This window comes from Kluyvera sichuanensis (assembly GCF_014218705.1).
In the GTDB taxonomy this organism is placed as follows: domain Bacteria; phylum Pseudomonadota; class Gammaproteobacteria; order Enterobacterales; family Enterobacteriaceae; genus Kluyvera; species Kluyvera sichuanensis.
In genome coordinates, this window is the sequence record NZ_JABBJF010000002.1 from 228,086 (window position 1) to 285,756 (window position 57,671).

43 protein-coding genes (2 of these 43 running past the window's edge) are annotated in these 57,671 nt (G+C 55.1%); 12 read left to right on the top strand and 31 right to left on the bottom strand.

The features are described 5' to 3' along the window. The 4 genes in view from mukB to cmoM are tightly spaced (each overlapping or abutting the next) and all read right to left on the bottom strand, a layout consistent with a single transcriptional unit that may run on beyond the window. Positions 1-3,342, bottom strand: the 5' portion of a protein-coding gene (gene mukB / locus HII27_RS03430; RefSeq protein WP_185666555.1) for a chromosome partition protein MukB. Its footprint begins 1,107 nt before the window's first position; 3,342 of the gene's 4,449 nt are visible here — the first part of the coding sequence; it begins with the start codon at positions 3,340-3,342; its stop codon lies off the left edge, out of view. Beyond that, a complete protein-coding gene (gene mukE, locus HII27_RS03435) occupies positions 3,342-4,046 on the bottom strand; it encodes a chromosome partition protein MukE (protein WP_185666556.1) in 705 nt (234 codons plus the stop codon). The genes mukB and mukE overlap by 1 nt, the downstream gene beginning before the upstream one ends. After that, positions 4,027-5,349, bottom strand: a complete 1,323-nt coding sequence (gene mukF / locus HII27_RS03440; protein WP_035892424.1) for a chromosome partition protein MukF — start codon at positions 5,347-5,349, stop codon at positions 4,027-4,029. The genes mukE and mukF overlap by 20 nt, the downstream gene beginning before the upstream one ends. Further along, positions 5,342-6,136 (bottom strand): tRNA uridine 5-oxyacetic acid(34) methyltransferase CmoM, encoded by a 795-nt coding sequence (cmoM, locus tag HII27_RS03445; protein ID WP_185666557.1) that lies wholly within the window; start codon positions 6,134-6,136, stop codon positions 5,342-5,344. The genes mukF and cmoM overlap by 8 nt, the downstream gene beginning before the upstream one ends. 124 nt (positions 6,137-6,260) lie before the next feature. On the opposite strand from cmoM, the gene elyC reads away from it, so the two are divergent. Continuing rightward, entirely contained in the window at positions 6,261-7,040 is a 780-nt protein-coding gene (gene elyC / locus HII27_RS03450) for an envelope biogenesis factor ElyC (RefSeq protein ID WP_185666558.1), read from the top strand. Here the strand turns inward: elyC and HII27_RS03455 are convergent. From HII27_RS03455 to serC, 12 genes are all read right to left on the bottom strand, one after another. After that, entirely contained in the window at positions 7,017-7,910 is an 894-nt protein-coding gene (locus HII27_RS03455; RefSeq protein ID WP_185666559.1) for a YcbJ family phosphotransferase, read from the bottom strand. The genes elyC and HII27_RS03455 overlap by 24 nt on opposite strands. Positions 7,911-8,049: 139 nt before the next feature. Further along, a complete protein-coding gene (gene kdsB, locus HII27_RS03460) occupies positions 8,050-8,796 on the bottom strand; it encodes a 3-deoxy-manno-octulosonate cytidylyltransferase (protein ID WP_185666560.1) in 747 nt (248 codons plus the stop codon). Further along, a complete protein-coding gene (gene ycaR, locus HII27_RS03465) occupies positions 8,793-8,975 on the bottom strand; it encodes a protein YcaR (RefSeq protein ID WP_185666561.1) in 183 nt (60 codons plus the stop codon). The genes kdsB and ycaR overlap by 4 nt, the downstream gene beginning before the upstream one ends. 51 nt (positions 8,976-9,026) lie before the next feature. Next, positions 9,027-10,259: a winged helix-turn-helix domain-containing protein gene (locus HII27_RS03470; protein WP_185666562.1), complete on the bottom strand. Its 1,233-nt coding sequence runs from the start codon at positions 10,257-10,259 to the stop codon at positions 9,027-9,029. A gap of 30 nt (positions 10,260-10,289) precedes the next feature. Further along, on the bottom strand, positions 10,290-11,270 hold the full coding sequence (lpxK, locus tag HII27_RS03475; RefSeq protein ID WP_185666563.1) for a tetraacyldisaccharide 4'-kinase: 981 nt from the start codon (positions 11,268-11,270) through the stop codon (positions 10,290-10,292). After that, the gene (gene msbA, locus HII27_RS03480; RefSeq protein ID WP_185666564.1) at positions 11,267-13,015 is read right to left on the bottom strand and encodes a lipid A ABC transporter ATP-binding protein/permease MsbA; all 1,749 of its coding nucleotides are present in this window, start codon (positions 13,013-13,015) and stop codon (positions 11,267-11,269) included. Before msbA ends, lpxK begins: the two co-directional genes overlap by 4 nt. A gap of 36 nt (positions 13,016-13,051) precedes the next feature. Next, entirely contained in the window at positions 13,052-15,313 is a 2,262-nt protein-coding gene (locus HII27_RS03485; RefSeq protein WP_185666565.1) for a ComEC family protein, read from the bottom strand. Between the two features lie 227 nt (positions 15,314-15,540). Beyond that, complete coding sequence (ihfB, locus tag HII27_RS03490) at positions 15,541-15,825, bottom strand: integration host factor subunit beta (protein ID WP_015965094.1); 285 nt, start codon at positions 15,823-15,825, stop codon at positions 15,541-15,543. 152 nt (positions 15,826-15,977) lie between these two features. Beyond that, complete coding sequence (rpsA, locus tag HII27_RS03495; RefSeq protein WP_185666566.1) at positions 15,978-17,651, bottom strand: 30S ribosomal protein S1; 1,674 nt, start codon at positions 17,649-17,651, stop codon at positions 15,978-15,980. A gap of 112 nt (positions 17,652-17,763) precedes the next feature. Then, entirely contained in the window at positions 17,764-18,447 is a 684-nt protein-coding gene (gene cmk, locus HII27_RS03500; RefSeq protein ID WP_185666567.1) for a (d)CMP kinase, read from the bottom strand. 241 nt (positions 18,448-18,688) lie between these two features. Beyond that, positions 18,689-19,972 carry a 3-phosphoshikimate 1-carboxyvinyltransferase gene (gene aroA / locus HII27_RS03505; protein WP_185666568.1) on the bottom strand — a complete coding sequence of 428 codons (1,284 nt, stop codon included), beginning with the start codon at positions 19,970-19,972 and terminating at the stop codon, positions 18,689-18,691. A gap of 71 nt (positions 19,973-20,043) precedes the next feature. After that, positions 20,044-21,132, bottom strand: coding sequence for a 3-phosphoserine/phosphohydroxythreonine transaminase (serC, locus tag HII27_RS03510; protein ID WP_185666569.1), 1,089 nt, complete (start codon positions 21,130-21,132; stop codon positions 20,044-20,046). Positions 21,133-21,608: 476 nt separating this feature from the next. Between serC and ycaO the strand changes: the two genes are divergently transcribed. From ycaO to pflA, 4 genes are all read left to right on the top strand, one after another. Continuing rightward, complete coding sequence (ycaO, locus tag HII27_RS03515) at positions 21,609-23,369, top strand: 30S ribosomal protein S12 methylthiotransferase accessory factor YcaO (RefSeq protein ID WP_185666570.1); 1,761 nt, start codon at positions 21,609-21,611, stop codon at positions 23,367-23,369. A 405-nt stretch (positions 23,370-23,774) separates the two neighbouring features. Beyond that, positions 23,775-24,632 (top strand): formate transporter FocA, encoded by an 858-nt coding sequence (gene focA / locus HII27_RS03520; RefSeq protein ID WP_035892441.1) that lies wholly within the window; start codon positions 23,775-23,777, stop codon positions 24,630-24,632. 55 nt (positions 24,633-24,687) lie between these two features. Then, positions 24,688-26,970, top strand: coding sequence for a formate C-acetyltransferase (pflB, locus tag HII27_RS03525; protein ID WP_185666571.1), 2,283 nt, complete (start codon positions 24,688-24,690; stop codon positions 26,968-26,970). Positions 26,971-27,175: 205 nt separating this feature from the next. Next, the gene (gene pflA / locus HII27_RS03530; protein WP_035892443.1) at positions 27,176-27,916 is read left to right on the top strand and encodes a pyruvate formate lyase 1-activating protein; all 741 of its coding nucleotides are present in this window, start codon (positions 27,176-27,178) and stop codon (positions 27,914-27,916) included. Positions 27,917-27,994: 78 nt separating this feature from the next. Here pflA and HII27_RS03535 read toward each other — a convergent pair whose 3' ends face one another. From HII27_RS03535 to lrp, 10 genes are all read right to left on the bottom strand, one after another. Then, entirely contained in the window at positions 27,995-29,416 is a 1,422-nt protein-coding gene (locus tag HII27_RS03535; protein ID WP_185666572.1) for an APC family permease, read from the bottom strand. A gap of 248 nt (positions 29,417-29,664) precedes the next feature. Beyond that, complete coding sequence (locus HII27_RS03540) at positions 29,665-30,816, bottom strand: MFS transporter (protein ID WP_185666573.1); 1,152 nt, start codon at positions 30,814-30,816, stop codon at positions 29,665-29,667. Positions 30,817-31,078: 262 nt separating this feature from the next. After that, positions 31,079-31,942 carry a dimethyl sulfoxide reductase anchor subunit family protein gene (locus HII27_RS03545; RefSeq protein WP_185666574.1) on the bottom strand — a complete coding sequence of 288 codons (864 nt, stop codon included), beginning with the start codon at positions 31,940-31,942 and terminating at the stop codon, positions 31,079-31,081. A 1-nt stretch (position 31,943) separates the two neighbouring features. Next, positions 31,944-32,561, bottom strand: coding sequence for a DMSO/selenate family reductase complex B subunit (locus HII27_RS03550; RefSeq protein WP_035892446.1), 618 nt, complete (start codon positions 32,559-32,561; stop codon positions 31,944-31,946). 10 nt (positions 32,562-32,571) lie between these two features. Next, positions 32,572-35,016 carry a dimethylsulfoxide reductase subunit A gene (gene dmsA / locus HII27_RS03555; protein WP_185666575.1) on the bottom strand — a complete coding sequence of 815 codons (2,445 nt, stop codon included), beginning with the start codon at positions 35,014-35,016 and terminating at the stop codon, positions 32,572-32,574. Positions 35,017-35,215: 199 nt separating this feature from the next. Further along, the gene (gene serS / locus HII27_RS03560; protein ID WP_185666576.1) at positions 35,216-36,508 is read right to left on the bottom strand and encodes a serine--tRNA ligase; all 1,293 of its coding nucleotides are present in this window, start codon (positions 36,506-36,508) and stop codon (positions 35,216-35,218) included. A 92-nt stretch (positions 36,509-36,600) separates the two neighbouring features. Then, positions 36,601-37,944: a replication-associated recombination protein RarA gene (gene rarA / locus HII27_RS03565; RefSeq protein ID WP_185666577.1), complete on the bottom strand. Its 1,344-nt coding sequence runs from the start codon at positions 37,942-37,944 to the stop codon at positions 36,601-36,603. Positions 37,945-37,953: 9 nt separating this feature from the next. Beyond that, positions 37,954-38,565 (bottom strand): outer membrane lipoprotein chaperone LolA, encoded by a 612-nt coding sequence (gene lolA, locus HII27_RS03570; RefSeq protein WP_185666578.1) that lies wholly within the window; start codon positions 38,563-38,565, stop codon positions 37,954-37,956. 122 nt (positions 38,566-38,687) lie between these two features. Then, on the bottom strand, positions 38,688-42,719 hold the full coding sequence (locus HII27_RS03575) for a DNA translocase FtsK 4TM domain-containing protein (protein ID WP_185666579.1): 4,032 nt from the start codon (positions 42,717-42,719) through the stop codon (positions 38,688-38,690). Positions 42,720-42,839: 120 nt separating this feature from the next. Beyond that, positions 42,840-43,334, bottom strand: a complete 495-nt coding sequence (gene lrp / locus HII27_RS03580) for a leucine-responsive transcriptional regulator Lrp (protein WP_000228469.1) — start codon at positions 43,332-43,334, stop codon at positions 42,840-42,842. Between the two features lie 550 nt (positions 43,335-43,884). Between lrp and trxB the strand changes: the two genes are divergently transcribed. The 5 genes from trxB to infA all read left to right on the top strand — a co-directional run bounded on the left by trxB (position 43,885) and on the right by infA (position 49,708). Further along, positions 43,885-44,850: a thioredoxin-disulfide reductase gene (gene trxB, locus HII27_RS03585; RefSeq protein ID WP_185666580.1), complete on the top strand. Its 966-nt coding sequence runs from the start codon at positions 43,885-43,887 to the stop codon at positions 44,848-44,850. A gap of 122 nt (positions 44,851-44,972) precedes the next feature. After that, positions 44,973-46,739, top strand: coding sequence for a heme ABC transporter permease/ATP-binding protein CydD (cydD, locus tag HII27_RS03590; RefSeq protein WP_185666581.1), 1,767 nt, complete (start codon positions 44,973-44,975; stop codon positions 46,737-46,739). Next, positions 46,740-48,461 carry a heme ABC transporter ATP-binding protein/permease CydC gene (cydC, locus tag HII27_RS03595; protein WP_185666583.1) on the top strand — a complete coding sequence of 574 codons (1,722 nt, stop codon included), beginning with the start codon at positions 46,740-46,742 and terminating at the stop codon, positions 48,459-48,461. Between the two features lie 40 nt (positions 48,462-48,501). Further along, positions 48,502-49,206 (top strand): leucyl/phenylalanyl-tRNA--protein transferase, encoded by a 705-nt coding sequence (gene aat / locus HII27_RS03600; RefSeq protein ID WP_185666584.1) that lies wholly within the window; start codon positions 48,502-48,504, stop codon positions 49,204-49,206. Positions 49,207-49,489: 283 nt separating this feature from the next. Next, a complete protein-coding gene (infA, locus tag HII27_RS03605) occupies positions 49,490-49,708 on the top strand; it encodes a translation initiation factor IF-1 (protein ID WP_002211347.1) in 219 nt (72 codons plus the stop codon). A gap of 105 nt (positions 49,709-49,813) precedes the next feature. Here infA and HII27_RS03610 read toward each other — a convergent pair whose 3' ends face one another. The 3 genes from HII27_RS03610 to clpS form a co-directional block, all read right to left on the bottom strand. Further along, entirely contained in the window at positions 49,814-50,044 is a 231-nt protein-coding gene (locus HII27_RS03610; RefSeq protein WP_185666586.1) for a DUF2554 family protein, read from the bottom strand. Between the two features lie 173 nt (positions 50,045-50,217). Continuing rightward, positions 50,218-52,494 carry an ATP-dependent Clp protease ATP-binding subunit ClpA gene (gene clpA / locus HII27_RS03615; RefSeq protein WP_035896357.1) on the bottom strand — a complete coding sequence of 759 codons (2,277 nt, stop codon included), beginning with the start codon at positions 52,492-52,494 and terminating at the stop codon, positions 50,218-50,220. Positions 52,495-52,523: 29 nt separating this feature from the next. Further along, positions 52,524-52,844: an ATP-dependent Clp protease adapter ClpS gene (clpS, locus tag HII27_RS03620; RefSeq protein WP_035896358.1), complete on the bottom strand. Its 321-nt coding sequence runs from the start codon at positions 52,842-52,844 to the stop codon at positions 52,524-52,526. A 395-nt stretch (positions 52,845-53,239) separates the two neighbouring features. Between clpS and cspD the strand changes: the two genes are divergently transcribed. After that, entirely contained in the window at positions 53,240-53,461 is a 222-nt protein-coding gene (gene cspD, locus HII27_RS03625) for a cold shock-like protein CspD (RefSeq protein WP_035896359.1), read from the top strand. A gap of 75 nt (positions 53,462-53,536) precedes the next feature. On the opposite strand, the gene macB is transcribed toward cspD, so the two are convergent. Then, the gene (macB, locus tag HII27_RS03630) at positions 53,537-55,477 is read right to left on the bottom strand and encodes a macrolide ABC transporter ATP-binding protein/permease MacB (RefSeq protein ID WP_185666587.1); all 1,941 of its coding nucleotides are present in this window, start codon (positions 55,475-55,477) and stop codon (positions 53,537-53,539) included. Beyond that, positions 55,474-56,589, bottom strand: coding sequence for a macrolide transporter subunit MacA (gene macA, locus HII27_RS03635; protein WP_185666588.1), 1,116 nt, complete (start codon positions 56,587-56,589; stop codon positions 55,474-55,476). Before macA ends, macB begins: the two co-directional genes overlap by 4 nt. 162 nt (positions 56,590-56,751) lie before the next feature. On the opposite strand from macA, the gene HII27_RS03640 reads away from it, so the two are divergent. After that, a protein-coding gene (locus HII27_RS03640) for a VirK/YbjX family protein (RefSeq protein WP_185666590.1) crosses the window boundary here: on the top strand, positions 56,752-57,671 show its 5' portion. The gene runs 34 nt beyond the window's last position; only the first 920 of its 954 coding nucleotides appear in the window; it begins with the start codon at positions 56,752-56,754; its stop codon lies beyond the right edge, outside the window.

Sequence of the window (57,671 nt, forward strand, 5' to 3'; positions counted from 1 at the left end):
TTTCGCACTCACCACCTGTTCGCGCATTTCGAGGTAATCACGTTCCAGCTTGCGCAGCTTACGGGTCAGGTTATCCATCTCTGCTTCGCAGAAGGTCAACGCTTTTTCCAGCTGATTGCGGCGCGCACGGTTGTTGCTCAACTGCGCGTGCAGTTCGTCGCGACGAATACGCGCGCGCTCTTCGGCACCCGCATCGGCGCGCACACCAATATCTTTCAGCTCTTTATACAGATCGTTGAGCAGCTCTTTTTTGGTGTCATAGGAGCTTTTCAGCGACGCCAGCACCTGGCTGTACTGACTGACCTGTGCGGCGTGAGTACGCAGCGCTTCACGGGCGCGGCTACGCTCGCTTTCCGCCTGCGCCAGACGTTCGCGCAGTTTTTCGTTCAGATCGCTGTTGCCGGAGAGCATCTCCGCCGAGTCAGAGTAGCCGAAGTGCGCACGACGCTGCACCACTTCCGTCAGGGCAAACGCCTGCTGACGCGCTTCGCGCTGCACCTGCTGTGACCAGGCATAATCTTCTTTCAGCTGTTCAAACTGCTCCGGGTCGTTCTGCAGAACAGCAACGATCGGCTCCAGTTTGGCCAGCTGGTTGCCGTGCTGCTGAATGAAGCGCGCGGCTTCCTGAGCTTCGTCCAGACGCTCCTGGATTTCCTCCACGCGGTCGACCAGCGTCTCGTCAGCCAACAGGCTCAGACGTGGCAGCAGGCGGTTAAGCTGGGCAACGCCCTCTTTCGCCTGTTCATACTGCGCCTGCTGCTGTTGGTTGTCGCTTTCGTGGCTGCTGAGCGCACGTTCCAGTTCATTGCGACGGGTGTTCAGTTTGCGGATTTCCGCTTCCGGATCGTCCTCAAACGCGACCGACAGGTGGCTGCCGATAAAGCGACTGAACGCCTGATGCAAACGCTGGGTTTTCTGTACGTCGAACGACAGGGTCGCAAAACGTTCGGACAGCCCTTCACGCTCGGCGTGCAGGCTCTCAATGCGGCTTTCTCGTGCAGCACGGCCAAACAGCGGTAGCGATGGGAAGCGGGAGTAACGCCACTGGCGGTCGGAGGTTTTTACCACCACCGCTTTTTCCAGCTCATCGACGTTGAACACGCTGTCATCGAAGGACTGCGGATCCCCTTCAATCAGATAGAGATCTTCCGGGCAATCATCCAACCCTTCCAGATACTCGGCGATCTGCGACAGATCCGGCACCACAATGGCGTGGCGAGACGGCCCGTACAGCGCGGAGAAGTACGGCGCATCATCAAGGCTGACATCATCATAGATTTCGGACAGCAGCACGCCGCCAAAACGTTCCGCCAGCGCATTCAGGCGCGGGTCTTCGGAACCGCCCGGCTGGCTAAGACGTTCAATTTCGTCATCCACCGCACGTTTACGCGCGCCAACTTCGTCACGTTCCACGATGGCTTCGCGTTCGCGTTCCAGCAGTTGTTGCAGGTATTCGGTCACATCCTGGCTGGACTCAAACTGCTCGCCGCTCTGTTCACACAGCTGGTTTAAGCTGTTTTGCGCTGCCAGCCAAACCGGCGCACGGTGCATCAGCGCGGAGATGCGTGATTGCAGCTGTTCTTGCTCCTGGCGCAGCGCCATGCGCTGTTCGCGCGCATCGGTTACGCAGTCGCTCAGCGCGGCAATACGCGCTTCCAGCTCGTGATGCAGCTTTTCGAGTTCGTCAATGCCGTACTGTTTGCCCTGGCGCTTACAGAAGTCAGCCAGCAGACGTTCAGCTTCCTGCTGCTCGCGCAGACGCTGTTCCAGTTCGTTCAGACGGCTGCGCAGCGGTTGCGCCTGCTCCGCCAGGTGGCGCTGGTTAACGCCGTCGCGCAGCAGTTCACGCGCCACTTCCCAGGCTTCATTACGTGCCAGCGGCCCGTTAATAGCTTCAACAATCTGGAATGCCTGTTCAAACTGGCTGTGCGCGGTCTGTGAAACGCTCATTTTCTGTTCGAGCGTCAGCAGTTTTTCCGTCGCTTCCTGCTCTTTGGCCTGGAAGGTTTCCAGCCACTCATCTGCACTGTCCGGCGTTAAGTCCGGCAGATGACACAGGGCTTTTGCACGCTCCAGCGCTTGCAGCGCCTGAGTGTACTGAATAGCGCGTGTCTGCTGAACGTCCAGCGCCTGCTGGTAGTCAGCGAGCTGGCTTTTCAGCTCATCCACTTCCAGTTCGGCGGCTTCGGCACGCGCTTCATTCTCTTCCTGCTGCTCGGCGGCTTCGGCGACCACTTCGTTCTGCTCTTCCAGACGAATTTGCAGCTCATCTAAGTCCGCTTCGTAGCGTTCAATTTTTTCCTGCTGACGCAGAGCGGTCTGCACCAGGTTCAGATGGTCGCTGGCGGCCTGGTGATCGGCTTCCAGATCCCCTTCTGCCCCGTTGTGCTCCTGTAGCTCACGGGCCATATCGACGTGCTTGTACTGCTCGGCCGCCAGCTGGGAGCGGGAGGTGAACAGTTCGCGGCGATATTCCAGCGCCTTATCGAGGTGTACACGACGTTCGTTGGCGTGGCGCATGTAGTCTGCTGCCACGTAGTCAGTCGCTTCAGAAATCAGGTGCTTAAACAGGTCGCGGTCAGATTGGGTAACGCGAATCGCTTCCAGCGTCATACGGTTTTCGCGCAGCGCCGCTTCCATATCCTGGAAGGCTTTACGTACACCGCTGTTTTCCGGCAGCAGGTAGTCACGCAGCGAGCGGGTAATGGCGCTGGAGATACCGCCGTACAGCGACGCTTCAATCAGACGGTAGAATTTACTACGGTCGGACGCAGAGCGCAGACGGCGTGCGACGATGCCCAGATCGAACATCAGCGCATGGTAGTCGGTAATCGAGTTGAACTGCTTGAACTGCACGCCTTCGATAGTATCGAGCTTGTCTTTCAGCTCCTGCAGGCTCAGCACGCGTGCCTGACGTTCGTTCATCGTTTCAGTCAGCAGCTGCGTTGGCTGGATGGAGGTCGGCAGACCCTGAATAGCAAACGGTTTGATATCGACTTTGCGGTCGCGCCCGGCAACCTGCTGCAGACGTACGCCTACGACCACGCGCTGGTGACGTGAGTTCATGACGTCCAGCACGGAGTAACACACGCCAGCTTTCAGCTTACCGTGCAGGCCTTTATCGCGAGAACCACTGGTGGCCCCGGCTTCCGTGGTGTTACGGAAGTGCAGCAGGGTTAAGTCTGGGATCAGCGCCGTGACGAAGGCTGCCATGGTGGTTGATTTACCGGCACCGTTACCGCCCGAGAGCGTGGTCACCAGTTCATCTAAATCGAAGGTACGGGCAAAGAACCCGTTCCAGTTAATCAGCGTTAGCGAACGAAATTTACCGCGATCGATCATTACTCTTCCTCCCCGCTATCCTGCTGATTGTCGTCGTTCTCGTCATTGAGCTGCAGATGGTTTTCGATAGCCATCGCTTCGCCATCGCGGATCATGCGCAGCTGCGCTTCCCGCGCGTCATCGCCGGAGCGAACGTCAGCACCGAAGCGGAACACCGATTCGGTAATGCGGAATTTACTGCTGTCGTGACCCATAAACCACACCATCCCAAGACGGCGCAGGCGGTTGAGCGAGGAACGCACTTTCTCCTGCAGCTTCTGACGGTCGAGGTCAGAACCCGTGGAGCGGTTGTTGACCAGCTTCAGCAGTTTGGCTTCGTCGGCCAATGCCAGCAGTTCGTCATACAGTTCCTGCTGGGTGAAGATACCTTCGTTCGCCAGACGCTCCGGGCTGAGGTAGAGGTAGCAAAGGATTTTGCCAACCATCATGTCCAGTTCGGATAAAACCGAGCGCGGAATCAGCGTGGTGGAACGCGGGCGCAGGTAGAAGAACCCTTCCGGCGCGCGGATAAGCTCCACGTTGTAGCGAGCATAAAACTCTTCCAGATACTCCTGGAAATCCATCAAAAAGGCGTGGTTGTCCAGTTCATCCAGACCGATGTGACGACCAGCGCGCAGCGCGCTATCCAGCGCAGGGAAAAGGGGGTTGGCCAGGGCCTGTGCCAGTTTAACCGGCATCACTTGTTCAATATTTGTCGATGACATGCGCCTGTACCTTGGCTCCGTAATCATTAATCGACTGCCATTTAGCCGGCAGTCCGGTGAAATCGGCTTGCGCCACGCCCAAACGTACCGCCTGGTCTACCACGATCCTCGCCACGTCGAAATGACGCGCACGCGGGTACTGCACCAGGTACTCTTTCACCACCAGACCGAGGTCCAGCGGCAGCTGTTTGGTTCGATAAATAGCCAACTGTTCTTCAATTAGCGCGGCGAGCTGTTCGCGAATTTCGTTAAATTCTTCGTACTCTAAATCCGGCGGAAGTTCCCCGGTGACCTCTTCATCACGCAGCGTCATCTCTTCGTCACGCATATCCAGCAGACGGTCGGCGCTGGCGTAGGTGAGCGCCCACGGCGCGTCGAAGTAAGATTGCACCGACTGGCGCAGGCGCTGAGCAAAGACGCGGTTTTTATCCATGTCGATAGCGGTACGGATAAATTTATGCACGTGGCGGTCGTAGCCAATCCACAGGTCAATCGCCTGCTGGCCCCAGCTCACGATGCGGTCAAGCTTGCTTTGCAGATCGAACACCAGCCGATCGACGAAGTGCAGGTCGTTATGACTCAGCGTCGCATCCTGAATGCGCAGCAGGTTAGCCTGCAGCTTATCGCCCGCGGCATCCAGCGTATCCTGCAGTTCACGCAGGGTGCCGGACGTTTCAGAGAGCAGCAGTTCACAGCTGGAGATTGCCGCGCGCCAGTCTTTATTCAGCAACTGCGCGATGTCATCTTTCACCGACTGCTGCTGTTCGTCCATGATGCGCTGCGTCAGATCGATACTGTCAAAAATCTCCGCCACCGAGTACTTCAGCGGCGCGTAAACGTTACGGTGCCAGTGGAATTCATCGCCGCCCTCGTCGGCAGAATCCGCCGCGCGCTTCAATTCGCTGGCGACAATCGACAGCTGCATGGAGAGGCGCAGGGTAGAGAATTCACGCTGGCGAATATAGTAGTCGGTAATGCCAATCCCCAGCGGGGTCAGACGATAGATGGCGTTCCCTTCCGTGATTTCGCTGGTAAAGCGGTTCAGCAGACGTTGGCGAACCAGGTCGTTAATCGCGTTATTGGCGCGAGTGCCGATGGTTTCACTGGTTTGCTCAAACGCATCACTGACGTGACGGAACGCATCCACCAGCTCGCCTTCCGTCATTTCACCTTCCAGTCGCTCACCGTTCAGCGTTGCAATAGCCAGCAAAAATGAGAGCCTATCGACAGGTAGCGAAATGGCGAAATCATTTTTCCTGGCCCAGGCAACCAGTTCGGGGACTGTCTGGGAAAATTCACTCATCGTTTATCCTTGTTTCTGTCTGCGGCTTCAGCGCGGTGACATGAATATAGCGCCCCAGGCTAATATAGGGTTCCTGGCGGCAATAGCGCGTTTCGAGCTCCAGCAAAATGTCAAAGCTGTTCTTTTGCATCTGCTTATCGCGCAGGTAATCATGAAACACCCGCACGCCGGTTTTCCCGTTAATGTGCCAGCCCATCTCTTCCAGCCAGCCATAGACCAGCTGCGGGTCGCGCGGGTAGTTCGGCGACAGCGTGCGTCTTTTCTTTTTCGGCATGCCCAACGCCACATAATCGAAGTTGCCGACCACCATGTTACGCATCAACAGACCGTTTGCATTGTAGAACATTAATGATAATGCGCCGCCCGGACGCAGCACCGACCACAGCGTTTTGAGCACGTCCTGCGGTTCGGCCACCCACTCCAGCACAGCGTGAAACAATATCAGATCAACCGGGCTTTCCAAATGCTCCGCCACGTCCTGGACCGCGCATTGTACGAAATGCATGTTGTGGCTCACACCTTTCTCGCTGGCGGCCTGAGTTGCCCGTTCGATCATTTCAGCGGAAAGATCGCACAGCGTTACATGGTGCCCGCGCTCCGCCATTTTGATGGCCGTCTGGCCTTCGCCGCCACCAGCATCCAGGATACGCAGCGGCTGCGGCCCCATTCTCGCCAGCAGGGCGTCGAGATCTTGCCACAGAATAGCCTGGCGCAGCTGTCCCTTCGTGGTGCCGTATATATTGCGGGAAAACTTATCCGCAATGTCATCGAAATTGCGATCCTTCACAGGACATCCTCACATCGCCAGTGGCAAAGGGGCTATTTTGTCACACCCACGGCGATAATGAAGCTATCTGGTGTAATATCGCTGCATTCATACAGTCGGATGGTTAAAAAAGGTACGGTATCGGATGCTTTTTACGCTGAAAAAGTATATCGGCGGCATGATGCTGCCGCTGCCCCTGCTTCTATTGTTGATAGGTTTGGGAATAATCCTGGTCTGGTTCACCCGCTTTCAAAAATTGGGTAAAGCCGGGATTACCCTGGGATGGTTAGCACTATTGCTGCTCAGTCTACAGCCCGTAGCCGATGGGCTACTTAAGCCGATTGAGGATAAATATCCCACCTGGCACGGCCAACAGCCGGTGCAGTATGTGGTTGTGCTCGGCGGTGGCTACACCTGGAATCCAGAATGGGCACCAAGCTCGAACCTGATTAATAACAGCCTACCGCGGCTGACGGAAGGCATGCGCCTGTGGCAGGCTAATCCGGGTTCGAAAATGATCTTTACCGGTGCACGGGCCAAAACCAATACGGTGAGTACCGCAGAGGCAGGAGCGCGAGTGGCTGAAAGTCTGGGCGTGCCGCGCAGTGAGATTATCGTGCTGGATACGCCGAAAGATACCGAAGAAGAAGCTAGCGCCGTGAAGGCCGCGATCGGCGACGCCCCCTTCCTGCTGGTCACCTCCGCCTCGCATCTGCCGCGCGCGATGATCTTCTTCCAGCACGCCGGGTTACACCCGTTGCCTGCCCCGGCCAATCAACTAGCCATTACGTCGCCACTCAACCCATGGGAGCGCGCGATCCCTTCCCCGGTCTGGCTGATGCACAGTGACCGGGTCGGATATGAAACGCTGGGGAGAGTCTGGCAGTGGCTGAAAGGGGATTCAGGCGAGCCAGGGGCGCAGTGACGTTGCAGCAAGGTCAAAGTTGGCGCGATTGAATTTGCCGGTATTGACCAGCTTCTCAACTTCATCCCATAGCAGATAGAGCCAGCGCCGCCAGAGAAACGCTTCCGCCACCGGCGCGCGCTGGAGATAGTGCCAGAGCAGCTGTTCCGCCTGCCCGCTTTCGTGCAGACGGAACAGTTCATACTCCCGCGGTGCCCAGAGAATCGCCCCCGGCCCCACCATCGCCAGCAGTTGGTCGCTACGTGAGTCTTTTAGCATGCTGCGCAGGGTCAGATGCCCGTGCACCAGCACGCAGTTATCGCTAAAACCCTCAAACAGCGCGTCCAGACACTCGCGAGTACGGAACAGTAGCCGTTTATCCTGCATGGTCAGGCCGGTATTCTGGTAGAGATTGAGCGTCCCCCACAGCACCTCAATGCGCTGGCGATACCAGTGCGGCCAGCTATTTTCCTGCGTGCCGTCAACAAAGCCCACGCTGCCCGAACTGTCTACCCGATGCCACGCCAGCAGCGCTTCAACAATTTGATCTTTCAACGCTTCCCAACGCTGTGGGTTGCGGGTTGGCGCCTCCACCGGCACGCCGCGCAGGCGCTCAAGCAGCAGCACGTCCGGCCCCGGATGCTCTTCATGAGTCATCACCCCGTACACCACCGGCATGCGTACGGTACCGCTGCGTGCCAGCATGGAGATTTTCCACGCCAGTTGACGCGCCACGCCCGGCGATAAAAAGCTCCGCGCCACCAGCGGCATCGGATTTCCTTCGGCATCATAAAGCGACCACAGCGCGGTATCCGTCTGCTCGTTGATACATTCCACGCGGCTGAGCGATTCGCCCAGCAGGTGGCTGAGTTCTGCACGTAGCTGTTCCATGTCGATTACCCCTATAAAAGCCATTGCTTTCATAATGAGCATATGAAAAGTGAATTTCACCAGACAAGATCAAAATTGCAACAGAAAGTCAGGAAATACTCAGGCGAGAATAGCCCCCCGCGATGGAGGGGCGGGAGGATTACTTCAGCTCGGCGCGAACGCGCTCCAGGTCTTCTGGCGTATCAACGCCCGTTCCCGGTACTTCTTTCGCCACGGCAACGTGAATTTTTTCGCCGTACCACAGCACGCGCAGCTGTTCGAGCATCTCAATGTGCTCCAGCGGGCTCGGTGCCCAGTTCACGTAGCGGCGAATAAACCCGGCGCGGTAGCCGTAGATACCAATATGGCGCAGCAGCGTGTCGCCAATTTCCTCACGGCTTTTGGCAAAACGATCGCGATCCCACGGGATGGTGGCGCGGGAGAAGTAAAGCGCATAGCCGTCCTTGTCCATCACCACCTTCACCGCATTCGGGTTGAAGGCTTCTTCGGCGTCATGAATCGGTACCGCCAGGGTTGCCATGCCGGAATGGCTGGCCGCCAGATTTTCCGCCACCTGACGGATAATCACCGCTGGGATCATCGGTTCGTCGCCCTGGACGTTAACGATAACGGTGTCATCGCTGAAGCCGCATTTCTCGACCACTTCCGCCAAACGTTCGGTTCCGGACTGATGATCGGCACGGGTCATGCAGACTTCACCGCCCGCCGCTTCCACGGCTTTTGCCACTTCGGCATGATCGGTCGCCACGATGATGCGATCGGCCCCGGATTCGCGTGCGCGTTCCAGTACGTGCACAATCATCGGCTTACCGTTGATATCCTGTAACGGTTTACCCGGCAGGCGCGTAGAGGCGAAACGAGCCGGAATAATCACGACAAAGCTCATGGGCGATTCTCTTCAGCAGCTAAAGCGCGGGCTTCGTTTTCCAGCAATACGGGGATACCGTCACGCAGGGGAAACGCCAGATTATCAAGTTTGCAAATCAGTTCTTGCTTGTCCTGGCTATAGTAGAGTTTGCCGTTGCAAACCGGGCAGGCAATAATTTCAAGTAGACGGTGATCCATGGTTCCTCCTGATGGGCCGTATCGAAAACCAGTGCAGCATATCATAGAGCGCTACCGGCCTGCGTCAATCTCCCAACCGTGTCGTTGTTCATTAAAGAGTTTTTCGGCAACCGTACCGAGCGTCACCCGCGTCGCCCCCTGCCAGCGCGCAAAATCGTTAATCGCCAGCCTCAGTCCCTTTTCAAGCTGCTGACTAACGCGTACGCCCGCTTCCAGGTACAGGGCAAAAATCTCCAGCACACCGTCAGCACGATGCATTTTGCTGTCCATGCGCCCGACGATCTCCCCGCGATGCAGCAACGGCAACACAAAATAGCCGTACTGGCGTTTCGGTGCCGGCGTGTAGCACTCAAGACGGTAGGAGAAATTGAAGAACTGCTCTGCGCGTTTGCGATCCCATACCACGGGATCAAATGGTGAAAGCACCGCGCTGTGCGTGGCATTGAGCTTACCTTCGAGCGCTCGCGTCAACTCAGGCAACAAACTATGGTGAACCCACATCTCGCCAAGCTGGTCGACGTTGACCGGAATCACCAGCTGCCGTTCCTGCCACCCGGCCAGCAGTGCGGCTAAGTCTGGTCGACGCAGGCGATAATAGTCCGCCAGCCATTCGGGGCGAAAAATACCCAGGCTACGGGCGCTGTTTTCAAGCATCACGGCTTCAGCCTGCGGTTGCGGCAGCGCCTGTTTTTTATCATCCCAGTGTGGCATAACCCGTTCGGTCAGGTCGTAGACGCGCTGGAAGTTACGCCGCGCAATAACCATCACCTCCCCGGCGGTAAACAGCCCTTCGAGATGGCGCTTGTGCGGTTTCCATTCCCACCATCCGCTCTGCCCTTTACGCGGATGGGTAAAATCGGCCGAGCGAACCGGACCGTTTTCAGCAATATGGGATTTCAGGGCGGCGATGTCATCGGCATGTTCGTCCATCCAGCTTTGATGATACTTCCACCCCATATTATGCGGTGACAGCATACGGTGACGAACCAGCGGGAAGTCGCTACGTGGCAGGAAGCAGGCTTCGTGCGCCCAGTACTCCATCAGCTCGCCGCGAGACAGTGCGTCATCAAGCCAGGCCGATGGGTAAGCACCAAGGCGGCTGAACAGCACCAAATAAGGACTGCGCGCCACCACGTTGATGGTGTCTATCTGCAACAGGGACATTTGTCGGATGGCAGGAAGAATATCGCCCGCTTTAGGCTGACGGCGCGGGCGGGTTAGCAGCCCCTGCGCCGCAAGGTGAAGATGGCGCGCGGCACGAAGGCTAAGGTGAATTTCAGACATGCGGGCTCCCAGACGATCGCCCGCCGCCGTTTAGCGTCGAGCGAGGGTAATCAGTTCCTGAAGCAGCGTCTGCGCGCGGTCGCCGGAAAGTACGGCATCGACCGGCAGATACCACCAGTTTTCCTGCGCAAAGTGGCGGCATTTGACCGCGTCTTTTTCCGTCATAATAAGCGTTTGTCCCGGCTCAACCAGCGCCTGAACATCTGCTTCGGTTAGCGCCTGGTGATCCGCTAACGCAACCGTACTGACCGGATTCACACCACAGGCGTTCAGCGTGGCAAAAAAGCGTGGAGGGTGGCCGATACCGGCCATCGCCACCGCATTTTGCAGATTCGACACGGGCTGGCGTTCGCCGGTCAGCAGATTAATGGCATCACCGGGCTGCAGCGTCATCGGAATTTCACCCGACTGCGCGTTGCCACCGTTGACGATACGGGCATCTACCGTTTCCAGTCTTGACGCCCGCTCGCGCATCGGCCCTGCGGGCAGCCACCAGCCATTACCAAAGCGACGCACGCCGTCGATAACCACAATCTCTTTATCACGAGCCAGCCGATAGTGTTGCAGACCATCATCGGTGACAATCAGTTGCAGGTCATGAGCCGCCAGCAGCGCTTTCACCGCATCGACTCTTACCGGAGAGACCGCCACGGGCGCGCCGGTGCGCTGGAAAATCAGCACGGGTTCATCACCCGCCTGCGCCGTGGTGGTTTCAGCGGTTAATAGCAGCGGATAATGCTCCGCTTTACCGCCGTAGCCACGCGACACCACGCCAACGCGAATGCCCTGACGCTGAAGTTGCTCCACCAGCCAGATAACCACCGGCGTTTTACCGTTGCCGCCCGCCGTGAGGTTCCCCACCACAACCACCGGGCACGGCGCACGCCAGGATTTCTTAATGCCTAGCTGGTAGCACAGGCGAATGATGCCGCTCACCAGGCCATATAGCCAGGAGAGCGGCAGCAGTAAACGCCAAAGCGGTGATTCGCCCGACCAGATTTTCGCTATCATTCGCCAAACTGCATTTTGTGCAGTTGCGCGTAGACGCCACGATGTGCCAACAGGTCTGTATGGCTTCCGCGTTCCACGATCTGACCATCTTCAACCACGATAATCTCGTCGGCTTGCTCAATGGTCGACAGGCGGTGGGCGATAACCAGCGACGTGCGGTTTTTCTGCAGTTCGTCGAGGGCCGCCTGAATTGCACGTTCGGATTCGGTATCCAGCGCCGAGGTTGCTTCATCGAGGATCAGGATAGGGCTATTGCGCAACAGCGCGCGCGCAATGGCGATACGCTGGCGCTGGCCGCCGGAAAGCAGCACGCCGTTTTCGCCAATAATCGTATCCAGACCGTTATCCATCTTATTGATAAAGTCCATCGCATAGGCCATACGAGCGGCTTCTTCAATCTGCTCACGGCTGAACTCGTCGGTTCGAGCATAGGCAATATTGTTCGCCACCGTATCATTGAACAGGTGCACGTTCTGCGATACCAGCGCAACCTGATTACGCAACGAAGTCAGCTTGTATTCACGCAGGTCGTGACCATCGAGCAGGATTTCACCTTCATCAATGTCGTAGAAACGGGTCAACAGGCTGGCAATGGTCGATTTACCCGAACCTGAACGCCCTACCAGAGCGACTGTTTTTCCTTCCGGAATAGCCAGATTGATATTTTTCAACGCCGGAGTTTCACGACCAGGATAGGTGAAAGTCACATTGCGGAATTCAACGTTGCCTTTCGCACGTTCAACGTCCAGCTTGCCTTCGTCTTTTTCCTGCTCGCTATCAAGGATAGAGAACAGCGTCTGACAGGCCGCCATCCCACGCTGGAACTGCGCGTTGACGTTGGTTAACGACTTCAGCGGGCGCATCAGCGCAATCATGGAAGAGAAGACCACGGTGATGGTACCGGCCGTCAGGGTTTCCATCACGCTCGGGAAGCTCGCCGCGTACAGTACGAACGCCAGCGCCAACGAAGCAATCAACTGAATAATCGGGTCAGAGATAGAGGATGCAGAGACCAGCTTCATGCCCTGCAAACGCATTTTGTTGCTGACCTTATCAAAGCGGTTGGTTTCCACTTGCTGGCCGCCGAACATCAGCACTTCTTTATGCCCTTTCAGCATCTGTTCAGCGCTGGTGGTCACCTGCCCCATCGTGTTCTGCATGTTTTTGCTGATGCTACGGAAACGCTTAGAGACAACGCGAATAGCGATCGAAACGATAGGTGCCAGAACGATAAGAATAATCGACAGCTGCCAGCTGTAATAAAACATCATAATGAACAGGCCAATAATCGACGCCCCTTCACGCACTACGGTAATCAGCGCGTTCGATGAAGAGGAAGCCACCTGCTCAGAATCATAGGTAATACGCGACAGCAGGGTACCGGTCGACTGTTTATCGAAGAAAGAGACCGGCATTCCCATCATATGACCGAATAACCGGCGACGCATGGTCATCACGACCTTGCCGGAAACCCAGGAGATACAGTAACTCGAGATGTAGCTTGTGATACCGCGCAGGATCATCAAACCAACAACGACCAGCGGCATCCACAGCAGCACCGAGCGATCCGTTTTACCAAAACCATCATCCAGTAACGGTTTAAGAAGCGATAGCATGAAGGTATCGCTGGCTGCGTTAAGGATTAACGCAACGCCCGCCACGAATAGCCCTGCTTTGTACGGCGCAATAGTCGGCCAGAGTCGGCGGAAGGTCTGCCACGTGGAGAGATCTTTGTCGTTCTGCATTCAAAAAACCAGCTTGTGTTGAAATAGCCGCATATTCTACCCGTTATCGCGAGTCTCGCCAAACCACTGATGATACCAACGAGGTAAAAGTTGATCTCGTAAGCCTTCAATACGCCAGCCATTCGTACTGAATGTCACGGTTATCTGCCCCTGATGCGGGGTATCAAACCAGGCATACTGACGCTGGAGATAGCGAGCCCTCACTTTTGCAGAAGGCAGTCGCCACGCGTTATAGCGGGATGCGGAAGCCAGAGCGGCAGCGCCGCCCACCCGTTGAATCAGTGCCATACCCGAGGAGGTCGAGCTGCCATGATGTGGAACCTGAATAATTGTAGACGCAAAAGACTGCCAGAAACGGCTAATCATGGCCATTTCTGCCGATAATTCAATATCTCCCGTCAGCAGAATGCTGTTCTTCCCATCATCTACCCTAACCACACACGACCCGTTGTTACCTTTTGAGGGCTGCCCCGGCAGCGGCCAGAGCGCCTGAAAGGTGAGTCCCTGCCACTGCCAGCGCTCGCCGCGAGCGCAGAGTTGATGACCCGCCCACCCCAACGGACTTTTTATCCACGCCTGCGGCCAGGCTTTTTGCAGCGACAACAATCCGCCTCGGTGATCCAGATGATCGTGGCTGAGAATGATTCCCTGCGGTGTGAGTTGATGCCAGCGTAGCCAGGGAATAATCAACTGCTCACCGCTATCGCCCTCCGGCCATGCCAGGCCAGTATCATAGAGTAACGCTTTATCCCCCCGAGAAATAACCATCGCCAGCCCTTGTCCTACGTCCAGCATGATGACCTTCCAGCGATCTGGCGGCGTTTTTCGCCAGATGGGAAAAGAGAGCAGCACGCACAGTGAGAGTACTAAAGCGGGATACCGAAGCCAGCCGTGTAGCCGCCACAATGCTAATGCCATCCACGGCAGCAGAGAAACACCTAACCATGCGCTTCCGATATTCCACCACCCCGCAGGCAGCAAGCGCAGGTAGCCAAACACCGCCGACATGACTCCATTGCCAGCGTGCCATGCTGCCATTTCCACCGTTATTGGCCCGCATAGGTGCATCAGCATGGCAAACAGAATCAGCGGGACCGCCATAAACGTCACCACTGGAACCGCAATCAGGTTTGCAAAAAGCGACGTCATGCTGACGCCATGAAATAACAGGATCTGCAGCGGAGCTAACAGCAACATAAGCCCCAGTTGCAGATGGATAAGACCCACCAGCGGACGCAGTATGCGCGGATAGCCTTCCGTTGGCAGCGGAGCCCACTGGTACCAGAAGATGAGCGTGGCGACGGCAAATGCCGACAGCCATAGGCTCTCGGAAAGCACCGCTAGCGGGTCGATAAACACAATTGCCGCCAGACAGCAAAGCCATACCTCCCACCCCATCCAGCGTCGACCACTCAGGCGTAAGGCGCACCAGATCAGCGCCGCCACAACGGTTCGTAGCGCTGGAGGCTGCATTCCTGTCAGCCACGCATAGGCAAACCCGCTCGCCAGCGAGATGATTAACGGCAATCGCCAGTTGATAAGCCAGCCGGGCAGGAAAAACTGGATACCGCGGATGAGCAGCCAGCCAAGCGATGCGCCCAGCGCGATATGCAGCCCGGAAATCGCCATAAGGTGTGATGTTCCGGTCTCCTGCATGAGCGTTTTGATCTCCGGCGATACCGACAGCCGCTCGCCCATACCCAGCGCTAGCATCACCTCCCGCCAACGAAAACCATCCAGCGTCGTTTGCAGCGACGCAAGGTACCGAGCGCGCAGGCTACAGCGGTTATCCAGTATCTGCGCCGTCACCATACGGCCGGTTAACGGGCGGTGTTGCGATAAGGCGTAGCGCTGGGCGTCAAATCCACCGTCGTTAAGCTGCCCATGCACCGCCCGGGCGCGAATCGTCATGCGCCAGCGCTGCCCCACGCAGGGCTGTTGCGGCAAATAGTTGCCATACAGTGTAATCAGAGGGCTGGGAAACAGGCGCTTCCCGTCCAGGTGCGTTATCTTTCCCTGATGCGTGGTTTGCCCATCGCTCTGCGTCAGGACAATCTCAACCTGACGGTTTTTTCCTGGGATAACCTCAGCGGGCCATTGCACCTGCCATGCCGACAGCACCCCCCAACAAAATATTAGGCCGGTGATGCTTGCAGATTTTCCTGACGGTACACACAGGCCTAATGCTATCAACGCCGCGATAGCGAAATAGACGACATTAAGAGAGGGTAAATCTGGCAGTACGGTCAGCGGCAAAATGCCAGCTAACGTGCAGCAAGCAAGCCCAGGTAAACGCATCAACACCTCCTTGTTTCCGGGAGTGTCGCGCGTGCAGATAGTCCTGTCTTGCCGCAATTATTCCCATTGCGAAGCGGATTCCGAAGAAGATTCGGGACGTGCAGAAATAACAATGAAAATGCGGGAGGGGTTCCAGATAGCAGCCCAGGGCCGAACCGCAGACATGAAAAAAGCACCCGTAGGTGCTTTTCTCTCAACCAAGTTTATCGCCAGACGGCGGAAGAAACTCAATCGTAAATATTGGCGCGATCGCGCAGTTCTTTACCCGGCTTAAAGTGCGGCACGTACTTGCCTTCCAGTTCCACTTTGTCGCCAGTCTTCGGGTTACGCCCGGTACGTGGTGCTCTGTAGTGCAGAGAGAAGCTGCCGAAACCGCGGATTTCAATGCGCTCACCCTGTGCCAGGGTAGAAGCCATATGCTCCAGCATCTCTTTCACCGCATCTTCCACTGCCTTAGCAGGGATATGGGATTGCTGGCTGGCAAGTCTTTCAATCAATTCTGACTTGGTCATGATTCCTCCGGTTTCCTTTCAAGGAAAATTAGCTAACAGCTTATTAAACAAGGGCGGCCGTAGCCGCCCTTTGTGCTAGATTACAGGCCGAAACCTGCAATCTGTCAAGTAAACTCATCACATTTCAGGTTGTTAAACCCGAATGCGTAAGATTACTCGCCTTTAGCTGCTTTGAATGCTTCAGCCATTGCGTTGGAGAAATTGCCTTCTTCCTGTTTGTTGTTAACAGTAGCGATTGCATCTTTCTCGTCAGCTTCGTCTTTAGCACGTACGGACAGGCTAATTGCGCGGTTTTTACGATCAACACCGGTGAATTTAGCTTCAACGTCGTCGCCAACGCTCAGAACCAGAGTTGCATCTTCAACGCGGTCACGGGATGCTTCAGAAGCACGCAGGTAACCTTCAACGCCGTCGGCCAGTTCTACGGTTGCGCCTTTAGCGTCAACTGCAGTGACTTTACCGTTAACGATAGCGCCTTTCTTGTTCAGAGCAACCCAGTTGTTGAACGGATCTTCTGCGAGCTGTTTAACGCCCAGGGAGATACGTTCACGTTCTGCGTCAACCTGCAGAACAACTGCAGCGATTTCGTCGCCTTTTTTGTATTCACGAACTGCTTCTTCGCCTGCAACGTTCCAGGAGATGTCAGACAGGTGAACCAGGCCGTCGATGCCGCCGTCCAGGCCGATGAAGATACCGAAGTCAGTGATAGACTTGATTTTACCTTCAACACGGTCGCCCTTGTTGTGGGTTTCCGCGAACTGCTGCCATGGGTTGTTTTTGCACTGCTTCAGACCCAGGGAGATACGACGACGTTCTTCGTCGATATCCAGAACCATAACTTCCACTACATCACCAACGTTAACAACTTTGGATGGGTGGATGTTTTTGTTGGTCCAATCCATTTCGGAAACGTGAACCAGGCCTTCAACGCCTTCTTCGATTTCAACGAAGCAGCCGTAGTCGGTCAGGTTGGTCACGCGACCAGTCAGTTTGGTACCTTCTGGATAACGCTTAGCGATAGCTACCCATGGATCTTCGCCCAGCTGTTTCAGGCCCAGAGAAACACGAGTACGCTCGCGGTCGAACTTCAGCACTTTAACAGTGATTTCGTCGCCAACGTTTACGATTTCGCTTGGGTGCTTAACGCGTTTCCAAGCCATATCGGTGATGTGCAGCAGGCCGTCAACGCCGCCCAGATCAACGAATGCACCGTAGTCAGTGAGGTTCTTAACGATACCTTTAACTTCCATGCCTTCCTGCAGGTTTTCCAGCAGCTGATCGCGCTCTGCGCTGTTTTCGGATTCGATAACGGCACGACGAGAAACAACAACGTTGTTACGCTTCTGGTCCAGCTTGATTACTTTGAACTCAAGCTCTTTGCCTTCCAGGTGCAGAGTATCACGCACTGGACGAACGTCTACCAGGGAACCTGGCAGGAACGCACGAATACCGTTCAGCTCAACAGTGAAGCCACCTTTAACTTTGCCGTTGATAACACCAACTACAGTTTCAGCTTCTTCGTAAGCTTTTTCCAGCGTGATCCAAGCTTCGTGACGTTTAGCTTTCTCACGGGACAGCAGGGTTTCACCGAAGCCGTCTTCTACTGCATCCAGAGCAACGTCAACTTCGTCACCAACCTGGATTTCCAGCTCGCCCTGGGCGTTTTTGAACTGCTCTGCCGGAATGGCAGACTCAGATTTCAGACCGGCGTCAACCAGTACGATATCTTTGTCGATAGCAACAACAACACCACGAACGATGGAACCCGGGCGGGTTTCGATTTCTTTTAAGGATTCTTCAAACAGTTGAGCAAAAGATTCAGTCATGTTTAATCTTCAGGTTAATATTAACGTCCACCTGACACCATGTCGGATGGGGTTGTTTCACATACCCGCTGTCAATCCATTGCAACGGGGGTACTGCAAATTCGGTCGCGTTTTACGCGAGTGCCAGTTTCTGGCGCGCATAGTCTAACGCTTTTTCAATTACTTGCTCAATGCTTAAGGTGGTGGAATCCAACACTAAAGCATCGGCGGCAGGAACCAGTGGCGCAACAGCACGATTACGATCGCGGTCGTCACGCTCCTTTATCTCTGCCAAAAGGCGCTCAAAGTTAACACTAAAGCCCTTTTCCTGCAACTGTAGCATGCGGCGGTGCGCACGTTCTTCCGATGAGGCATCAAGGAAAATTTTCACCGGCGCATCCGGGAACACCACGGTGCCCATATCACGACCATCGGCAATCAGCCCAGGAGCTTCGCGGAAGCCGCGCTGACGGCGCAAAAGTGCTTCGCGCACGCGTGGGAATGCCGCCACCTGGGATGCCGCATTGGCCACTTCCTGAGTGCGAATTTCACCGCTGACGTCTTCGCCTTCCAGAATAACTTCCAGCGTGCCGTCCGTAGAGACGAAGCGTACGTCCAGATGCACGGCCAGCGGCACTAACGCGTCTTCTGATGCCACATCCACATGGTGGTGCAGCGCGGCTAAAGCGAGCACGCGATAGATTGCACCTGAGTCCAGCAAATGCCATTGCAATGCTTCTGCCATTGCTTTGCACAGCGTGCCTTTACCCGCGCCGCTTGGGCCGTCAATGGTAATTACCGGGGCAATTGCCGTCATCTCTTTCTCCTTAATGAAAGGCATATACAACGTAAACGCCGCGCATTATACGCATCTCTGGGCCGGACGGTTACCTTTGTCTGCGAATTCCAGAATTAGCCCCATGAAGTACAGGAGAATAGATAAGTATAGAGGGCTGGCGTCGAGGGAGGTTTAAAACTGACACGGATTTACTTTTCGTCCTCAGAGATGAACGAAAACGCCGGCATTTCACCGGCGTTTATACAGACAAAACTAACTATCACGCTAACGTACTGATACGCGCCAGCTGTTCGAAATAGTCCGGGAAAGTTTTCGCCGTGCATTTCGGGTCAAGAATGGTGACCGGCGTATCCGACAGCGCCACCAGCGAGAAGCACATCGCCATACGGTGATCGTTGTAGGTGCCAATCTCGGCAAAATTCAGCGCTGCCGGTGGCGTAACGCGAATGTAGTCTTCGCCCTCTTCCACTTCCGCGCCCACTTTACGCAGTTCGGTCGCCATCGCGAACAGGCGGTCAGTCTCTTTTACGCGCCAGTTGTAGATATTGCGCAGCGTGGTTGTGCCTTTCGCAAACAGCGCTGCCGTCGCGATAGTCATCGCCGCATCAGGAATATGGTTCATGTCCATATCGATAGCGTTCAACTCGCCGCGGGTACAGGCAATAAAGTCGTCGCCCCAGGTAATGGTTGCGCCCATTTTTTCCAGCACGTCAGCAAAGCGAATATCACCCTGCACGCTATAGCGGCCAATCCCCGTCACCTTGACGGTGCCGCCTTTAATGGCGCCAGCGGCAAGGAAATAGGAAGCGGACGAAGCATCGCCCTCAACCAGATACTGGCCCGGAGAGACGTACTGCTGGCCACCACGCACGATAAAGCGCTGGTAGTTCTGGTTTTCCACTTCAACACCAAACGTTTTCATCAAGTGCAGTGTGATGTCGATATACGGTTTGGATACCAGGTCACCTTTAATGGTGATGGTCGTATCCTGTGGCGCCAGCGGTGCCGTCATCAGCAGCGCGGTCAGGAACTGGCTGGAGACGCTGCCATCGACCTCGACGCTCCCGCCGTTAAAACCGCCCTTCAGGCGCAGCGGTGGATAGTTTTCTTGCTCCAGATATTCAATCTGCGCGCCGCCCTGACGCAGAGCGTCGACCAGGTGACCAATCGGGCGCTCTTTCATGCGCGGTTCGCCGGTCAGGACGATGTTATTGGTGCCAAGGCACAGCGCTGCCGCCAGCGGACGCATTGCGGTACCGGCGTTGCCCAGGAACAGTTCCAGCTCGCTCGAGGCCTGTAACGGGCCTGCATTACCGGTCACTTCACAGCGGGTGCGGTCATCAGACAGGGTGTATTGAATTCCCAGCGCCTTCAACGCGTTCAGCATGTGGCGGACATCATCGCTGTCCAGCAGGTTAGTCAGAACGGTCGTGCCGCGCGCTAAAGCCGCCAGCAGCAAAGCGCGGTTAGACACGCTTTTAGAACCAGGCAGGTTAATCGTGCCATCGACGCGCGCGATAGGTTGTAACGTCAGGGATTCCATGAAACTCAACTCTCAAAAACAGAAGTAAAAACCCCACGGGCAGACCGTGGGGATGAATAAAAAAAGCCAGATTAACCGTGACGACGCTCGAAATCCTGCATGAATTCCGTCAGCGTCTGTACGCCTGCCAGCGGCATGGCGTTGTAGATAGAAGCACGCATCCCGCCTACCACGCGGTGGCCTTTCAGCGCATGCAGACCCGCCGCAAAGGACTCTTCGAGGAACAGTTTGTCCAGCGCGCTGTCCGCCAGCTGGAACGGCACGTTCATACGTGAACGGTTGGCGCTTGCCACGTCGTTACGATAGAAATCGCTGCCATCAATGGTGTTATACAGAAGATCGGCCTTCTGCTGATTAATGCGGTCCATTGCGGCAACACCGCCCTGCTCCTTCAGCCATTTGAAGACCAGACCAGCCAGATACCAGGCGAAGGTCGGCGGCGTGTTGAACATGGAGTCATTATCGTTCAGCACGGTGTAGTCGAGAATAGATGGGCAGGCAACGTGTGCTTTACCCAGCAGGTCTTCACGCACGATAACCAGCGTTAAGCCTGCCGGGCCGATGTTTTTCTGCGCACCAGCGTAGATAACGCCGTAGCGGCTCACGTCGATTGGGCGCGAAAGAATGGTTGAGGAGAAGTCGGCGGCGACAATCACGTCTTTACCAAAGTCTGGCGTCTCTTCGATGGCAATACCATCGATGGTTTCGTTCGGGCAGTAGTGCAGATAAGCCGCATTGTCAGAGAGCTGCCAGTCGCGCATCGGTTTCACCGCGCGCTTGCCTTCAACGGTCACTTTGGCGTCGATGACGTTCGGGGTGCAATATTTTTTCGCTTCTTTAACTGCACTTGCCGCCCAGTAGCCTGCGTCAACGTAGTCCGCCGTGGTTTTGTCGCCGAGAATATTCAGCGGTACGCCCGCGAACTGACCGCGACCGCCGCCGTGGCAGAACAGCACTTTGTAGTTGGAAGGGATGTTAAGCAGGTCGCGGAAATCTTTTTCTGCTTCCTCTGCCACGTGGATAAACTCTTTACCGCGGTGGCTAACTTCCATTACCGACGTGCCTAATCCGTTCCAGTCGCAAAGTTCTTTTTGCGCCAGTTTAAGGACATCTGCCGGAAGCATTGCCGGACCTGAACTGAAATTAAAAACCTGAGCCATAACCCTCACCACATTGCAATGTTGTCTGACCGCATGCCTCGCGCGTCATCAAACGCGTGGGCATAAGTTATTCCTGTGGCTATTGGTTTTATCATTCAGTGACACAGCCCGCAACGGATAATCCCGCACAGGGCAAAAATGCGTAGAAAATCACACAACAGAATCTATCGGCTTGACGAAACAAAATGGTCTATTTCGCTATTTGTATTTGCTGGATGAAGTTTCTACGCAAAATCATTCAAGTTGCATCACAAAACGCTAGAGCGTTTTGAACAGCGCTCGCGCTGGCCCCGAAGGGGCGAGGCTGCAAGCCGAGTAACGCGGCAAGGGAGTGAATCCCCAGGAGCGTACATAAGTACGTGACTGGGGTAAACGAGCGCAGCCAACGCAGAGACAACTTGAAGGATGAAGCGTATAGCGATTGTCATGCAAACCCCGTATCATTGCGCGCTTTCCGTACGACAAAAGAGATTGCTATGACGCAAACCTATATTCCCGGCAAAGATGCCGCTCTGGAAGATTCCATCGCTCGCTTCCAGCAAAAGCTGCTCGACCTGGGCTTCGATATTGAAGAAGCTTCCTGGCTGAACCCGGTTCCTAACGTCTGGTCGGTGCATATTCGTGATAAGGCATGCTCTCTGTGCTTTACCAACGGTAAAGGCGCAACCAAAAAAGCCGCGCTGGCCTCCGCACTGGGCGAGTATTTTGAACGCCTCTCCACCAACTATTTCTTCGCTGACTTCTGGCTGGGCGACAAAATCGCTAACGACCCGTTCGTTCACTACCCGAACGAAAAATGGTTCCCGCTGACCGACGACGATGAAGTACCGGAAGGTTTGCTCGATGCTCGCCTGCGTGCTTTCTACGATCCTGACGATCAGCTGACCGCCAGCATGCTGGTTGACCTGCAGTCTGGCAACGACGATCGCGGCGTATGCGGCCTGCCGTTCACCCGTCAGTCTGACGGTGAAACCATCTATATCCCGATGAACATCGTAGCCAACCTGTACGTTTCTAACGGCATGTCTGCGGGCAACACCCGCAACGAAGCGCGCGTTCAGGGGCTGTCGGAAGTCTTCGAACGCTACGTGAAAAACCGTATCATCGCGGAAAGCATCAGCCTGCCGGAAATCCCGGCCGAGGTGCTGGCGCGCTACCCTGGCGTCGTTGAGTCCATCAAAACGCTGGAAGCGGAAGGTTTCCCAATCTTCGCTTACGACGGTTCATTGGGCGGTAAATACCCGGTTATCTGCGTGGTACTGTTCAACCCAGCCAACGGCACCTGCTTCGCCTCCTTCGGCGCGCACCCTGATTTCGGCGTAGCGCTGGAACGTACGGTCACCGAGCTGCTGCAGGGCCGCGGCTTGAAAGATCTCGACGTGTTCACCCCGCCAACCTTCGACGACGAAGAAGTCGCTGAACATACCAACCTCGAAACCCACTTCATCGACTCCAGCGGTCTGATCTCCTGGGACATGTTCAAACAGGACGCCGACTATCCGTTTGCCGACTGGAACTTCTCAGGCACCACCGAAGAAGAGTTCGCGACCCTGATGGCTATCTTCAAAGAAGAAGATAAAGAAGTGTACATCGCCGACTATGAGCACCTGAGCGTGTACGCCTGCCGCATCATCGTACCGGGTATGTCCGATATCTATCCGGCAGAAGATCTGTGGCTCGCCAACAACAATATGGGCAGCCACCTGCGCGACACCATACTCTCCCTGCCGGGCAGCGAGTGGGAAAAAGAAGAGTACCTGAATCTGATCGAGCAGATGGATGACGAAGGTCTGGACGATTTCACCCGCGTACGTGAACTGCTGGGTCTGGCAACCGGCCCGAACAACGGCTGGTCTACCCTGCGCGTTGGCGAGCTGAAAGCGATGCTGGCACTGGCGGGCGGCGATCTCGAGCAGGCGCTGATTTGGACCGAGTGGACGATGGAGTTCAACGCGTCGGTATTCAGCCCTGAGCGCGCCAACTACTACCGCTGCCTGCAGACGCTGCTGCTGCTGTCTCAGGAAGAAGAGCGCGAGCCGCTGCAGTACCTGAACGCGTTCGTACGTATGTACGGTGCAGAGGCTGTTGAAGCCGCCAGCGCGGCGCTGAGCGGTGAAGAGGCCTTTTACGGCCTGCAACCAGCAGATGGTTCTCTGGAAGCCTTCCCGGCGCATCAGTCTCTGCTACAGGCTTACGAGAAGCTGCAGCGCGCGAAAGCCGCTTTCTGGGCGAAATAAGGCTTTTCCCGCAGAAAAAGTAGGTTTAACGTACCGTCTACGCTATATTACGGGGCCAATTGTTGGCCCCTTTTTTTATTTTCGCGCTTCGCCTCGCGAACGTGTGAAAATAAAGTTAAATATAAGTAAATACTATATTTAGTAGCTTACGATTATTGTTAATTTACCCGATCATTACTCCATTTTAATTAACCAATAAAATGAAGGGTAAAGAAAAAATTCAACTGAATTTGCAAATCTTAAAAATTATTTTTATGTTATAATTCAAACAATTACCCTGCGATCGTTGAAAAACCATTCGATCTTCAGGCCTATAAGCCAGGCGAGATATGATCTATATCAAATTCTCATCTATAATGCTTTGTTAGTATCTCGTCGCCGATTAAATAAAAAGAGAGAGTTAGTGTGAAAGCTGACAACCCTTTTGATCTACTCCTTCCTGCTGCGATGGCCAAAGTTGCCGAAGAAGCAGGTGTCTATAAAGCAACCAAGCATCCGCTGAAAACCTTTTATCTGGCGATTACTGCGGGCGTCTTTATCTCGATTGCTTTTGTTTTTTACATTACCGCAACCACGGGTACCGCAGGTATGCCATTCGGCATCGCGAAACTCATTGGTGGTATTTGCTTCTCCCTGGGCTTAATTCTTTGCGTGATTTGTGGCGCAGACCTCTTTACCTCTACCGTGCTGATCGTGGTGGCGAAAGCCAGCGGCCGCATTACCTGGGGTCAATTGGCGAAAAACTGGCTCAACGTCTATGTTGGTAACCTGATTGGCGCACTGCTGTTTGTACTGCTGATGTGGCTATCCGGCGAGTACATGACGGCCAACGGCGGATGGGGGCTTAACGTCCTGCAAACCGCTGACCACAAAATGCACCATACATTTATCGAAGCCGTCGCTCTCGGCATCCTGGCGAACCTGATGGTCTGCCTGGCAGTGTGGATGAGCTATTCTGGTCGCAGCCTGATGGATAAAGCCATGATTATGGTTTTACCGGTTGCCATGTTCGTTGCCAGCGGCTTTGAGCACAGTATCGCAAACATGTTTATGATCCCTATGGGTATCGTAATACGCGATTTTGCTAGCCCGGAATTCTGGACCGCTATTGGTTCAACTCCGGAAAGTTTCTCTCACCTGACCGTGATGCACTTCATCACCGATAACCTGATTCCTGTCACTATCGGGAACATCATCGGCGGCGGTTTGCTGGTCGGGTTGACATACTGGGTCATTTACCTGCGTGGCGGTGACCGTCATTAATTGACGATTGCTCCAGGCAGTAAATAAAAAGTCCACTTAAGAAGGTAGGTGTTACATGTCCGAACTTAATGAAAAGTTAGCCGCAGCCTGGGAAGGTTTTACCAAAGGTGATTGGCAGAATGAAGTAAACTTACGTGACTTCATCCAGAAAAACTACACCCCATATGAGGGTGACGAATCCTTCCTGGCTGGCGCAACTGACGCGACCACCAAGCTGTGGGATAACGTAATGGAAGGCGTTAAACTGGAAAACCGCACTCACGCGCCAGTTGACTTTGACACCTCTGTTGCATCTACCATCACTTCCCATGACGCTGGTTACATCAACAAAGCGCTGGAAAAAATCGTTGGTCTGCAGACTGAAGCTCCACTGAAACGTGCGATTATCCCGTTCGGTGGTATTAAAATGGTTGAAGGTTCTTGCAAAGCGTACAATCGCGAGCTGGACCCGATGCTGAAAAAAATCTTCACCGAATACCGCAAAACCCACAACCAGGGCGTATTCGATGTTTACACCAAAGACATTCTGAACTGCCGTAAATCTGGCGTTCTGACTGGTCTGCCAGATGCTTACGGCCGTGGTCGTATCATCGGTGACTACCGTCGCATCGCGGTGTACGGTATCGACTTCCTGATGAAAGACAAATACGCACAGTTCCTGTCTCTGCAGTCTGACCTGGAAAACGGCGTAAACCTGGAAGCGACTATCCGTCTGCGTGAAGAGATCTCTGAACAGCACCGTGCACTGGGTCAGATCAAAGAGATGGCTGCTAAATACGGCTACGACATCTCTGGTCCAGCTACCAGCGCTCAGGAAGCTATCCAGTGGACTTACTTCGGTTACCTGGCTGCGGTTAAATCTCAGAACGGCGCGGCAATGTCCTTCGGTCGTACTTCCAGCTTCCTGGATATCTACATCGAACGTGACCTGAAAGCAGGCAAAATCACTGAACAAGACGCTCAGGAAATGATTGACCACCTGGTCATGAAACTGCGTATGGTTCGCTTCCTGCGTACCCCTGAATATGATGAACTGTTCTCCGGTGACCCGATTTGGGCAACTGAATCTATCGGTGGTATGGGCGTTGATGGCCGTACTCTGGTTACCAAAAACAGCTTCCGCTTCCTGAACACCCTGTACACCATGGGTCCTTCTCCAGAGCCGAACATCACCGTTCTGTGGTCTGAGAAACTGCCACTGGCGTTCAAAAAATATGCCGCTAAAGTGTCCATCGACACCTCTTCTCTGCAGTACGAGAACGATGACCTGATGCGTCCTGACTTTAACAACGATGACTACGCTATCGCTTGCTGCGTAAGCCCAATGATCGTTGGTAAACAAATGCAGTTCTTCGGTGCTCGTGCAAACCTGGCGAAAACCATGCTGTACGCCATCAACGGCGGCGTTGATGAAAAACTGAAAATGCAGGTTGGTCCTAAAACTGAGCCAATGAAAGGCGACGTTCTGAACTACGACGAAGTTATGGATCGTATGGACCACTTCATGGATTGGCTGGCTAAACAGTACGTCACCGCGCTGAACGTCATCCACTACATGCACGACAAGTACAGCTACGAAGCCTCTCTGATGGCGCTGCACGACCGTGACGTTATCCGCACCATGGCGTGTGGTATCGCTGGTCTGTCCGTTGCTGCTGACTCCCTGTCTGCAATCAAATATGCGAAAGTTAAACCGATTCGTGATGAAAACGGTCTGGCTGTTGACTTCGAAATCGAAGGCGAATACCCGCAGTTTGGTAACAACGACGCTCGCGTCGATGACATGGCGGTTGACCTGGTAGAACGTTTCATGAAGAAAATTCAGAAACTGACTACTTACCGTAACGCTATCCCGACTCAGTCTGTTCTGACCATCACCTCTAACGTGGTTTATGGTAAGAAAACCGGTAACACCCCAGACGGTCGTCGCGCTGGCGCTCCATTCGGCCCAGGTGCTAACCCAATGCACGGTCGTGACCAGAAAGGTGCTGTTGCCTCTCTGACTTCCGTTGCTAAACTGCCGTTTGCTTACGCTAAAGATGGTATCTCTTACACCTTCTCTATCGTTCCTAACGCTCTGGGTAAAGACGACGACGTTCGTAAAACCAACCTGGCCGGTCTGATGGACGGTTACTTCCACCACGAAGCGTCTATCGAAGGCGGTCAGCACCTGAACGTTAACGTTATGAACCGCGAAATGCTGCTCGACGCGATGGAAAACCCTGAGAAATATCCTCAGCTGACCATCCGTGTATCTGGCTACGCAGTACGTTTTAACTCCCTGACTAAAGAACAGCAGCAGGACGTTATTACCCGTACTTTCACTCAATCTATCTAATAGATTTGACTGAAATCGCGATTAAAAACGCGTAAAATGAAGGCTCCACCTCGGTGGGGCCTTTCTTATAATCAACACTCGCTGAGTGGATTTTGCTTGCTGACTTCTATACTGAAGTTAACAAGCAAAATAAACTCGACGCGGCTTTATAACCGTGCTCGCAAACCTGGCTGTAAAGCCGGGAAGAACTGGAGATAACACCGCAATGTCTGTAATTGGTCGTATTCACTCCTTTGAGTCCTGTGGCACCGTTGATGGCCCAGGCATCCGTTTTATTACCTTCTTCCAGGGCTGCCTGATGCGCTGCCTGTATTGCCACAACCGCGATACCTGGGACACCCACGGCGGTAAAGAGATCACCGTTGAAGAGCTGATGAAAGAGGTGGTGACCTATCGCCACTTTATGAATGCTTCCGGCGGCGGCGTGACCGCGTCCGGCGGTGAAGCCATTCTGCAGGCCGAGTTTGTGCGCGACTGGTTCCGCGCTTGTCACAAAGAAGGTATTCATACCTGTCTCGACACCAACGGTTTTGTCCGTCGTTACGATCCGGTGATTGATGAACTACTGGAAGTTACCGACCTCGTCATGCTCGATCTCAAACAGATGAACGACGACATTCACCAGAACCTGGTCGGCGTCTCCAACCATCGTACGCTGGAGTTTGCCCAGTACCTGTCGAAGAAAAACATTAACGTCTGGATCCGCTACGTCGTGGTACCAGGCTGGTCAGATGATGACGATTCTGCGCATCGTCTCGGCGAGTTTACCCGCGATATGGGCAACGTTGAGAAAATCGAACTGCTGCCTTATCACGAGCTGGGTAAACACAAGTGGGTCGCGATGGGTGAAGAGTACAAGCTGGATGGCGTGCACCCGCCGAAGAAAGAGACCATGGAACGCGTGAAGGGCATTCTCGAGCAGTATGGTCACAAGGTGATGTATTAATCATCCCCTGCCCTCCCGGCGTCGCTTACGCTCGGCCGGGCTACAGACAACAAACCCGGCTTAATGCCGGGTTTTCTTTTACGACTTCTTGCGCGCCAGCAGCGGGAAGATCAGTCCTAATCCCACCAGCACAAACGGCGTGGCGACGTTAAGCGACAGCTGGAAGGCCCACTCCGGCGTAAAGGCGGCCATTTTCGGGAAGATACCGGTCAGACAGGCAAACGCGGTAAACAGGAAGCACCATACACCAACGGTCAGCGCAAGCTTCCGGTTACGGATAAAGACATACTCCGACTGGTATTTCTGCCCCAGACGAATCACTGCGATAAATGCCACGAACACCCACAGATAGCGCAGCGGCATCACCACCGAGTTCAGGTTCAACAGCCATTTGTAGAGATCGTTCATATCACCGATGCCAAGCGTCGGCAGCATAATCAGCAGCGCCACCAGCACCAGCGTTAACAGATAGCCGTTGACCGGCGTACCTGACGCATTGGTTTTACAGAGCTTCTGTGGGATATAGCGACTGTCGGCATCGCTGAGCAGTACCTTTAACGGCGCATCAATCGAGAACACCAGCGCGGCAATCTGCCCCAGGGTGTTCGCGATAGCGTAAATCACCATCAGGGTGTTGCCCATATGGTAATAATCGCCCAGCTTCTGGAACGCGTAGTACTGGCCGTTCGCCATCAGGTCGTTAGGAATATTATTTGAGTCGAACATCATCCCCATCGCCAACGACCCGAGGATGGCACACACCGCAACCATCACCGCCAGGAAGATCATCCCACGCGGGAACTCTTTGCCCGGATTACGGGTGTTATTGACGTAAGGCGAGATTTTTTCCGCGCCGCCCACGGCAAATACCAGCATCGAGATGGTGGTGATATAGGTAAAGTCAAAGTGCGGGATAAAGGTTTGCCAGGTGATGTTGGTGGTGGCAATTTTCACCTCAGTAATAGCCGGCGCCGTCACCGCCATCACCACGTACAGCAGCGACATCACGAACATGGCGATCCCGGCAATCGACCCTACCAGCTTCAGCGATTTCATCCCTCGGGATGCAACCCACATGAAGAAGACGAAAAGCACCAGCGTGAAGCCCTGGAGCGCCACCACGCCATATTCGGTGATAAGCGAGCCATTTCCCTTTATCGCCCAGCCGAGCGCAATCAGGATGGCCTGAGGCTTCTGTGCCAGGTAAGGAATATGGACGACCCAGTAGGTCCAGGCAGCCAGATAGGCCAGCCCCGGCCCCATCGTATTTTTAATCCAGGTACTGACACCGCCCTTACCGTCTTTAAAGGTCGAACCAAGCTGACCGACGATAAGCGCATAGGGTGTGAAATAAAGTGCAAAGATAAATAGCCATGAGAAAACAACCACCAGCCCCTGGTTGGCGTAGTTGTTGACGACGTTGCCGAAACCCCAAACCGTAATAAACGACATCAGCGCGATGTTATACCACCGCAGCTGCTTTTCTTGTTCGCTTGCCATAAATTCCGTTCCTTGAATGTTATTATTCGCGAGTGCGATTTTTTTCGACGGAGATTATGCGAGTACTAACCCTAAAAGGGTAATAGGATGGTGCAAAACTCTAACGGCTCGCACATTTAATCGGAGTATGGTTATAAATTCAGCAGGATATAGTCTCGCTCCCGCCAACGCGCCAGCAACGTGGCATCATTCAGTATAGCGATGTCGGGAAGAATGGCGCGCTATGGAAATATAACGCGCCCGCGGTGTCAGGCGTGAGCCACCGGCGTAGGATGGTGCCCGGCTTTGCGCAGCAGCATCATCAGATAGACGAACGATACCCCGGCAATCATGATAAACAGCAGGTTATCAGAGTAGTTTTGCATCAGCATCGCCGTCAGCGACGGCCCAACCAGGCTACCAATGGTATAGCTCAGCAACAGCGCCTGGTTCATGGAGACCAGCTGATGATGCTCCACTTTCTCACACGCCCAGGCCATCGCCACCGGATACAGCGTAAAGCCCGCTGCGCCGAGGATAAACAGCGCCGGTGCCATCGCAGCCTGACTCAGCATGCCCAGGCAGCCGACAATCACCACAAAGACCTGCACGCGCAGTACCATCAGACGGCCATAGCGGTCGGCTAGACGACCAATCGGCCACTGCCCCAGAATGCCCGCGCTGACCATCACCGCCATCCAGAAGCCGATCCCGGAGTCACTGACGCCGCGGTGGTTCAGGTACAGCGGCATCAGGCCATAGAGTGAGCCCAGCACGATACCGGAAATAATACAGCCATTTACGCCCAGACGCGCCTGACGCAGTTTGAACATCGGCCAGACACGCGTGCTCGCGTCCTGCGGGTCGTCCTGCTGGTTCAGGATTCGGGTAAACAGCAGCGGCAGAATGCCTGCCAGCACCACGCCGGTCATCAGCGGAAGAATGGTCGCCATATCTGTCGGCAGGCGGCTAACGATAATCTGCCCCAGCACGGTACCGATGTAATACATCATCATATAGGCCGCCAGCAGACGACCACGGTTGCGCGAGGTGCCGCTGCACATCAGCGCACTCTCCACTACCACCCAAATCATGGCGCAGCCAACGCCCGCGATAAAGCGCCAGAACATCCAGCTCCAGAACCCCACCATAAAGCCCAGCCCCACGCAGCCCGCGGCGAAAATCAGCGACGCAATATAGTAGCTGAAATTAAAGCCAACGCGCTTAATCAGTCGGCCGGTGAGCATGGTACCGACCAGGTTGCCGGTAAAATAGGACGAGCTGACCACTCCCACCTGCCAGGTTGGCAAGTTTTCATGGGCGAGCCAGAGCGGGACGAGCGTGTTTAATACCGCGATCGCCAGCGTCAATAAGAGTAAGCCGCAGAGCAGCAATAGCACTGGGCGAGTATAGGTGGACATGGGTTCAAACCGTGAGGATAGACAGATTTCGTGCGCATCATGCCACTGCCAAAAACATTGTCAATCCACCTGATTTCAACGGCGGGAGGCTTTCTGGCTCAACGATTGACGTTTCTTATTCAACGCAACGATAAGCTACGCTTAAGTTATCTTATTATTTTGTTTTTATTGGAAAATAGGCGAAACAGTAGAAGAAGGTTCAGTCGAAAAAATTCATGAACAAAAAGTGCCAGGGCTGGAACGCCCTGGCAGCTTATTTTGCTTAGCTGGCGACCGCCATACCGACGGTCATGTGCAGGCCATAGAAAACGCCGCGACCCAGCATCTCACCGACCAGCACCAGCACAAACGCCAGGCTCAATAGCGGCAGTGCTGGCTGGTAGCCTTTGAGCTGCGGCCCCACCCAGCAAACCAGCGCCAGGGCGATGGCGACAATACGCCACGCCATCAGCGAGCCATAGTCGGGAACCAGAGCCGAAGCCTGCTGAATTGAGCTTTGAATCGACGCCAGCTCTACGCCCTGCATCGTGGTGACAATCACGCTCACCACCAGCGCGGCAAGGCTGATAACCGGCAGCAGACGCATGCCCCAGCCTTCAACGCTAGCCCAGCGCAACAGCAGATAACCGAGCAGCGGGCCGCCGATAAACAGCGTCAGGAAGAAGCTCAGCGGCGTCCAGATGGTGTACCAGGTGGGAACGGTATCAATAGTGTTATAGACACGCACCATCATCCAGACAAACACCACGCCCAGCACCGCCGTCACCACCAGCCACACGCTGCGCAGTGCGCAGGAGAGCTTATTGGTAACCGCCAGCAGCCAGCCGATACCGCCGACGGCAAAGAAGATTGCACCGCTGGCAATTTCGTTACTCAGCGAGGAGGCACCGACGCGGTTCAACGAGTTAAAGGCACGCATCGGCGAACCGAGGTGCATGGTCGAAGCGATAAAGCCAATGCCCATCAGCACCCACAGCGCAAACATGCTCAGCACTATACGTTGCTGCTTTTCACGAGACAGTTGCCCTCTTATCAATGCCAGTGCCAGAACGATAAACCCGCCCGCCACACATTGCCCAAACACCGTGAAGATCATCAACGGCCATTCATGCCATCCACTTCCCATCTCACACCTCCTTCGGATTGGCCAGATAGCCAGTGGTATCGCCGCACGGACGTGCATTGGCGTTGGGTTTAATCACAATGCTGGGCTTGGTGAAGTGCGCGGACGGCAGCGGCGCGACCGCCGCAAGCGTACCGTGCTTCTGACGCAGCTCTTCGATAGGACCAAAGTCCAGCGCACGCAGCGGGCAGGACTCCACGCAAATCGGCTTTTTGCCTTCCGCCACGCGCTCATGACAGCCGTCGCATTTGGTCATGTGACCTTTAGCTTCGTTGTACTGCGGCGCACCATACGGGCAGGCCATATGGCAGTAACGACAGCCGATGCAGACATCTTCGTTGACGACAACAAAGCCATCTTCGCGTTTGTGCATCGCGCCGCTAGGGCACACTTTGGTACAGGCCGGGTCTTCGCAGTGGTTACAGGCGATGGAGAGATAGTAAGCAAAGACGTTCTGATTCCAGACGCCGTTGTCTTCCTGCCAGTCGCCGCCCGCGTATTCGTAAATACGGCGGAAGCTAACGTCCGGAGTTAAGTCTTTGTAATCTTTACAGGCCAGCTCACAGGTTTTACAACCGGTGCAACGAGCGGAGTCAATAAAAAAGCCATATTGGGTAGTCATCGGTTACTCCTTACACCTTCTCAACCTGGACAAGGTTCGTGTGCGATGGGTTGCCTTTCGCCAGCGGCGACGGACGTTGAGTGGTCAGCACGTTAATGCTCCCCGCCTGGTCGATACCTTTAGCATCCGGGTTGTACCAGGCCCCCTCACCCAGCGCGACGATGCCCGGCATCATGCGCGGCGTTACCTTAGCTTCAATATGCACTTCCCCACGGTCGTTAAAGATACGCACACGATCGCCGTTCTTGATCCCGCGTTTCTGCGCATCCAGTGGGTTGATCCACATCTCCTGACGACAGGCCGCTTTCAGTACATCGACGTTGCCGTAAGTCGAGTGAACGCGGGCTTTGTAGTGGAAACCGGTCAGCTGCAGCGGGAATTTCTCGGCCAGCGGATCGTTATAATTTTCAAAGCCTGGGGTGTAGATCGGTAACGGATCGATCACATCGCCTTCAGCCAGTTCCCAGGTCGCAGCAATTTGTGCCAACTCTTGCGAGTAGATCTCAATTTTTCCGGACGGCGTGGTCAGCGGATTGGCCTGCGGATCTTCACGGAAGGCTTTATAGGCCACGTGATGCCCTTCCGGGTCACGTTGTTTGAAGATACCTTGCTTACGGAAGGTATCGAAGTCCGGTAGTTCCGGCACAGCCTGACGAGAAAGTTCGTGCAGATGACGCATCCATCCTTCCTGCGTCCGCCCTTCGGTGAACTGCTGCTCAACGCCCATGCGTTTTGCCAGCTCCGTGGTCATCTCATAAATCGTTTTGCACTCAAAGCGCGGTTTGATGACCTGATCGGTAAAGATAACGTAGGACATGTTGCCGCAGGAGGCATCCAGCGCGAAGTCCATCTGCTCAGACGCGGTGCAGTCCGGCAGCAGGATATCGGCATATTTCGCCGATGAGGTCATGTGGCAGTCAATCACCACAATCATTTCGCACTTCTTATCATCCTGCAGAATTTCATGGGTACGGTTGATTTCAGAGTGCTGGTTAATCAGGCAGTTACCGGCGTAGTTCCAGATCATTTTGATCGGTACATCCAGTTTGTCTTTGCCACGCACGCCGTCACGCAGCGCCGTCATTTCCGGCCCGCGGACGATCGCATCAGTCCACATAAACATGGAGATACTGGTCTGTACCGGGTTTTCCAGCGTTGGCATACGCTCAAACGGCACCTCATAGGAGCCTTCACGCGCGCCGCTGTTACCACCGTTAATCCCGACGTTACCGGTCAGAATCGACAGCATGGAAATAGCGCGGGTGGCAATTTCACCGTTAGCGTGGCGCTGCGGCCCCCACCCCTGGGAGATATAGGCTGGTTTCGCCAGCGCAATTTCGCGCGCCAGTTTTACGATACGCTCAGCAGGAATACCGGTGATAGTGGATGCCCACTCCGGCGTTTTCGCCGTGGCATCGCTACCCTGCCCAAGGATATAGGCTTTGTAGTGACCGTTGGCCGGCGCGCCTTCAGGGAGCGTTTTTTCGTCGTAACCGACGCAGTATTTATCGAGGAACGGCTGATCGACCAGGTTTTCAGTGATCATCACCCACGCCAGCGCTGAAACCAGGGCCGCATCAGTGCCCGGACGGATTGGGATCCACTCGTCTTCGCGACCGGCACCGGTATCGGTATAACGCGGGTCAACGATAATCATACGCGCATTAGATTTCTGACGCGCCTGCTCCAGGTAGTAGGTCACCCCGCCGCCGCTCATGCGTGTTTCACCAGGGTTATTCCCAAACAGCACGACCAGCTTGCTGTTTTCGATATCTGACGGGCTGTTGCCGTCGGCCCAGCCGCCGTAGGTGTAGTTCAGGCCTGCGGCAATCTGTGCGGAAGAGTAGTCACCGTAGTGGTTCAGATAACCACCACAGCAGTTCATCAGACGTGCCACCAGCGTTTTACCCGGTGGCCAGGAGCGAGTCAGCGTACCGCCGAGGGTACCGGTGCCGTAGTTAAGATAGATAGATTCGTTGCCGTAATCTTTGATCAGCCGTTTCATATTATCGGCAATGGTATCAAAGGCTTCTTCCCAGCTGATGCGCTCGAATTTGCCTTCGCCACGTTTGCCTACCCGCTTCATCGGGTACTTCAGACGGTCCGGGTTATAGACGCGACGACGCATAGAGCGGCCGCGCAGACAGGCGCGAACCTGATGCAGACCATCGTAGTTATCATCGCCGGTGTTATCCGTTTCGACGTATTTAATCTCGCCATCGACAACATGCATGCGCAGCGGGCAGCGGCTTCCACAGTTTACCGTACACGCACTCCAGGTCACGCGCTCTACCGCCGTAGTCGGCGCAATCGCTTCTGCGGCGTGCGCAATACGGCTGAAGGGAAGCGTAAACGCACTGCTGGCCATCGCCAGTCCGCCTATGGCCGTGGTTTTCATCAAACCACGACGGCTGACCTCAGCTGCCAGTAAAGCATCGGGGGTTTCAGTTTTCATGGACTCTCACTTCGTTGCTAACATTGAAAACATGATTCGTTATATAGTTATTTATATAACGAAATGTTATTATTGTAGTTTTATATGCTGGTATTACTTAGAAGGGAGTATTAAACGTTCTACCGAGAGAGGTATTGTTCAGTATCAATGCGGATATAAAAAAAGCGCCTTGCGGCGCTTTTTTGTAGAACAGGAAGGATTAACCGATGTATTCCAGACCGTTCATGTATGGACGCAGTACCTCAGGCACTTCAATGCGACCATCTGCCTGCTGGTAGTTTTCCAGCACGGCAACCAGCGTACGACCTACGGCCAGGCCAGACCCGTTCAGGGTGTGAACCAGACGCGTTTTCTTGTCGGATTTGCTGCGGCAGCGAGCCTGCATGCGGCGCGCCTGGAAGTCCCAGACGTTAGAGCAAGAGGAGATCTCGCGGTAGGTATTCTGCGCTGGAACCCAGACTTCGAGGTCATAGGTTTTGCAGGCGCCGAAGCCCATGTCACCGGTACACAGGATAATTTTACGGTACGGCAGACCCAGCAGCTGCAGGACTTTCTCCGCATGGCCCGTCATCTCTTCCAGCGCTTCCATGGAATCTTCTGGACGCACGATCTGCACCATCTCAACTTTATCGAACTGGTGCATACGGATCAGACCACGAGTGTCACGACCGTAGGAACCCGCTTCGGAGCGGAAGCACGGCGTGTGTGCGGTCATTTTGATCGGCAGATCGTCTTCGTCGATGATTTCATCGCGCACCAGGTTGGTCAGCGGTACTTCTGCCGTTGGGATCAGCGCGTAGTTGCTGCTGTCAGCTTCTTCTTCCAGCGGACGAGTATGGAACAGGTCACCGGCGAATTTTGGCAGCTGGCCCGTACCATACAGCGTGTCCTGGTTCACCAGGTAAGGCACATAGTTTTCGCTATAGCCGTGCTGTTCAGTGTGCAGATCCAGCATGAACTGCGACAGTGCGCGGTGCATACGGGCAATCTGGCCTTTCATCACGACGAAACGTGAACCGGTCAGCTTCACTGCCGCGGCAAAATCAAGCCCGCTGTGCATTTCGCCCAGCGTCACGTGATCGCGGATCTCGAAATCGAATTCGCGCGGCGTGCCCCAGCGGCTAACTTCAACGTTGTCGTTTTCGTCACGGCCAATCGGTGCGTCGTCATGCGGGATGTTCGGGATGGTCAGTGCAATATCGCGAATCTCAGCCAGCAGAACATCCAGCTCTGATTTAGCGGCATCAAGTTGTTCGCCAAGCTTGTTCACTTCCAGGCGTAAAGGCTCAATGTCTTCCCCGCGTGCTTTCGCCTGGCCGATGGATTTCGATCGCGAGTTACGCTCTGCCTGCAGATTTTCAGTTTCTACCTGCAGTACTTTACGACGCTCTTCAAGAGCGCGAAGTTTATCTACATCCAGCTTAAAGCCCCGGCGTGCCAGTTTTTCTGCGACTGCGTCTGGCTCTGTACGCAGCAGATTGGGATCGAGCATGCTTATCCTATGCTTATCGAATTGAAAGTGGAGTATGCGACCACAGCCCGTGGTCGCAGAGGTACATCGACAACATTACCGCAACGACTGCACTAGCGGTAGCGTTTTGTGCGGCTATTTTGATCCTGTTCAGCGAGCCAGGCGAGCTTTTCGCCAATCTTGCCTTCAAGACCTCGGTTAGTCGGGTGATAGTAGCGCGTTTGTGCCATTTCGCTGGGGAAATACTCTTCACCGGCGGCGTAGGCGTTGGGCTCATCGTGGGCGTAGCGATACTCCTGCCCATAGCCCATCTCTTTCATCAGTTTGGTCGGCGCATTGCGCAGATGTACTGGAACATCGTAATCAGGACGTTCGCGAGCATCAGCCATTGCGGCTTTAAAGGCGGTGTAGACCGCGTTGCTTTTCGGCGCACAGGCCAGGTAGACAATCGCCTGGGCGATAGCACGCTCCCCTTCGGCCGGGCCGACGCGGGTAAAGCAATCCCAAGCCGAAATCGCCACCTGCATAGCGCGCGGGTCAGCATTACCGACATCCTCAGAGGCAATGGCCAGGCAGCGGCGCGCAACGTACAGCGGATCGCCACCTGCGCTGATAATACGGGCATACCAGTAGAGCGCGGCATCGGGCGCGCTGCCGCGTACCGATTTGTGCAGCGCCGAAATCAGGTCATAGAAGCGGTCGCCTTTGTTATCAAAGCGGGCACTGCGCTCACCGGCAATTTCGGTCAGAAGTTGAGGCTGCAACACGCGCTTGCCGGAATCATCAAGCTCTGCCATGTCGGCCATCATTTCCAGCGTGTTCAGCGCACGTCGGGCGTCGCCGTTCACCAATTCCGCAATTGCACGGCGCGTCTCGTCCGGCAGAACAATATCTTGCCCGCCGTAGCCGCGCGCTTTGTCTTCCATCGCCTGAGTAAGCACTTGCTCAATATCCTCAGTGGTCAGGGATTTCAGCAGGTAGACGCGCGCACGGGAGAGCAGCGCCGAATTGAGCTCAAACGAAGGGTTTTCAGTGGTTGCACCGATAAAGGTGATGGTGCCATCTTCAATATGCGGCAGAAAGGCGTCCTGCTGGCTTTTGTTGAAACGGTGAACTTCATCGACGAACAGAATGGTGCGGCGACCGGCGTTGCGGTTCTGTCGAGCGCGCTCAATGGCCTCGCGAATCTCTTTCACCCCGGAGGTGACAGCGGAGATCCGTTCAACATCGGCATTGGCGTAGCGAGCAATCACTTCCGCCAGGGTCGTTTTGCCGGTGCCCGGCGGCCCCCAAAGGATCATCGAGTGCAGATGGCCGGCTTCAATAGCGCGAGGCAACGGCTTACCTGCAGCCAGCAGATGCTGCTGGCCGATATACTGCGCTAAGTTTTCTGGCCGCATACGGGCGGCCAGAGGTTGAAATGCATTATCGGAAAAATCGAGCGACAAATTGCTCACGCCGGCCTCTTACTTACGCTGATCGTCCACCGTCACGCCCTGCGGCGGTGTAAAGGTGAATTTGGAGGCGTCAATTGCGCCGTTCTGCTGCGACTTCAGCTGGTAACTGCTGCGCTGATCGTCCTGCTCAATCGCGCTGAACTGATGGATTGTGCCATCGCGCCCTACGTTGATGGTGAATTTCTTCAGGTTGCCATTGTTGCCGCGCGGCGTTAGTACGAAATCATCACCGGTCTGCTGGATATTGTACTGCTGCCAGTCGCTGGCCTGGTTACGCGCAATCAGCATAAATGGCGTGTTGCCGGTCGCGTCTTTCAGCCAGGTGGCGGTAGCCTGCTCAACAAACGGGTTGTAGAACCACAGGGTTTTACCGTCAGACACCAGGATGCTTTCATCTGGTTGGGTCATATGCCAGTTAAACAGGTTTGGACGTTTTACCCACAGATCGCCCTGACCTTCCTGCACCGCGTTGCCGCTGCCGTCAGTCACTTTCTGAGTGAAGCTAGCATGGAAGCTGCTGACTTTATCGAGACGGCTTTTCAGGTCGCCTGCGGCATCAGCCCATACGCTGCTGACAACAAAGCTGGAAAGTAATGCACACGTGATCGCGATCTTTTTCATTAATAATCCTTAATTAGCCTCATGCTCCCGGCAGGAGAGCCTCTGGCACTCACTCTAAGACTTCGCCCAGAGCGGTGACAGAAGAAAATACTGAATTCTGACTTATTTACCCATCTTTGCAATCAATCGAACGGCGGCGGTGCCAGCACCTCACGGTTGCCGTTGTGCCCCTGTTCGCTGACGATCCCCTGCGCTTCCATCTGTTCGATGATACGGGCAGCGCGGTTGTAGCCAATACGGAACTGGCGCTGTACGCCGGAGATTGACGCTTTGCGTTTCTGGGTCACGAAATTGACCGCCTGATCGAACAGCGGATCTAACTCTTCGCCGCCATCGAAACCACCGCCACCGCCTTCGCTTTCGCTGTCGGAGGTGATGCCATCAACATACTGCGGACGACCACGCGCTTTCCAGTCCTGTACCACTGCGTGGACTTCCTGGTCACGGACAAATGCACCGTGCACGCGCACCGGGTTGTTCGAGTTCGGACCGGCATAGAGCATATCCCCCATGCCCAGCAGTGACTCAGCGCCGCCCTGGTCAAGGATAGTACGGGAGTCAATTTTACTGGAAACCGTAAACGCAATACGGGTTGGAATGTTGGCCTTAATAAGACCGGTAATCACATCCACCGATGGGCGCTGGGTTGCCAGCACCAGGTGGATACCCGCTGCACGCGCTTTCTGTGCCAGACGGGCGATCAGTTCTTCCACTTTCTTGCCGACGGTCATCATCAGGTCGGCAAATTCATCGACCAGCACGACGATATACGGCAGTTTTTCCAGCACCGGATGCGTGGCATCCATGCTGTCGCCCGGTTTCCAGTAAGGGTCCGGAATCGGACGACCCATGCGCGCCGCTTCGGCAATTTTTTCGTTATAACCGGCAAGGTTTCGTACGCCAAGCGCCGACATCAGCTTGTAGCGACGTTCCATTTCGTTGACGCTCCAGCGCAGGGCGTTAGCGGCGTCTTTCATGTCGGTGACCACTTCAGTCAGCAGATGCGGGATCCCTTCATACACTGACAGTTCCAGCATTTTCGGGTCGATCATGATGAAGCGGACGTCTTCAGGCTGCGCTTTATAGAGCATACTGAGGATCATGGCGTTCACACCGACGGACTTACCGGAACCGGTGGTACCGGCAACCAGCAGGTGTGGCATTTTTGCGAGATCTGCCACCACCGGCTCACCGGCAATATCTTTACCCAGCACCACCGTCAGCGGCGATGGGTTATCGCGGAATTTATCGCAATCCAGCACTTCGCGCAGGTAGACGGTCTGACGTTTTTTATTCGGCAGTTCCAGGCCAACGTACGGTTTGCCAGGAATAACTTCTACCACGCGCACAGCAACGGTCGACAGCGAACGCGCCAGGTCACGGGACAGGTTCGAAATACGCGCAGCCTTCACGCCCGGTGCCAGATTCAGTTCGAAGCGGGTGATAACCGGACCTGGCGAGTAGTTCACAACGTCCGCTTTAATGCGATAGTCGGCCAGTCGGGTTTCCACCAGACGCGCCATCTGTTCCAGCGCAAAGGTGTCCACCGGTTCCACTTCCGTTGGCGGCGGCGTTAAAAGATCCAGCGATGGCAACGGCGTCGTCGGCTTTTGCAGAGGACGATCGTCACCGTTACGCATCAGCAGCGGGTGAATCAGGCTCTCCTGCTGCGGTGGCGTTACCGGCTGATGTGCAGGCTGCTGCACATGCTGTTGCGGCTGAGCATACTGTTGCTGCGGCGGTTGTTGCTGTTGATAATGCTGTTGAGGCGGCGGCGTCACCGCAGGCTCCGGCATCACGCTCGGCGTGAACAACGGCGCTTTCGGTGTCTCATCCACCAGTGTTTTCATCGGCGAGAATTCAAAATCGTCGAGGGAGAACGGATGCGCCCCCTCTGGCTGCTCACTGGCATAGCGATTCTGCTGAGACGCGGCGAACTGGCGCGCCAGTTCCGCTTCTGCGGCGGCATCTTCATCGTTCTCTTCGAACGCATAGCTATCCTGCTCGTCCGCTTCTTCGCCATAACGTTGCTGCTGCGAGGCGGCAAACTGGCGAGCCAGCGCATCCTGCTGCAGCGCATCGGCTTCATCGTCGGTCAGCGGCTGATTATCCTCAGGCTGATAGCGCTCAGCTTCACGAGCAGCGCGCTCCTCGGCCATCCGCTGCGACGGTAGCTTGATGCCGTATGAGGCCAGTTCACGGCGCGTCGGCACGCGAACGCGATTAGGGCGCGGCAACTGTGGGCCAATGCCTTCTTTGACCTGCGAGCGCGGGCCGTCAGCTGGGCTAAACAGCGGTGCTGAGGCCGCAGCTGCGGCGGCGGTTCCGGCGGCTGCCGCTGCCGCATGGCGAACGCTGGCAGCAACCGGTGCAACGGCAGCGGAAGGTTCTGGCACAGAAACCGGAATGGACGGCGCGGTCGATGCACGCTGTTCCATTGGCGCTAACGGTTCCGGAATGGGTTGATACCACGCCGCCAGCTGTTCACGCTCACGTGCGCGTTTCTCTTCCACTTCTTCGAAATAGTACAGCGGCGGACGATGAGCAGGTTTAATCTCCTCTTCCACTACAGGTTCTGGCTCTACGGCAGGCGTTAGTTCAGCCTGTGGTACGTTCAGATAATCAGATTCAGCGGTATAGGGTTGTTCTTGCTGTGGCTGTTCGTAAGCAGGCTGCTGCGGCTGTGCATACTGCGGCTGCTCATAAGCAGGTTGCTGCGGCTGTGCGTACTGCGGTTGCTCATAAACAGGTTGCTGCGGCTGTGCGTACTGCGGCTGCTCATAAGCAGGTTGCTGCGGCTGTGCATACTGCGGCTGCTCATAAGCAGGCTGCTGCGGTTGCGCATACTGCGGCTGCTCATAAGCAGGCTGCTGAGGTTGTGCGTACTGCGGCTGCTCATAAGCAGGCTGCTGCGGTTGTGCGTACTGCGGTTGCTCATAAACAGGTTGCTGCGGCTGTGCATACTGCGGCTGCTCATAAGCAGGCGGCTGAGGTTGTGAGTACTGCTGCTCGTAGGCAGGTTGCTGCACCGGCGGCCATCCTTCTGGCGTCGGTGCAATAACCGGTTCACCCGCCGTTGGAGCAGGAACGGCCTGCCATTCAACGGCAGGTGCAGCAACAGGCTGCTCGTTCATGGACGGCGCAGCTAATGTTGGGTCGGCGGCCCACGCCGCTGTGCCTGTAACGGCAACGGCCTCAGCGACGGTATGAGCGCTCAGTAGAGGGTCGTACTCATCATATTCGGCGGCACGCGTCGCGCTGGCACCAGAGAACAGCACATCATCAGGATCGACCTGAGCCGCATAGTGGCCCGCCTCTTCCGGTTCGTCCATACGACGGCCAGAGAACAGCGCCTCGTCCGTTTTACGCACCATCGGGTTAGAGAATTTTTTGGCGATCCGCTTACGGCGCGCCAGTGCACCTCGCAGGATGCGCGCACGACGAGATTCACGCGACGCTTTCTGCGTCTCCTCGCCGTCGTCTTCATATTCGTCTTCTTCTTCGTACTCGTCTTCATCAACCCAGGTGTCGTCACGACGGGTTCGGTTGCTGGCGAACGTCAGAATGTTGAGGATCCAACTGCCCATTTTTTCGGCAATGCTGACCCATGACCAGCCGGTAAACAGCGTCAGGCCCGCGGCCCAGATACAGAGTAGCGCGATGGTCCCGCCGCTGCTGTGCAGCATCGGTTGCAGCGCGGTGCTGAGCAGGCTGCCAATCACGCCACCGGAAGCAAAGTACCAGATGTCATCGGCGTTTATCGCCGCGAGGCCGCATGAAGTAAGGATGATCGCCAGTACGCCAATCAGGCGCAGCGAGACGGCGAAGTAGTCGATGTACTCATCGTTCGAACGATGCCGCCAGGCAAACCAGCAGCCACCAACAATAATGACCGGTATGGTATAAGCCATTACGCCAAAGATGAAGAACAGCGTATCGGCCAGCCATGCGCCTGGTGCGCCACATAAATTGTGGATCGGTTCGTGCCAGGCCGTTTGCGACCAGCTAGGATCGGAAGGATTGAAGCTCAGTAGTGCAGCCATTAACCAAACGGCAAAAATGGCGCATAAAAGGAGTAACGCCTCAAGGAGTCGGCGTCCGCTGCTGAGTTTTGTGAGTTTGACTTCTTTGTCTTCTGTATATTCCTGGCTCAAGAAAGGCTCTCCAGGTGCCGAATGCTAAAACGGACAACAGTGCCAGATTGCGCCGACACTGTTGCTGTATGGATTAACAGGAGTGTAATCAAACTACGCTGATTTTGCACCTGTTCCGTTTTAGCGGGTCTTAATTACCAGACGATTACTCTGCTTAACCTCTTCCATAACGACGTAAGTACGGGTGTCGTTCACGCCTGGCAGGCGCAGCAGGGTCTCGCCAAGAAGTTTACGGTAAGCCGACATGTCCGGTACGCGGGTTTTCAACAGATAGTCGAAATCGCCGGAAACCAAGTGACACTCTTGAATTTCTTCAAGTTTTTGCACAGCGGCGTTAAATTGTTCAAACACGTCTGGCGCACCGCGATTCAGAGTAATCTCAACAAAAACCAGCAGCGATGCATCCAGGTAATGCGGGTTTAACAGCGCGGTATAGCCCTGAATAAAACCCTGTCGTTCCAGACGACGTACGCGCTCAAGGCACGGGGTCGGAGAAAGTCCTACTCTTTTGGAAAGCTCGACGTTCGAAATACGCCCATCTTTTTGCAGTTCATTGAGAATGTTGCGGTCGATGCGGTCGAGATCTTTGCCAGGGCGTTTTTTACTATCTACCATTATTATTGTCTCTCTGTATTCCTTCCCTACTCCTGTCTTGACTCTGTGCACTTCACTGTTCAGAGCCTTCTCCCGATTTCAATGCGCCGTTGTTGCTGCAACGACGAATATCCCAGGGTATGCGTATGAGAAGCCCCGGCGCCTCACGGCCACCCTCCGACATCACGTATGATGTCTGTCCACACCATACGTAGATTTCAGTGATCCGGGTAAAAATGGCATTTGCGTGCATGAAAATTCACCACACGCGAAACACTGCTTTTCTTCTTCCTTGAATGTTGTCGCAAAAGCTTAGGGGATTGTCAAAGCAAAACATCTTTTTTTAGTACAACATGCCAGATATTCATGAATCCTGGGTCCGGTTTCACATGTAATCGTCTTATAATCATCAGCCTGGCAGTAGAAATAGTTATATTTTTTGATGTTAAAATAGCCAATCAATCGGCTCATTCTATTACACATATCGTTAACAAAATCGCTGTGCTCTTTTTTTACGTCTACAAATTCCCTACAATCCAGAGCAATGTCTGCCAACAATTATGGGGATCTCATGGGCACGGCCAAACACAGTAAGTTGTTAATCCTTGGTTCTGGACCTGCGGGATACACCGCTGCGGTCTATGCTGCACGCGCGAACCTGCAGCCGGTACTGATTACCGGGCTGGAAAAAGGCGGTCAGCTGACCACCACCACAGAAGTGGAAAACTGGCCTGGCGATCCAAGCGACCTGACCGGTCCGCTGCTGATGGAACGTATGCACGAGCACGCCACTAAGTTTGAGACCGAAATTATTTTCGATCACATCCACAGCGTGGATCTGCAAAACCGTCCGTTCCGTCTCACCGGCGACAGCGGTGAATACACCTGCGATGCGTTAATCATCGCCACCGGCGCCTCTGCTCGCTACCTGGGCCTGCCGTCGGAAGAAGCGTTTAAAGGCCGCGGCGTTTCCGCCTGTGCTACCTGCGACGGTTTCTTCTACCGCAACCAGAAAGTCGCGGTCATCGGCGGCGGCAACACCGCCGTGGAAGAAGCGCTGTATCTGTCCAACATCGCATCAGAAGTGCATCTGATTCACCGCCGTGATTCATTCCGTGCGGAAAAAATCCTGATCAAACGTCTGATGGATAAAGTGGAAAGCGGCAACATCGTGCTGCACACCAAGCGTACGCTGGAAGAAGTGACCGGCGACCAGATGGGCGTGAGCGGTCTGCGTCTGCGTTCTACTGAAAACGACGACATTGAGTCGCTGGACGTCGCGGGTCTGTTCGTCGCTATCGGCCACAGCCCAAATACCGCGATCTTCGAAGGTCAACTGGCGCTGGAAAACGGCTACATCAAAGTGCAGTCCGGCATTCACGGCAACGCAACGCAAACCAGCATTCCTGGTGTGTTCGCAGCGGGTGACGTGATGGACCACATTTACCGTCAGGCGATCACCTCTGCGGGTACCGGCTGTATGGCCGCGCTGGACGCTGAGCGCTACCTCGACGGTCTGGCTGACGCGTGCAAATAATCTTTACAAGTCAGTAACAAAAGTAAAAAAGGCGACGATAAGTCGCCTTTATTTTTTCTGCGATGTAACATTGCCGCGCCCATAACTGAAACCATTAGCCATAAGCACCTGCTAAGCGCCCAATGAATAAAAGTCGCCAACAAGAACTCACCCGCTGGCTCAAACAGCAAAGCGTCCTGTCACGCCGCTGGTTGATGACCTCCCGTCTGCTCGGCTTCGTTAGCGGTGTACTGATCATCGCCCAGGCCTGGTTCCTTGCCCGCATTCTCCATCACATGATTATGGAGAATATCCCGCGAGAAGCGTTGCTGCTGCCGTTTATCCAGCTGGTGCTGATCTTTATCCTGCGCGCCTGGGTTGTCTGGCTGCGGGAGCGCGTTGGTTTTCACGCCGGGCAACAGATTCGATTTGAAATTCGCCGCCAGGTGCTCGACCGCCTGCAGCAGGCTGGTCCGGCCTGGATTCAGGGCAAGCCAGCCGGTAGCTGGGCGACGCTTATCCTCGAGCAAATCGATGACATGCACGATTACTATGCCCGCTACCTGCCGCAGATGGCGCTGGCAGCCTGCGTGCCGCTGCTGATTGTGGTCGCGATCTTCCCTTCCAACTGGGTCGCCGCATTAATACTGCTGATGACGGCACCGTTAATTCCGCTGTTTATGGCCCTGGTGGGAATGGGCGCGGCCGATGCCAACCGTCGCAACTTCCTGGCGCTGGCGCGCCTGAGCGGTCACTTCCTCGACCGTCTGCGGGGCATGGATACGCTGCGTATCTTTGGTCGTGGCGAAGCAGAAACGGAAAGCATTCGCGAGGCCTCGCAGGATTTCCGTCAACGTACGATGGAAGTCCTGCGACTGGCCTTCCTCTCCTCCGGCGTGCTGGAGTTCTTTACTTCGCTCTCCATTGCGCTGGTCGCCGTCTATTTCGGCTTCTCCTACCTTGGCGAACTAAACTTCGGCAGCTACGGCACTGCCGTGACGCTCTCCTCCGGTTTCCTGGCGCTGATCCTGGCCCCTGAGTTCTTCCAGCCGCTGCGTGATTTAGGCACCTTCTATCACGCCAAGGCGCAGGCCGTTGGCGCCGCCGACAGCCTGAAAACATTCCTCGAAGCGCCGCTGGCGCATCCGGAACAGGGCGACCAGACGCTGGAGACCAGCGAACCGGTTACTCTCAGCGCCGTGGATCTGTTTATCACCTCGCCGGAAGGCAAAATGCTGGTTGGGCCGCTCAACTTTACGCTTAACGCCGGGCAACGCGCCGTGCTGGTTGGCCTGAGCGGTTCCGGTAAAAGCTCGCTGCTGAATGCGCTGGCCGGTTTCCTACCCTATAGCGGTTCGCTGAAAGTGAACGGCGTTGAATTACGCAATCTGCACCCGGAAGGCTGGCACCGCATGATGAGCTGGGTCGGGCAAAACCCGCAGCTTCCGGCGGCTACGCTGCGTGAGAACATCCTGCTCGGCAATCTGGAGGCCAGCGAGCAACAGTTGCAACAGGCGTTGGATAAAGCCTGGGTCAGCGAATTCCTGCCACAGCTTCCTGACGGTATCGACACCGTTGTCGGCGAACAGGCCGCGCGTCTGTCCGTGGGTCAGGCTCAGCGCGTCGCTGTCGCCCGCGCCCTACTCGCCCCCTGCCGTCTGCTGCTGCTGGATGAACCTGCCGCCAGTCTGGATGCTCACAGCGAGCAGCGTGTGATGCAGGCGCTGACCGAAGCCTCCACCCAACAAACCACGCTGATGGTCACCCACCAGCTGGAAGGTATTACCGATTGGGATGCTATCTGGGTGATGGAAAACGGTCAGATTATTGAGCAGGGAACGTATCAGCAGCTGGTTGATGCTAACGGCGTGTTTGCCAGCCTGCTGGCTAGCCGTCAGGAGGAGATTTAAATGCGCGCACTGTTGCCTTATCTGGCGCTCTATAAACGTCACAAGTGGCTGTTAAGCCTGGGCGTTGTTCTGGCGATTATCACCCTGCTTGCGAGCATTGGCTTACTGACCCTTTCCGGCTGGTTCCTTTCTGCTTCAGCGGTTGTCGGGTTCGCGGGCGCTTACACCTTCAACTACATGCTGCCTGCCGCTGGCGTGCGCGGCGCGGCGATTATCCGTACTGCCGGGCGCTACTTTGAGCGCCTGGTCAGTCATGATGCGACCTTCCGCGTTTTACAACATCTGCGCGTCTTTACCTTCAGCAAGCTGCTGCCGCTGTCGCCCGCCGGGCTGGCGCGTTTTCGTCAGGGCGAACTGCTCAACCGCATGGTGGCGGACGTCGATACGCTCGACCACCTCTATCTGCGCGTCATCTCGCCATTAGTCGGTGCATTAGTCGTCATTCTGGTGGTGACTGCCGGGCTTAGTCTGCTGGACGTTGGTCTGGCGCTTACCCTCGGCGGCATTATGCTGGCCACGCTGCTGGTTCTACCGCCGCTGTTCTATCGCGCAGGTAAACCCACAGGTGAGCAGTTGACGAGCCTGCGCGGGCAGTATCGCCAACAGTTAACCGGCTGGCTGCAGGGGCAGGCAGAGCTGACTATCTTTAACGCCAGCCAGCGTTATCGGAAGCAGATGGAGCAAACCGAACTCAACTGGCACGACGCCCAGCGCCGTCAGTCTGAACTGACCGCTCTGTCACAGGCGTTAATGCTACTAATTGGCGGCGTCGCCGTGGTCTCCATGCTGTGGTTAGCCGCTGGCGGCGTTGGTAGCAACAGCCAACCCGGCGCGCTGATTGCGCTGTTTGTATTCTGTGCGCTGGCGGCCTTTGAAGCGCTGGCGCCAGTGACCGGCGCCTTCCAGCATCTTGGGCAGGTTATCGCCTCAGCGCTGCGTATCAGCCAGATTATTGAACAGCAACCGGAAGTGACCTTCCCAGAGCAGGCTGTGGCGCGTCCTCAACAGGTATCGCTGACGCTGGATCGGGTGTCATTCACCTACCCTCAGCAAGCGCAGCCTGCGCTGAATAATCTGTCACTGAATATTGCGGCAGGCCAGCATATCGCCCTCCTCGGCCGTACCGGCTGCGGTAAATCGACGCTGCTCCAGTTACTCACCCGTGCCTGGGACCCGCAGCAGGGCGAAATTCTGCTGAACGGCATGCCGCTGACCCAGTTTGATGAGCAGACGCTGCGTCAGACCATCAGCCTGGTGCCGCAGCGCGTGCATCTGTTCAGCGCGACCCTGCGCGACAACCTGTTGCTGGCGAAGCCTGACGCGAGCGATGAAGCGCTCAGCGAGGTTCTGCGCCGTACCGGTCTTGAGAAGCTGCTGGAAGACGCCGGGCTGAACAGCTGGCTGGGTGAAGGTGGACGTCAGCTTTCCGGCGGCGAGCTGCGTCGACTGGGGATTGCGCGGGCATTGCTGCACGATGCACCGCTGATGATGCTGGACGAACCGACCGAAGGGTTAGACGCCACCACCGAGAGCCAGGTGCTTGAACTACTGGCCGACGTAATGCGTCATAAAACGCTGCTGATGGTGACCCATCGTCTGCGCGGGCTGGCGCGATTTAATCAGATAATTGTCATGGACAACGGGCAAATTATTGAGCAAGGTAATCACGCAGAACTGCTGGCAAAACAAGGCCGTTACTACCAGTTTAAACAGCGTCTGTAGACTATGATTAGTTAACCCTGTTTCGTGAGGTCATCGCGACATGCGCCTTGTCCAGCTTTCTCGACACTCGATCGCGTTTCCCTCGCCTGAGGGCGCATTACGTGAACCAAACGGACTGCTCGCTTTAGGGGGCGATCTCGGCCCCGCGCGCCTGCTGATGGCCTATCAGCGCGGCATTTTTCCGTGGTTTTCGCCCGGCGATCCTATTCTCTGGTGGTCGCCGGATCCCCGCGCCGTGCTGTGGCCTGAGCAGTTTCACCTCAGCCGCAGCATGAAGCGGTTTCACAAAACCTCCCCTTATCGCGTGACGATCAACTACGCCTTTAGCGATGTGATCGCCGGCTGCGCGCAGGATCGTCACGAAGGTACCTGGATTACCACCAGCATCAGCCAGGCCTATCATCGCCTACACGAGCTTGGTCATGCGCACTCTATCGAGGTATGGCAGGAAAACACGCTGGTAGGCGGCATGTACGGCGTTGCCATGGGCGAACTGTTCTGCGGCGAGTCGATGTTCAGCCGCGCGGAGAACGCCTCTAAGACGGCGCTGTACATCTTTTGCGAGGCATTCCGTCAGGCGGGTGGCAAACTCATCGACTGTCAGGTGCTCAATAGCCACACCGCTTCCCTGGGCGCGGAGGAAATCCCGCGTCGCGACTACCTCGAGCATCTCAATACGCTCCGCATGCAGCCGCTTGCCGATAAGTTTTGGGTACCCCGAGCGCTCTTTTTACCTGAAGCGTAAATGATTTCAGCACAATTGCCATCAGGATGATATAATTGCCGACGAGAGTCGCTTCTGCCTTTTACCCCGCCGACGTTTGGGAATCTTCGAGTCAGATAACGCCCACGTTTATCCTGCTGTTTCCGGCCTGGTTCGTGCCCATCACACGATGCATTTGTGTGGTGAAAGGGTAATGCGCAAAAACGACTTTCGCCGATTAAGACGGACAATTCTTTACTTACTTGATGAACTTCGGCATTATCTTGCCGGTTCAAATTACGGTAGTGATACCCCAGAGGATTAGATGGCCAAAGAAGACAATATTGAAATGCAGGGTACCGTTCTTGATACGTTACCTAATACCATGTTCCGCGTAGAACTGGAAAACGGGCACGTGGTTACTGCACATATCTCCGGTAAAATGCGCAAAAACTACATCCGTATCCTGACGGGCGACAAAGTGACTGTTGAGCTGACCCCGTACGACCTGAGCAAAGGCCGCATTGTCTTCCGTAGTCGCTAATCTCCGCAGATAATGAGCGTCTGGCGCTACTTTCGCCGAGCGCTATTTGCTGAATATTAATGCCTCGCTTATTGCGGGGCATTTTTTTTCCTTTTCCACATCACCTCATAAATTGTGCGCTTCCGGTTTACGCGATTTTTGCCAGTGATGGTGCTCACGCAGCCCTTCCGCTGACTCTTCCGCCACCACGCGTAGCTCATCGCTATCCGCTTCATGACGTAGCTGGTGATCGGCATTTTTAACCCACAAAAACTGATGTCCTTTATGGCCGGCCATAAGTTGGCCAGAGAATAACGCGCAGGTGAGTAAAATCACCGATAACAATTTCGAAAACATTATGCCACCGCCTGGTTATCTTCTGCCTCCATCATGCCAACCCTTACGTCTGGTTATTATCCAGCTGTTCAAATTTGCGAAAATGGAATGTCAGCGTGAAACACCGAAGATGGCGCATAAAAAAACCGAGCTGTTGTCAGCTCGGTTTTTGTTTTTACCGCATGTGATTAACGTTAATGCGCCGCTTCTGGCTTATGCTTCTGCGCACTCTGGAAGCCGTAGGTCAGCTCGTTCTTCTCGTTGTCGAGCGCCACGGTGACCTGGCCGCCGTCAACCAGCGAACCAAACAGCAGTTCGTTAGCCAGCGGTTTTTTCAGGTTGTCCTGAATCACACGCGCCATTGGACGCGCGCCCATCGCACGGTCGTAGCCTTTCTCGGCCAGCCAGTTGCGGGCCTCCTGGCTGACTTCCAGCGACACGCCTTTCTGATCCAGTTGAACCTGCAACTCGACGATGAACTTATCGACGACCTGGTGGATCACGTCAGTCGACAGATGATCGAACCAGATAATGTTGTCGAGACGGTTACGGAACTCTGGCGTAAAGATCTTTTTGATCTCTTCCATCGCGTCGGTGCTGTTGTCCTGCTGGATAAGGCCAATCGATTTACGCTCGGTTTCACGTACGCCGGCGTTGGTGGTCATCACCAGCACCACGTTACGGAAATCGGCTTTACGACCGTTGTTATCGGTCAGCGTTCCGTTGTCCATCACCTGCAGCAGCAGGTTAAAGACGTCCGGGTGTGCTTTTTCGATTTCGTCCAGCAGCAGTACCGCGTGCGGATGCTTGATAACCGCATCGGTCAGCAGGCCGCCCTGGTCAAAACCAACGTATCCCGGAGGCGCACCGATCAGGCGGCTCACCGTATGGCGTTCCATATACTCGGACATATCGAAACGCAGCAGTTCGATGCCCATCGCCTTCGCCAACTGGACGGTTACTTCCGTTTTACCCACCCCAGTCGGGCCAGCAAACAGGAAGGAGCCCACCGGACGATGATCGTGGCCGAGGCCTGCGCGGCTCATCTTAATGGCTTCGGTCAACGCATCAATAGCGTTATCCTGGCCGAATACCAGCATCTTCAGACGGTTGCCGAGGTTTTTCAGCGTATCGCGATCGCTTTGGGAGACGCTTTTCTCCGGGATACGCGCAATACGCGCGACCACGGATTCGATGTCCGCCACGTTGATCGTTTTCTTACGCTTGCTCACCGGCATCAGACGGGCGCGAGCGCCTGCCTCATCAATCACGTCGATGGCCTTATCAGGCAAATGACGATCGTTGATGTATTTCACCGCCAGCTCCACTGCCGCACGTACCGCTTTCGCGGTGTAACGGACATCGTGGTGCGCTTCGTATTTCGGCTTCAGGCCGTTCAGGATCTGTACGGTCTCTTCTACCGACGGTTCGGTAATATCGATTTTCTGGAAACGACGCGCAAGCGCCCTGTCCTTCTCAAAGATATTGCTGAACTCCTGGTACGTGGTGGAGCCCATTACCCGAATTTTGCCGCTGGAGAGCAGCGGTTTAATCAGGTTCGCGGCATCTACCTGCCCACCCGACGCGGCACCCGCACCGATGATGGTGTGGATTTCGTCGATGAACAGAATGCTGTTGGTGTCCTGCTCTAACTGCTTGAGCAGCGCTTTAAAGCGTTTTTCGAAATCGCCGCGATACTTGGTGCCCGCCAGCAGCGAACCGATATCGAGCGAGTAGATAGTGCAGTCGGCCATGATTTCCGGCACATCGCCACGCACAATGCGCCACGCGAGGCCTTCCGCAATCGCCGTTTTACCGACACCGGATTCCCCCACCAGTAGCGGGTTATTCTTACGGCGACGGCACAGCACCTGAATGGCGCGCTCCAGCTCTTTGTCGCGGCCAATCAGCGGGTCAATTCCCCCGACGCGAGCAAGCTGATTAAGATTGGTGGTGAAGTTTTCCATACGTTCCTCCCCGCCTGCTTGCTCTTCGTTAGTCTGCTGATTCCCGGAATCGGAAGGCTGGCTTGGCTCGTCTTTACGCGTGCCATGAGAGATGAAGTTCACCACGTCAAGGCGGCTGACTTCATGTTTACGCAGAAGATACGCAGCCTGCGACTCCTGCTCGCTGAAAATCGCCACGAGGACGTTAGCGCCGGTGACTTCGCTACGCCCAGAAGACTGGACGTGGAAGACCGCGCGCTGCAGAACACGCTGGAAGCTGAGCGTCGGTTGCGTTTCGCGCTCTTCTTCACTGACCGGTAGCACCGGCGTGGTTTGTTCGATGAAGGCTTCGAGTTCCTGACGCAGCGCCACCAGATCGACCGAGCACGCTTCCAGCGCTTCACGGGCTGATGGGTTGCTAAGCAGAGCCAGCAACAGATGCTCGACGGTCATAAACTCGTGACGGTGCTCGCGCGCTCTGGCGAAAGCCATGTTTAAACTGAGTTCCAGTTCTTGATTGAGCATAGGCACCTCCCCCAATTTTCATGCCTGTATCAGGCTTGTTCCAGCGTACACAACAGTGGATGCTCGTTCTCCCTCGCGTACTGATTCACCATGGCAACTTTGGTCTCGGCGACTTCTGCCGTAAAGACACCACAAATTGCTTTACCCTGATAGTGAACCGTTAGCATCAGTTGTGTTGCGCGTTCTACATCATAAGAAAAGAATTTTTGTAACACGTCAATAACAAACTCCATCGGAGTGTAATCATCATTGACCAATATCACTTTATACATCGATGGGGGCTTAAGCCCATCCTGAAGTTTATCTGCCGAAAGCTGGTCGAAATCCAGCCAGTCTCTGGTCTTACTCATTGTCAGTCATCATTGTGGGTGTCATCTCGTGCTGCTGACGTTCCTGTTTGCACTTTAGCGCCTCGTAGTATTGACGGTATTAATGACACATTTACCGTCTGCTACGCAGCCACTTGCTCCTGTGCATACACGTTCTAAATTTACTGTAGATCATAGATAGCTATCACCTATAGCTGTCATTCGCGAACTCTGTCACATTCCCGTCAATAGCGTTAACTGCTTCAAATTTTGATGCATTTTCCCCCTTCAGCCTCCCTCAAACGCTTGACGCATTGTGCGAAATATCTAAATTGTACTGGCGAGAGTTGGTGAGGTTTTGAACAACTCCTGACTCCACCACCGGTTCATTCCATCTACTTATAAACGTATAATAGTGTTACGAAGGATGTCGAAGTATGGAAATGGGTACTGTTAAGTGGTTCAACAATGCTAAAGGGTTCGGTTTTATTTGCCCGGAAGGCGGTGGCGAGGACATCTTCGCCCATTACTCCACCATCCAGATGGATGGGTACAGAACGTTAAAAGCCGGGCAATCCGTCCAGTTTGATGTCCACGAGGGGCCGAAAGGTAATCATGCCAGCGTGATTATCCCTCTGGAAGCAGAAACAGCCGCCTAGTTACTGCCCCATTGTGTACATCCCGCTGTCAAAATGCCAGTCCTTCTGACTGGCATTTTTTCATTTCTTTTGCGCTTATTCCCGCGCCAGCGCATCGACCGGATCGAGCCGGGCGGCGTTGCGCGCAGGTAGCCAACCAAACAGCACACCGGTCAGCGTCGAGCAGATAAATGCCGTCAGCAGCGCCAGCGGCGAGAAGCCAATTTCCCATCCCGGCAGCACCAACTGTAAGAGCAGCGCAATCATCATGGAAAGCGCCACACCGATCGCGCCGCCGACAAGGCAGACCAGGATCGCCTCTATCAGGAACTGCTGCAGCACGTTGCTGGCTCGCGCCCCAACCGCCATACGAATGCCGATTTCCCGGGTACGCTCGGTCACCGACACCAGCATAATGTTCATCACCCCAATACCGCCCACCACCAGCGAAATCACCGCCACCAGCGTTAAGAACAGCTGTAATGTATGTGTGGTGCGTTCCGCGGTTTTCAAGACGCTGTCCATGTTCCAGACAAAGAAATCTTTCTTCCCGTGCCGCAGGTTTAACAGCCGAGTGAGTTGCTCTTCGGCAAGGCTGCTGTCGTAACCCTCTTTCACCCTGACGGTAATCGAGTTGAGCCACGTCTGTCCCATCACCCTCCCGGACATCGTCGAGTAAGGTAACCAGACACGCAGAATTTTGCTGCTGCCAAACATCGACTGTTTTTCATCTGCCACGCCGATAACCGTCGCGGGCATATTGCCGACCAGGATGACTTCACCCACCACATTCGCTTTATTCGGGAACAGCTGGCGTCGCGTGTTACCATCAAGCACCACCACCTGTGAACGCTCCGCGGCCTGCACATCGTTAAAGGTGTTCCCTTCGCTGAAGGTCATACCGTAGACGTTAAAATAGTGCTGACCAATGCCTTGAACGCTGGCAGCCACATCAATATTGCCGGCCCTGACACGCAGGTTTTTTGATACCGAGGGAGTGACCGAACTGACCCACGACTGCTTTTCAATCGCCAGCAGGTCGTCGTATTTCAACGACTGCTGGTACTGCGGGTCATCATCGCCAAAATCTTTCCCCGGATAGACATCAATAGTGTTGGTGCCGATGGCGCGAATATCCGCCAGCACCATCTGCTTAGCCGCGTCGCCCACCACCACGATAGAAACCACAGAGGCGATGCCGATGATAATGCCCAGCATGGTCAGCAATGTGCGCATTTTATTGGCGACCATCGCGCGCCAGGCCATCGACAGCGCTTCGCGGAAGCTGTTGCTGAACTGCTGCCAGCCGGACGCATTCTGAGTCGCGGGTTTGCGCGCCGCCACCGTAGTCTGACGCGGGGGCGGATTATGGATAATTTCGCCGTCACGAATCTCAATCACTCGCTCGGCTTGTGCGGCAACCTGCGGGTCGTGGGTGACGATAATAATGGTGTGACCCTGCTCTTTTAGCTGATGCAGGATAGCCATCACCTCTTCACCCGAATGGGTATCGAGCGCCCCCGTGGGTTCATCAGCAAGTATCACCTGGCCGCCGTTCATCAGCGCGCGGGCGATACTGACGCGCTGCTGCTGGCCGCCGGAAAGCTGCGAAGGGGCATAATCCACGCGATCGGCAAGCCCAAGACGCTGCAGCAGTTCTTCCGCGCGTTCAAGACGGGCTTTGCGCTCCATGCCAGCATAGACGGCTGGCACTTCAACATTCTGCGCGGCCGTCAGGTGAGACAGCAGATGGTAGCGCTGAAAGATAAAGCCAAAATGCTCGCGCCGCAGCGCGGCCAGCGCATCGCTATCCAGCGTCGCGACATCGACCCCGGCAACCCGATAAGTCCCGCTTGTAGGCTTATCAAGACAGCCGAGGATATTCATCAGGGTGGATTTACCCGAGCCGGAAGCGCCGACAATCGCCACCATCTCACCGGCGTTAATTTGCAGAGAGATGCCTTTAAGCACATCCACGCTGCCGTCACCGGACGGGTAGCTGCGGCGGATGTTGCTCAGTTCAAGCAGTGCGGTCATTGTGCGGCCCCGGCTTTACCTTCTCCGGTAATCACCTCATCGCCCGCGTCCAGCCCTTTGGCAATTTCCACATCGGTGTCGTTGCGCGCGCCAATCACGACTTCACGGGTTTTCACCTCGCCGTTACGCAGCAGACGCACGTTGTAGCGGTTGTCTCCCACGTTCTCGCCCAGCGCGGAAAGCGGGATGGTCAGCACATCGTTTACGCCGCTGAGCTGGATATGTACCTGAGCCGTCATGTCGAGGCGCAAAACGCCCTGCGGGTTAGGCACTTCAAAACGGGCATAGTAGAAGATGGCGTCGTTGACCTTCTCCGGCGTTGGCAGAATGTCTTTGAGCGTGCCTTCATAACGCGTCAGCGGGTCACCCAGCACCGTAAACCAGGCTTTCTGCCCTGGTTTAAGGTGGATAACATCAGCCTCCGACACCTGCGCTTTCACCAGCATCGTACGGAGATCGGCAAGGGTCAGAATATTCGGCGCCTGCTGGGCGGCAATCACCGTCTGCCCCTGCAGGGTAGTAATTTGCGTAACTTCACCCGCCATAGGCGCGACGATACGCGTGAAATCGAGGTTGGTTTTGGCGGTATCAAGAGAGGCCTGATTTCGCTTAATTTGTGCGTCAATTGTGCCAATCTGCGCCTTTTTCACCACCATTTCGGTGGCAGCGGTATCCAGATCCTGGCGCGAAATCGCCTGGGTTTTTGCCAGTTGCTGCTGGCGTGAAAGGGTTACACTCGCCAGCTTCCATTCGGCTTCAGCCTGCTGGCGCTGCGCTCGCAGTTCCATCAACGTGGCTTCTACCTCTTTTATCTGGTTTTGCGCCTGTTCGGGGTCAATCACCCCCAACAGCTGATCTTTCGCGACTTTATCGCCAATGCTTACCGACAGCGTTTTCAACTGCCCACTCACCTGCGCACCAACGTCTACTTTGCGCAGCGCGTCAAGCTTACCGGTAGCCAGCACGCTCTGCTCCAGGGAGCCCTTACGGACAATCAACGTCTGGTAGTTGGGCAACGGCGCGTTCAGCGTTTTCCAGACCGCTATCACGGCGATAATCACGACGATTGCCGCGATGACATAGCGTTTTTTAAACTTTCCCTTGATGTTCATAAAAATCCTGAATTCCCCAGTGTATCCATCAGAATGAAAAGGCAAGCGTAAACAAAATATAAACAATCACTAAAGATATCTAAGAATTTTCCGATGATTGAGAATTGGTTTAGTTTTCCAATTGTAAACTTTGGAAAAGTTTTTTATATCAGGTCGCCATCAATGTCTCAGCTCAGTGATAACTCTCTTCCCCCAGCGCATTCTTTCTCCGGCCTTGGGCTGTTTTTCAGCCTGTTCAGCGGGCAGTGGCGTCCTAGCGAACACTGGCATAAAAACAGCTTCCGGCGGAAGTTTATGGTGCGTTCTTTATTGATGCCACGCTTAAACCGCGATTGGATGCACGAATTATCTCAATGGTCAAATCTTAACGCGGTCATGGCCCGTCAACCTCGCCTGCCGGTGCGACTGCATCGTCCTTATCTGGCGGTCAATTTCCCTCGCCCTTTGATTGTGGATGCGCTGCGTTATCACTATAAGCTGTTATCCGAGGCAATGTCCCCTGAAGAGTTTGAGACCTATCTGAAATCGCAGTATTTCCCACTTGCAAAACTAGAGGGGAAAAACGGTGAGGTCTTCAGCATTGAACTGACCATGGATGTCAATCTCGACAAAGAGGGCGATAGCACTATCCTGATGCGTAACGCGAATGGCGATACGCTGGCGGAAATGACCTTTACCATCCTGAGCTATCAGAACCAACGGACGCTGTTTATCGGTGGCCTCCAGGGCGGTAAACGTGAACTTCCTCATGAAGCCATTCAGGAAGCGACCAAAGCCTGCCACGGCCTGTTCCCGAAACGCCTGGTGATGGAAGCCGTTTGCCACTTTGCAGGCCGTCTGCAGGTGGAACAAATTCTCGCCGTCAGCAACACGGTCCATATTTTCCGTGGCGAGCGCTACCACGATAAAAACAAAGCCGTCCTTTCGGATTACGACAGCTTTTGGGAAGCCGTAGGCGGTGAATGCGATCAAAACCGCTATTTCCATATCCCTGTCACTATTGCCCGCAAAGATCTTGCCGAAATTGCGAGCAAAAAACGCGCAGAGTACCGCCGCCGCTTTGAGTTGCTGGATACCATTGG

Coding starts and splice junctions, on each gene's coding strand:
- HII27_RS03545 (WP_185666574.1), bottom strand. CDS start 31,942: ATGGGAAGTGGATGGCATGAATGGCCGTTGATGATCTTCACGGTGTTT.
- infA (WP_002211347.1), top strand. CDS start 49,490: ATGGCCAAAGAAGACAATATTGAAATGCAGGGTACCGTTCTTGATACG.
- serS (WP_185666576.1), bottom strand. CDS start 36,508: ATGCTCGATCCCAATCTGCTGCGTACAGAGCCAGACGCAGTCGCAGAA.
- trxB (WP_185666580.1), top strand. CDS start 43,885: ATGGGCACGGCCAAACACAGTAAGTTGTTAATCCTTGGTTCTGGACCT.
- pflB (WP_185666571.1), top strand. CDS start 24,688: ATGTCCGAACTTAATGAAAAGTTAGCCGCAGCCTGGGAAGGTTTTACC.
- cydC (WP_185666583.1), top strand. CDS start 46,740: ATGCGCGCACTGTTGCCTTATCTGGCGCTCTATAAACGTCACAAGTGG.
- HII27_RS03550 (WP_035892446.1), bottom strand. CDS start 32,561: ATGACTACCCAATATGGCTTTTTTATTGACTCCGCTCGTTGCACCGGT.
- mukE (WP_185666556.1), bottom strand. CDS start 4,046: ATGTCATCGACAAATATTGAACAAGTGATGCCGGTTAAACTGGCACAG.
- elyC (WP_185666558.1), top strand. CDS start 6,261: ATGCTTTTTACGCTGAAAAAGTATATCGGCGGCATGATGCTGCCGCTG.
- HII27_RS03540 (WP_185666573.1), bottom strand. CDS start 30,816: ATGTCCACCTATACTCGCCCAGTGCTATTGCTGCTCTGCGGCTTACTC.
- mukF (WP_035892424.1), bottom strand. CDS start 5,349: ATGAGTGAATTTTCCCAGACAGTCCCCGAACTGGTTGCCTGGGCCAGG.
- serC (WP_185666569.1), bottom strand. CDS start 21,132: ATGGCTCAGGTTTTTAATTTCAGTTCAGGTCCGGCAATGCTTCCGGCA.
- dmsA (WP_185666575.1), bottom strand. CDS start 35,016: ATGAAAACTGAAACCCCCGATGCTTTACTGGCAGCTGAGGTCAGCCGT.
- cmk (WP_185666567.1), bottom strand. CDS start 18,447: ATGACGGCAATTGCCCCGGTAATTACCATTGACGGCCCAAGCGGCGCG.
- HII27_RS03610 (WP_185666586.1), bottom strand. CDS start 50,044: ATGTTTTCGAAATTGTTATCGGTGATTTTACTCACCTGCGCGTTATTC.
- aroA (WP_185666568.1), bottom strand. CDS start 19,972: ATGGAATCCCTGACGTTACAACCTATCGCGCGCGTCGATGGCACGATT.
- macB (WP_185666587.1), bottom strand. CDS start 55,477: ATGACCGCACTGCTTGAACTGAGCAACATCCGCCGCAGCTACCCGTCC.
- pflA (WP_035892443.1), top strand. CDS start 27,176: ATGTCTGTAATTGGTCGTATTCACTCCTTTGAGTCCTGTGGCACCGTT.
- HII27_RS03455 (WP_185666559.1), bottom strand. CDS start 7,910: ATGGAACAGCTACGTGCAGAACTCAGCCACCTGCTGGGCGAATCGCTC.
- ycaO (WP_185666570.1), top strand. CDS start 21,609: ATGACGCAAACCTATATTCCCGGCAAAGATGCCGCTCTGGAAGATTCC.
- HII27_RS03535 (WP_185666572.1), bottom strand. CDS start 29,416: ATGGCAAGCGAACAAGAAAAGCAGCTGCGGTGGTATAACATCGCGCTG.
- kdsB (WP_185666560.1), bottom strand. CDS start 8,796: ATGAGCTTTGTCGTGATTATTCCGGCTCGTTTCGCCTCTACGCGCCTG.
- cydD (WP_185666581.1), top strand. CDS start 44,973: ATGAATAAAAGTCGCCAACAAGAACTCACCCGCTGGCTCAAACAGCAA.
- aat (WP_185666584.1), top strand. CDS start 48,502: ATGCGCCTTGTCCAGCTTTCTCGACACTCGATCGCGTTTCCCTCGCCT.
- lpxK (WP_185666563.1), bottom strand. CDS start 11,270: ATGATAGCGAAAATCTGGTCGGGCGAATCACCGCTTTGGCGTTTACTG.
- rpsA (WP_185666566.1), bottom strand. CDS start 17,651: ATGACTGAATCTTTTGCTCAACTGTTTGAAGAATCCTTAAAAGAAATC.
- ycaR (WP_185666561.1), bottom strand. CDS start 8,975: ATGGATCACCGTCTACTTGAAATTATTGCCTGCCCGGTTTGCAACGGC.
- ihfB (WP_015965094.1), bottom strand. CDS start 15,825: ATGACCAAGTCAGAATTGATTGAAAGACTTGCCAGCCAGCAATCCCAT.
- lolA (WP_185666578.1), bottom strand. CDS start 38,565: ATGAAAAAGATCGCGATCACGTGTGCATTACTTTCCAGCTTTGTTGTC.
- macA (WP_185666588.1), bottom strand. CDS start 56,589: ATGAACATCAAGGGAAAGTTTAAAAAACGCTATGTCATCGCGGCAATC.
- clpA (WP_035896357.1), bottom strand. CDS start 52,494: ATGCTCAATCAAGAACTGGAACTCAGTTTAAACATGGCTTTCGCCAGA.
- clpS (WP_035896358.1), bottom strand. CDS start 52,844: ATGAGTAAGACCAGAGACTGGCTGGATTTCGACCAGCTTTCGGCAGAT.
- msbA (WP_185666564.1), bottom strand. CDS start 13,015: ATGCAGAACGACAAAGATCTCTCCACGTGGCAGACCTTCCGCCGACTC.
- lrp (WP_000228469.1), bottom strand. CDS start 43,334: ATGGTAGATAGTAAAAAACGCCCTGGCAAAGATCTCGACCGCATCGAC.
- cspD (WP_035896359.1), top strand. CDS start 53,240: ATGGAAATGGGTACTGTTAAGTGGTTCAACAATGCTAAAGGGTTCGGT.
- HII27_RS03470 (WP_185666562.1), bottom strand. CDS start 10,259: ATGTCTGAAATTCACCTTAGCCTTCGTGCCGCGCGCCATCTTCACCTT.
- HII27_RS03485 (WP_185666565.1), bottom strand. CDS start 15,313: ATGCGTTTACCTGGGCTTGCTTGCTGCACGTTAGCTGGCATTTTGCCG.